This window comes from Porphyromonas uenonis DSM 23387 = JCM 13868 (assembly GCF_000482365.1).
GTDB lineage: Bacteria > Bacteroidota > Bacteroidia > Bacteroidales > Porphyromonadaceae > Porphyromonas > Porphyromonas uenonis.
In genome coordinates this window covers 115,343-173,013 of record NZ_KI535307.1, presented here as the reverse complement: position 1 = coordinate 173,013, position 57,671 = coordinate 115,343, and the positions used below count along the sequence as shown (strand labels likewise).

44 protein-coding genes and 1 tRNA gene (2 of these 45 running past the window's edge) are annotated in these 57,671 nt (G+C 53.7%); 25 read left to right on the top strand and 20 right to left on the bottom strand.

Annotated elements, in window-relative coordinates:
* Positions 1–402, top strand: partial view of an exodeoxyribonuclease VII large subunit gene (xseA, locus tag L215_RS0105960; RefSeq protein ID WP_027451500.1) — the end only. The gene continues 1,098 nt to the left of window position 1, outside the view; the window shows 402 of its 1,500 coding nt (coding positions 1,099–1,500); its start codon lies off the left edge, out of view; the stop codon is at positions 400–402.
* 17 nt (positions 403–419) lie between these two features.
* Positions 420–1,901: a bifunctional metallophosphatase/5'-nucleotidase gene (locus tag L215_RS0105955; protein WP_025882568.1), complete on the top strand. Its 1,482-nt coding sequence runs from the start codon at positions 420–422 to the stop codon at positions 1,899–1,901.
* Between the two features lie 119 nt (positions 1,902–2,020).
* Here the strand turns inward: L215_RS0105955 and L215_RS0105950 are convergent, their stop codons facing one another.
* Positions 2,021–2,278, bottom strand: a complete 258-nt coding sequence (locus tag L215_RS0105950; RefSeq protein ID WP_007365125.1) for a DUF1858 domain-containing protein — start codon at positions 2,276–2,278, stop codon at positions 2,021–2,023.
* Positions 2,271–3,509, bottom strand: coding sequence for a DUF438 domain-containing protein (locus tag L215_RS0105945; protein ID WP_025882569.1), 1,239 nt, complete (start codon positions 3,507–3,509; stop codon positions 2,271–2,273). The genes L215_RS0105950 and L215_RS0105945 overlap by 8 nt, the downstream gene beginning before the upstream one ends.
* A 492-nt stretch (positions 3,510–4,001) precedes the next feature.
* Between L215_RS0105945 and L215_RS0105935 the strand changes: the two genes are divergently transcribed.
* The 5 genes from L215_RS0105935 to porW all read left to right on the top strand — a co-directional run bounded on the left by L215_RS0105935 (position 4,002) and on the right by porW (position 9,630).
* A complete protein-coding gene (locus L215_RS0105935) occupies positions 4,002–4,370 on the top strand; it encodes a DUF488 domain-containing protein (RefSeq protein WP_025882570.1) in 369 nt (122 codons plus the stop codon).
* A 185-nt stretch (positions 4,371–4,555) separates the two neighbouring features.
* Positions 4,556–5,110: a pyruvoyl-dependent arginine decarboxylase gene (locus L215_RS0105930; protein ID WP_004331580.1), complete on the top strand. Its 555-nt coding sequence runs from the start codon at positions 4,556–4,558 to the stop codon at positions 5,108–5,110.
* A gap of 27 nt (positions 5,111–5,137) precedes the next feature.
* The gene (gene rpiB / locus L215_RS0105925) at positions 5,138–5,575 is read left to right on the top strand and encodes a ribose 5-phosphate isomerase B (protein ID WP_025882571.1); all 438 of its coding nucleotides are present in this window, start codon (positions 5,138–5,140) and stop codon (positions 5,573–5,575) included.
* Between the two features lie 19 nt (positions 5,576–5,594).
* Positions 5,595–6,083 (top strand): hypothetical protein, encoded by a 489-nt coding sequence (locus L215_RS0105920; protein WP_027451498.1) that lies wholly within the window; start codon positions 5,595–5,597, stop codon positions 6,081–6,083.
* Between the two features lie 97 nt (positions 6,084–6,180).
* The gene (gene porW / locus L215_RS0105915) at positions 6,181–9,630 is read left to right on the top strand and encodes a type IX secretion system periplasmic lipoprotein PorW/SprE (protein ID WP_027451497.1); all 3,450 of its coding nucleotides are present in this window, start codon (positions 6,181–6,183) and stop codon (positions 9,628–9,630) included.
* Here the strand turns inward: porW and L215_RS0105910 are convergent, their stop codons facing one another.
* The 8 genes from L215_RS0105910 to rpsU all read right to left on the bottom strand — a co-directional run bounded on the left by L215_RS0105910 (position 9,631) and on the right by rpsU (position 19,142).
* On the bottom strand, positions 9,631–10,359 hold the full coding sequence (locus tag L215_RS0105910) for a glycosyltransferase family 2 protein (protein WP_025882572.1): 729 nt from the start codon (positions 10,357–10,359) through the stop codon (positions 9,631–9,633).
* Complete coding sequence (locus tag L215_RS0105905; protein WP_025882573.1) at positions 10,356–11,609, bottom strand: glycosyltransferase; 1,254 nt, start codon at positions 11,607–11,609, stop codon at positions 10,356–10,358. The genes L215_RS0105910 and L215_RS0105905 overlap by 4 nt, the downstream gene beginning before the upstream one ends.
* 2 nt (positions 11,610–11,611) lie before the next feature.
* On the bottom strand, positions 11,612–12,577 hold the full coding sequence (gene msrB, locus L215_RS0105900; RefSeq protein ID WP_027451496.1) for a peptide-methionine (R)-S-oxide reductase MsrB: 966 nt from the start codon (positions 12,575–12,577) through the stop codon (positions 11,612–11,614).
* 4 nt (positions 12,578–12,581) lie between these two features.
* On the bottom strand, positions 12,582–12,902 hold the full coding sequence (locus tag L215_RS0105895; RefSeq protein WP_025882574.1) for a Dabb family protein: 321 nt from the start codon (positions 12,900–12,902) through the stop codon (positions 12,582–12,584).
* Positions 12,903–12,931: 29 nt separating this feature from the next.
* A complete protein-coding gene (serB, locus tag L215_RS0105890; RefSeq protein WP_025882575.1) occupies positions 12,932–14,221 on the bottom strand; it encodes a phosphoserine phosphatase SerB in 1,290 nt (429 codons plus the stop codon).
* Between the two features lie 320 nt (positions 14,222–14,541).
* Positions 14,542–15,855, bottom strand: coding sequence for a hypothetical protein (locus L215_RS0105885; protein WP_025882576.1), 1,314 nt, complete (start codon positions 15,853–15,855; stop codon positions 14,542–14,544).
* 20 nt (positions 15,856–15,875) lie between these two features.
* A complete protein-coding gene (locus tag L215_RS0105880; protein WP_044111823.1) occupies positions 15,876–18,488 on the bottom strand; it encodes a TonB-dependent receptor in 2,613 nt (870 codons plus the stop codon).
* Positions 18,489–18,944: 456 nt separating this feature from the next.
* Positions 18,945–19,142, bottom strand: coding sequence for a 30S ribosomal protein S21 (rpsU, locus tag L215_RS0105875; RefSeq protein ID WP_025882577.1), 198 nt, complete (start codon positions 19,140–19,142; stop codon positions 18,945–18,947).
* Positions 19,143–19,424: 282 nt separating this feature from the next.
* On the opposite strand from rpsU, the gene pyrB reads away from it, so the two are divergent.
* The 5 genes from pyrB (at position 19,425) to L215_RS0105850 (ending at position 23,923) form a co-directional block, all read left to right on the top strand.
* Positions 19,425–20,339: an aspartate carbamoyltransferase gene (gene pyrB, locus L215_RS0105870; protein WP_025882578.1), complete on the top strand. Its 915-nt coding sequence runs from the start codon at positions 19,425–19,427 to the stop codon at positions 20,337–20,339.
* Between the two features lie 13 nt (positions 20,340–20,352).
* Positions 20,353–20,838: an aspartate carbamoyltransferase regulatory subunit gene (gene pyrI / locus L215_RS0105865; RefSeq protein ID WP_025882579.1), complete on the top strand. Its 486-nt coding sequence runs from the start codon at positions 20,353–20,355 to the stop codon at positions 20,836–20,838.
* A 36-nt stretch (positions 20,839–20,874) separates the two neighbouring features.
* Positions 20,875–21,495 (top strand): LemA family protein, encoded by a 621-nt coding sequence (locus L215_RS0105860; RefSeq protein WP_025882580.1) that lies wholly within the window; start codon positions 20,875–20,877, stop codon positions 21,493–21,495.
* 119 nt (positions 21,496–21,614) lie between these two features.
* Positions 21,615–22,904 (top strand): TPM domain-containing protein, encoded by a 1,290-nt coding sequence (locus L215_RS0105855; protein WP_027451493.1) that lies wholly within the window; start codon positions 21,615–21,617, stop codon positions 22,902–22,904.
* Between the two features lie 29 nt (positions 22,905–22,933).
* Complete coding sequence (locus L215_RS0105850) at positions 22,934–23,923, top strand: calcium/sodium antiporter (RefSeq protein WP_025882581.1); 990 nt, start codon at positions 22,934–22,936, stop codon at positions 23,921–23,923.
* A gap of 161 nt (positions 23,924–24,084) precedes the next feature.
* Here the strand turns inward: L215_RS0105850 and L215_RS0105845 are convergent.
* Positions 24,085–24,172 (bottom strand) — tRNA-Ser (locus L215_RS0105845).
* 620 nt (positions 24,173–24,792) lie between these two features.
* On the opposite strand from L215_RS0105845, the gene L215_RS0105840 reads away from it, so the two are divergent.
* The 13 genes from L215_RS0105840 to L215_RS0105780 all read left to right on the top strand — a co-directional run bounded on the left by L215_RS0105840 (position 24,793) and on the right by L215_RS0105780 (position 42,937).
* Positions 24,793–25,398 carry a nucleotide exchange factor GrpE gene (locus L215_RS0105840; protein ID WP_025882582.1) on the top strand — a complete coding sequence of 202 codons (606 nt, stop codon included), beginning with the start codon at positions 24,793–24,795 and terminating at the stop codon, positions 25,396–25,398.
* A 35-nt stretch (positions 25,399–25,433) separates the two neighbouring features.
* Positions 25,434–26,594: a molecular chaperone DnaJ gene (gene dnaJ / locus L215_RS0105835; RefSeq protein WP_027451492.1), complete on the top strand. Its 1,161-nt coding sequence runs from the start codon at positions 25,434–25,436 to the stop codon at positions 26,592–26,594.
* A gap of 46 nt (positions 26,595–26,640) precedes the next feature.
* Positions 26,641–27,885, top strand: coding sequence for a lipoprotein N-acyltransferase Lnb domain-containing protein (locus L215_RS0105830; RefSeq protein WP_027451491.1), 1,245 nt, complete (start codon positions 26,641–26,643; stop codon positions 27,883–27,885).
* Positions 27,882–29,435 (top strand): alkaline phosphatase family protein, encoded by a 1,554-nt coding sequence (locus L215_RS0105825; protein ID WP_025882583.1) that lies wholly within the window; start codon positions 27,882–27,884, stop codon positions 29,433–29,435. Before L215_RS0105830 ends, L215_RS0105825 begins: the two co-directional genes overlap by 4 nt.
* An 11-nt stretch (positions 29,436–29,446) precedes the next feature.
* Entirely contained in the window at positions 29,447–32,779 is a 3,333-nt protein-coding gene (secA, locus tag L215_RS0105820) for a preprotein translocase subunit SecA (RefSeq protein ID WP_025882584.1), read from the top strand.
* A 131-nt stretch (positions 32,780–32,910) separates the two neighbouring features.
* Positions 32,911–33,804 carry a YicC/YloC family endoribonuclease gene (locus L215_RS0105815; protein ID WP_025882585.1) on the top strand — a complete coding sequence of 298 codons (894 nt, stop codon included), beginning with the start codon at positions 32,911–32,913 and terminating at the stop codon, positions 33,802–33,804.
* A gap of 19 nt (positions 33,805–33,823) precedes the next feature.
* Entirely contained in the window at positions 33,824–34,390 is a 567-nt protein-coding gene (gene gmk / locus L215_RS0105810; RefSeq protein ID WP_025882586.1) for a guanylate kinase, read from the top strand.
* Between the two features lie 576 nt (positions 34,391–34,966).
* Positions 34,967–36,256: a methionine adenosyltransferase gene (gene metK / locus L215_RS0105805; RefSeq protein ID WP_027451490.1), complete on the top strand. Its 1,290-nt coding sequence runs from the start codon at positions 34,967–34,969 to the stop codon at positions 36,254–36,256.
* 17 nt (positions 36,257–36,273) lie between these two features.
* Positions 36,274–36,732, top strand: a complete 459-nt coding sequence (locus L215_RS0105800; RefSeq protein ID WP_025882588.1) for a transcriptional repressor — start codon at positions 36,274–36,276, stop codon at positions 36,730–36,732.
* Positions 36,733–36,938: 206 nt separating this feature from the next.
* A complete protein-coding gene (locus L215_RS0105795; RefSeq protein ID WP_027451489.1) occupies positions 36,939–38,390 on the top strand; it encodes a TolC family protein in 1,452 nt (483 codons plus the stop codon).
* A gap of 35 nt (positions 38,391–38,425) precedes the next feature.
* Entirely contained in the window at positions 38,426–39,478 is a 1,053-nt protein-coding gene (locus L215_RS0105790; protein WP_027451488.1) for an efflux RND transporter periplasmic adaptor subunit, read from the top strand.
* Between the two features lie 33 nt (positions 39,479–39,511).
* Positions 39,512–42,631: an efflux RND transporter permease subunit gene (locus L215_RS0105785; protein WP_027451487.1), complete on the top strand. Its 3,120-nt coding sequence runs from the start codon at positions 39,512–39,514 to the stop codon at positions 42,629–42,631.
* Between the two features lie 3 nt (positions 42,632–42,634).
* Positions 42,635–42,937 carry a PG0541 family transporter-associated protein gene (locus L215_RS0105780; RefSeq protein WP_025882589.1) on the top strand — a complete coding sequence of 101 codons (303 nt, stop codon included), beginning with the start codon at positions 42,635–42,637 and terminating at the stop codon, positions 42,935–42,937.
* 293 nt (positions 42,938–43,230) lie between these two features.
* Here the strand turns inward: L215_RS0105780 and L215_RS0105775 are convergent, their stop codons facing one another.
* From L215_RS0105775 to L215_RS0105735, 9 genes are all read right to left on the bottom strand, one after another.
* Positions 43,231–44,742: a GH3 auxin-responsive promoter family protein gene (locus tag L215_RS0105775; protein ID WP_025882590.1), complete on the bottom strand. Its 1,512-nt coding sequence runs from the start codon at positions 44,740–44,742 to the stop codon at positions 43,231–43,233.
* Between the two features lie 17 nt (positions 44,743–44,759).
* Positions 44,760–46,031, bottom strand: coding sequence for a type IX secretion system plug protein (locus tag L215_RS0105770; RefSeq protein ID WP_025882591.1), 1,272 nt, complete (start codon positions 46,029–46,031; stop codon positions 44,760–44,762).
* Between the two features lie 339 nt (positions 46,032–46,370).
* Positions 46,371–47,573, bottom strand: coding sequence for a tetratricopeptide repeat protein (locus L215_RS0105765; RefSeq protein WP_027451486.1), 1,203 nt, complete (start codon positions 47,571–47,573; stop codon positions 46,371–46,373).
* A gap of 66 nt (positions 47,574–47,639) precedes the next feature.
* On the bottom strand, positions 47,640–50,222 hold the full coding sequence (gyrA, locus tag L215_RS0105760) for a DNA gyrase subunit A (protein WP_025882592.1): 2,583 nt from the start codon (positions 50,220–50,222) through the stop codon (positions 47,640–47,642).
* Positions 50,223–50,662: 440 nt separating this feature from the next.
* Positions 50,663–52,663, bottom strand: a complete 2,001-nt coding sequence (locus tag L215_RS0105755) for an LTA synthase family protein (protein ID WP_027451485.1) — start codon at positions 52,661–52,663, stop codon at positions 50,663–50,665.
* Positions 52,664–52,717: 54 nt separating this feature from the next.
* Positions 52,718–53,734: a glycosyltransferase family 2 protein gene (locus L215_RS0105750; RefSeq protein WP_025882593.1), complete on the bottom strand. Its 1,017-nt coding sequence runs from the start codon at positions 53,732–53,734 to the stop codon at positions 52,718–52,720.
* A 23-nt stretch (positions 53,735–53,757) separates the two neighbouring features.
* Positions 53,758–54,603 carry a glycosyltransferase family 2 protein gene (locus L215_RS0105745; RefSeq protein ID WP_027451484.1) on the bottom strand — a complete coding sequence of 282 codons (846 nt, stop codon included), beginning with the start codon at positions 54,601–54,603 and terminating at the stop codon, positions 53,758–53,760.
* Between the two features lie 9 nt (positions 54,604–54,612).
* Positions 54,613–56,586, bottom strand: coding sequence for a DNA topoisomerase (ATP-hydrolyzing) subunit B (gyrB, locus tag L215_RS0105740; protein ID WP_025882594.1), 1,974 nt, complete (start codon positions 56,584–56,586; stop codon positions 54,613–54,615).
* A 188-nt stretch (positions 56,587–56,774) separates the two neighbouring features.
* Positions 56,775–57,671, bottom strand: the 3' portion of a protein-coding gene (locus L215_RS0105735; protein WP_027451483.1) for a glycosyltransferase family 2 protein. The gene runs 96 nt beyond the window's last position; 897 of the gene's 993 nt are visible here — the last part of the coding sequence; its start codon lies off the right edge, out of view — the gene reads right to left on this strand; the stop codon is at positions 56,775–56,777.

Here is a 57,671-nt window from a genome sequence, read left to right as displayed (position 1 = left end):
CACAATCAGCACACGCTACTGGAGTCACAACGGGAGCGCTTGGCAGGTGCTGCGCGTTATCTGCCGATGCGCTATCAGCTCCAGTGGGATACGCTCTTGACGCAGTTCAAGCATCGCTATGCGAGTTATCTGACGGCTCAGCTCAACGAGTGGCAAGCTAGACAGCAGAGCCTGCAGGAGCAACGCAAGATTACGACCACACAGCGCACGCAGATAGAGCACCTGGCGCAGATCATCCGAGCAATGGACCCGCAGACGGTTCTGCAGCGAGGCTACGCTATCGTGCACCACAAGGGCGACCTGGTCAAAAGACCCTCGCAGCTTCGTGAGGGCGACGATATAGAGCTGCGCCTAGCTGAGGGTACGCTCTCGGCTACGCTAAGCCAATTGAAAGAACCATAACAAAGCATTTCTAGATCATGAGAAAGACCTTTAACTATACACTTTACGGTGCGCTACTTCTGCTCCTCGTGGGGAGCCTGTCAGCTTGCCGTGTCAAGCAGCAGGCACAGCCGAGTGGCGTGTCGACGCTTGCTGTCGTAGGACTCAATGATATCCATGCCAACATTGATCAGTTGCCTCGCATCGCCTTTATGGTCGACAGTATGCGGGCGATCTATCCCAACCTGCTCCTGCTAGCTGCGGGAGACCTACAGACGGGCAACCCGATCAATGACAACTTCCAGCCGAAGGGGCTACCGATCATTGAGCTGATGAATGAGATGCGCTTTGATGCCTCGGCTTTGGGAAATCATGAGTTTGACCTGGGGCAGCACGGGCTGGGAGACATTTCGCATCGTGCGAAGTTCCCCTTCCTCTCGGCCAACGTCTTTCCATCGCCCTCTTATGGCATTGCCCTGAAGCCCTACAAGATCTTCACGATGCCTGACGGTACGCGGGTCTCTGTCGTGGGGCTACTTCAGCTGAGCAAGTTAGGCATCCCCGAGTCGCACCCGAAGAATGTACGGGGTGTAGCTTTCACCCAGCCACTCGAGGAGATTAAGAACTACCGCTACTTGGCGGGTTGCTCGGATCTGCAGATAGCTGTGACGCATATTGGCGTGCAGGAGGATACAATACTGGCGCGGGTGGCTCCCTACCTAGATCTCATCGTGGGCGGACACTCGCACACGCTCATCGATCACCCGAACAATCTGCACTCGTCCGTTCCCATCGTGCAGTCTGGCTACAAGGCGCACTACATCTCCCTCGCACTGATACGACATAGAGGTGGGCAGGTGCTCTCGCACCAAGAGATGCTCCTCCCAGCCGATCCTCACGCTGGTGGGGTCAATGAGAAGATGCAACGCATGGTGGAGGGCTACAATGCTAATCCGCTCTTTGCCGAAGTGGTGACGACCAATCCGCACCCGATCCAAGACAAATACACGTTGGGGGCTATCTTTGCCGATGCGCAGCGCTGGTATAGCCATGCGGACTTTGCGATGCAAAACCCAGGCGGCGTACGCATCGGTGAATTGCCACAGGGCAATATTACGCTCAAAGACATCCTTCGTCTAGATCCCTTTGGCAATGAACTGACCGTGCTCACGATGACGGGACGACAGCTCAAGGAGTTCTTCCTCCGCGCTTGGACGACCGACAGCAATACGCCAGCTCACACGTCGGGGCTACGGGTGGACTACCAGCTTGACGACACGGGCGTACTGCTCGACTGTACCGTCTTTCCCGCTGGTAGCGACACACCGATCGATCCAGACAAGCTCTACACGCTAGCCACGAGCTCTTATGTGCAGGCGGCCTACACCTACCAAACTTCGGCTCCTGACAAGAACCAAGGCATCACGACTGCCGAGGTGATCGTCCAGTACCTTAAGTCACTTCCCGAGATGCCCCAGGTGGACTACAAGAGTCGCTACAACATCCGCGTGATCCGCTGAGGAAACACTCATCAGCCCCCATGCCTTTACTGGCAAAACATGAGGAGACTCAACCGCTTCGAGTTGCGATTGAGTCTCCTTTTTCTAGATTTCGTCCCAAGTAGACGAACGTATAAGCCCTACTTTGGCAAGTCAAGCGGTGGCTGTCCGACGGCTTGGCGTAGCGTGTTAACCAGTAGTGCTAAGTCCACACCTCCCATCTGAGCTGCGAGCTTGAGCGGAGTACGAGGTGCTACAGTCTTGCGCAGTATCGGATTAGTCAGATTTCTATATCGATCCGAGAGCGAGACAAGCGTATCAATGAGCTCTGGGTAGCGGTCCAGCATCGCCCCGACTTTGGTCTCAGGAGTGATGAGTAGAGGTGTCGTATCAGTCATAATTCAGAAGAGTCCTAGAGCCTTCCAGTTGCCGTAGCTCAGTAATATCCTGAGAACACTCGACGACCCCTAGATAGTTACCCTCGGGATCACGCACAGCCGTGTACTCTATATAGATAAATCGCCCACGGAAGTTGCCAATCCAAAACTTAGCACAGCTCTGGCGACCACTCTTGAAGTCCGCAAGGATAGTCTCTACGACATGGACACTTTCGGGCGGATGACACATACGCACATCTCTACCGATGATGGATCTATTGCGAGCGAAGACTCGCTTGGGGCTGTGAGAGTAGAAGCGCACCTTATCGTCTTTGTCCACAAAGGTGATGTCTATCGGGAGGTGGATGAGTAGAGCCTCTAGCTCCGCTACACTAAAGGCACCAGTAGACAGCCGTATAGCATCATGGCTCTCGTACTGAAAGTGCAGGTTGTCCGCCTCCACGTCTGGTTTCCATACAGTCTGTGGGTCATATAGACAGTATCCAAACTCAGGGGTCTCCTGATAAATGTGATACCACTCAGCCTCCGACAGTAGGTCCAGTGTCATGGGGAAGAGGATCATCTCCTCTTTGGTGATCATACTGTCCAGCATCTCCACTGCGGGATCAAAGGTCTCCACGATGTGAGCTCTCAGAGATGCCATATCTGAAGTCTCCCCAGAGAGTACTGCTATGGCACTCTTGAGTAGCTTCCTAATCTCATCGTGCTTGCCCCACATGACTACGGGAGGTCCAGTCACTCCATGCTGCTCTAAGTACGGGAAGAGGAGGTACTCCTTGCGCAGATAGTGCTTGTCTACATCCATCAGTCGGTTGAAGATAGATCTCAGACTTAGCAAGAGCTCTGAGAGCGGACGCTCGCAGTGCTGTTCTTTGATCTCCTTTGCCAAAGCATAGTACTCGGTGACTACTTCTCCTAGGGCTACATTCTCTGCTCTAAAGGTGTCCATGGGATGACCCGCAGGCACCTCTTTAGCCCCACTCACATCTATAGCTCCCTCTAGGATCTCTGAGTGGTGGTCGCAAAAGAGCTGTATCTCATCTGTCGATAGTAGTCCCTGAGCTATCAGCTCCTCCTCGACAGCGACGACCTCTTGGTAAGGAATAGCGTGAAGGAGTGTGGAGAGCTGTCGCTTGAGAGCTTCGGGCTGCTCTCCTTGATGTAAGCGCAGGAGTATCTCCTTGAGCATCTCCTTGCGCTCATCCGGTGTGTTATGTATGAATTCGCTCATATTTCACTGATTGTTTAAAGTGAATTTATATCAGTCTAATCAAGACTGGCTGGCCACCCCCTTAGGGTTAACCAGTCGTCAGCAAATGTACATATTTTGGTCAGATTATAAGACGTATATCCCCCGTAGATTCAATCATCAAATGCGGGGTGGTGCACGAGACAGAATGAGTTCGTCGATGCCTCTATCAAGGAAATCGGACAATTCCTCGGTGGAGATTGGAGATTATTCAGTGAGGAACGAACAAATTCTCCGGAACTTTGATTTGCTTCTTCCGAAGTTTCATTTCATTCTTCCGAACTTTTATATCGGCTCTCCGTGGGGGATTTTCATTTGCTCCATGGCGCTTCCCGATTTCCTCGGGAGGAATTGGAATCAGTGGAAATGTAAGAGTCGCTACGGGGTGCGGTTATAGCGCCGTATTATGATGACTTATTCGTACATTTGTCTCTAACCACGAGAGAATTCACCTTAAAAAGGAGACAAGACATGATGAATGAATTGAGATACAAGCGGATCTATGAGACTCCAGTTGAAGCAGATGGTTTTCGTGTTCTTGTGGACAAGCTATGGCCACGAGGAATGAAAAAGGAAAATGCTGAAATTGATTTATGGGCTAAGGAGATCGCACCATCAAATGAACTTCGAAGATGGTTTTCCCACACTCCTGAAAGATATGATGAGTTCAAACAGAGATACAGACAGGAATTGTCCGAGAACTCAGCGTCACAGGAGTTTAAAGATTTGTGTGCGCAGAAGTTGCACGATCATAACGTGACCTTGCTGTATGGCGCAAAAAACGAGAAATATAATCATGCTGTTGTTTTGAAAGAATGGTTGGCAGAACAGATGCATCAGTAAGAAACAGCTGTGTAATCTGTGATCATAATGACTGTGTGAGATATGCAGTCAAAATGTAGCTTCTCCCTCCGCACCTCAAAACAGGAATTAGCCGTTATAATGCGCCAGCTCGGCCTATGTCCCCTTACTTTCGTATATTTGCCCACGCAAATTAGATATTCCCTAACTCATAAATAACTATCACGATGAGCAACAAGTACTACGGGAACTTGATCCCCAATACATTCTTCACGACCAAAGGAAGCGGTGAGTCTGATCTTGAGAAGCATGCTGGATCCTACCACATGGCACTCTACGATGCGGGTATCGCCGACTATAATATAATGGTCTACTCCTCCGTCCTACCAGCGACGGCTCGGCTCGTTTCTCCTGATGAGGTGGATATGCCTCCCTTTGGCTCAGAGCTCAAGACGATCATGTCTGTCTCGCACGGTATCCAAGATGAGTTCGTCAGTGCTGGTGTCGTCTACGCCTGGATGTACAAGGATGAGAACTTCGACGAGAAGGCTGGAGGCCTCGTTTGCGAGGTGAGCGGTCGCTACCGTATTGAGGAGCTGGAGTCTCGTCTGATACGTGTCATCAATGACCTGCACCAGAACACTTACAGCCAGTACTACCTCGGTGAGCTCAACTTCATCACGGAGGGTATCACGGTGACCAAGCGCTACGGTACGGCACTGGCTGGCCTTTGCTTCGTAGACTTCGTGCTTCCTGAGTCTCCTATGAAGGATGAGGATTGATCAAAAACGATATAGAGAAATAGTCTTATGAAACTAGGTATTTGCTCAGATCACGCTGGCTATCAGCTCAAAGAACAGGTCAAGGAGTGGCTCGCAGCCATGCAGATCAAGTGTGTCGACTACGGTACTCATTCGGAGGAGCGCTGTGACTATCCAGACTATGCGCATCAGCTTGCTTTTGCCATACAGATGGGAACGGTAGATCGTGGTATCGCTATCTGCGGTACGGGCAATGGCATGGCTATGACGCTCAATAAGTACAACGTCATCCGTGCTGGTCTCGCTTGGAACGAGGATATTGCTAAGCTCATCCGGGCGCACAATGATGCTAATGTACTGGTCATGCCGGCACGCTTCATAGAGACGGCGGAGGCTGAGCGCTGTCTGCATGCGTTCCTTGATACCCCCTTTGAGGGTGGTCGTCACAAGGAGCGGATCGACAAGATGGTGCTACCTACCTGCTAGTGCCTTTTGAAGCTGAGCTATGGAGGCTCTAGAGATCTTTTTTCTATCCATAGCGATAGGACTGATCGTGCATCTGCTCGTTCGCTGGTCGGAGCGACAGAAGGTTCGTAAGAAGGACGGCGCTACAGAGCAAGGCTCGCAGACTACTGGGGAGACTGCTCTAGGCTCTGCCCTTGGCGAGGTGGAGCGCGAACTGAGAGAGTCTCTCTCTGGCGAGTCTGACACGAGTCGCTGTGCTGATGATGCGACCGCTTGTGCCAGCTGTACGGACTCTTGCTCCGAAGCGGAGAGAGTGATAAGACGCGCCCCCCGAATCGTCTACTACGATGACGAAGAGCTGGACGTACTGGCGCATCGTCCTATAGAGAGCTACACGGATGCGGAGCTGGCGATGCTCCGCGAGGTGGCTGAGACACTTCTGGAGACTGACCATGAGGGGTGGCTCAAGAGCCTCTCGATGCGTGGTATCCTGCTCCCGCCTGAGATCTTGCAGCTGGTCACGCCGTAGAGCGCTCAGTACAATATATATAAGGTCTGGTACGTTTGTGAGAGTAGGGGATAGGCGCATAGAGGCTCTCCCTGAGGATTAGAACTTAATAGTAAGCGTGGCAGACAGAGATACATCTTATCGTGATAAGCTACCACTGCGCACTAAGCATTGTCTAGGCGTAGTGGTAGCTTTGCTGTGCGTCTTGGGGAGCGCCGTGGGCTGTAGTACCAAGCGCAACGATAGTGCTTCGCGCTTTTACCACAATCTGACCACACGCTACAACGTCTATTACAACGGTCAGTTAGCTTTCAACGAGGGTTACAAAGCGCTCTACCACGACCTTTCGGAGAGCTACACCGAACTGCTAGTACCCGATCCTATCACACGTACAGCGGGACAGGAGTCGTCGGAAGAGACAGCTGTGGGCGGTTCGCTAGGCAAAGCGATCGAGAAGGGACAAAAGGCGATCCGTGAGCACTCAATTCGTACGAAGCCAAAGGTGTCGCGAGAGGATCTGCTGCGCAATCCGAAGAAGAAGGCTTTCTACAATAAGATGGAGTACAACCCCTTCCTGCACAATGCCTGGATGATGGTGGGGGAGTCGCAGTTTTACGGCGGGCACTTCATGGAGGCGCTGGCGACCTTCTCCTATATGACGCGGCTCTACAGCACGGAGGATAAGGTGCGGGACGAAGCGCGCATCTGGCAGGCTCGCTGCTACCTTGCTCTGGGCTGGGTAGACGAAGCGAACGAGATACTGAGCAACCTCCCCGAAGATGGCATCTACAAAAGTCGTAGCAAGACCTATCCGCTAGCGGAGACGGAGCTAGCTCTCAAGCAGGGCGACACGCTCTCAGCCATCTCTTACCTGCAGCAGACGATAGCGCGCAAGCCGATCAAGGCTCAGCGAGCTAGGCTGTACTATCTCCTAGGGCAGCTCTACAGCAAGGAAGGACGGTGGGGCGAAGCCTCTCGAGCTTTCGGACGTGTGATACGTCTGGCACCGCCTTATCCATTGGAGTTTGCCGCCACGATGCGCCGCCTAGAGATCGAGGCTCAGGGCAATCCACAGCGAGTCATCCAGCGTTTGGAGCGCTTGGCGCATAGAGATAAGAACAAAGAGCTCGTCGACCAGATATACCTCACGCAGGGACGTCTCTACTTAGCGATCCCCGACACGACACATGCCGTCACCGCCTTCACGCATGGCGTGGCGCAGAGCACGCAGCGCAGCTTCGACTATATGCTCTGTCAGCTTCACTTAGGCGACATTTACTTAGCGCAAAACAACTACCTCAAGGCTCAGGAGGCGTATGCTGGCGCAGCGGGTGTGATCGAGAAAAGCCACCCGCGCTACGAGGCGGTGACCAAGCTCTCGGCCGACCTAGACCAGCTGGTCTCCTTTGCGCAGCAAGTCTACGAGCAGGACAGCTTGCGACGTATCGCTGCGCTCCCAGAGGCGGAGCAATTGGCCTATGCGGACAGTCTCATCACCGCTTACAAGAAGGCTCAGGAGGAGACTCGCAAGCAGGAGCTACTCGCTCAGCAGCAAGGACAAAATGAAGCGCTCAACCAGCAAGCCGACATCAATATGCCTGGCGGAGGTCGCCCTGGCGGTGTCGGCACGCCTCCCCCAGTGGCTGGTGGTGGCAATGGCAAGAGCTACTTCTACAATCCTACGCTGGTGGCTCAGGGTAAGGACCTCTTCGAGCGCAAGTGGGGCAAGCGTCCACTGGCGGACGACTGGCGGAGACGTAATAAGCAGATCGCTATTGATGCGGGCGACCCCACGGCTCAGATGGGGGAGCGTGGCGAACAGCCCGCTGACTCGTTGTCTTCGGTGGCATCTCCTACGGACAGCCTCACCTCGTCTACCGATAGTTTGCCCGCAGATCAAGATCCGCTCCAGCGGGCGTATTATCTCTCCAAGCTCCCCACCACGCCCGAGCAGATCGCCGCTTCGGATGAGATTATCCAGACGGCACTGGTCGGTATGGGCAAAGCTTTCAACGAACAGATGGAGCGCTTTGAGGAGTCGGTCAAGAGCTACGAAGACCTCCTTAGACGCTATCCCAAGTACACCGACAGAGCCTCCATATACTACACCCTCTACATGCTCTATCAGCGACTAGAGCGGGCAGACCTCGCTGAGCCGTGGCGACGTAAGTTGCTGGCCGAGCTGCCCGAAGACCCGCTTGCCGTCACCCTACAAGATCCCAACTATATAGCCAAGCTACGGGCCAACATTGGGGCTGACGAGCGACTCTATGACCAAGCTTTCAACGCCTACTTAGCGGGTCGATCACGAGAGGTGCAGCGACTGTACCGTGAGACGGCTGAGTCCTATCCGCTCTCAGAGACCTTGCCGCAGTTTGCCTTCGTCAATGCGCTCAGCTATGTCTTGCAGGGTGACGAAGCGTCCTTCAGAAAGGGGCTTGAGTCGCTCACCGCTTCTTATCCTAAAGAGGAGGTCTCCGTGCTCGCTCAGGAGATGCTCCAGCGTCTGCTGCGTGGAGCGCGCATCGCTCAGGGCGGGTACCAAGGCATGGCTTGGGATCTGCGCATTGCTTCGCAGGATAGTGTCGCAGGAACATTGGCGGAGCAACCTTTTACCATCGGAAAGCGTAGTGATAAGTATCAGGCTCTGCTCATCTTACCTCGAAAAGGTGACGCTCTGGAGCGCTCTCTGCGCTTTGCCGTCGAGAGCTTCAACTACGCTCAGTTCACCGACTACATCCTCCCCGTAGCCTTTGCCCCATCGGAGCATGAGACCCTCATGACCATCAGCGACTTCCCCACGGCCACTGTCGCATGGCAGTACGTGACTCGGGCTTATAGTCCTGAGGGCTATCTCTCCGCTTTGGACAGTTCGGCGCTGCTCCTCGTCATGACGGAGGATAACTACCGCCAGGTCGCCACGGGCGTCAAGAGCATCGGCGACTATATGACCTTCGTGGCTGATAGCTTGGTCGAGCTTTACCCCGCAGCGCACTATCTCCTTGACCGCTGGCTCCTCCTCACAGGCTCGCAGGCTGAGAAGCCCGTGAAGACCGATACGGTTGCTTCGCCCGCACTGCCCGCCGTTGACAAGCCGATCACCTTTGAGATAGATCGTTCGCAGATTGCTCTGCCGGCTGTGGAGCTGCAGCTGGACAGCTTGTTGCAAAAGCCTGAGGAGACCAAGCCCGTAGAGAATCAACGCACCACGATTCAAAAGGCGCGACAAGTGACTCCCGAGGATCTGAAGCAGATGGAGCGGGAGCGCAAAGCGCAAGAGCGTCAGGCGAAGCGTGAGCGTGAGGAGCAACTCAAGGAGCGTCAGCGTCAGCGTGATGCGGAGCTCAAGGCTCGTCGCGAAGAGCGGCGCCGACAGGAGCAACTACGTCAGGAGCAGATCAAGCGTGTGGAGGCTGAGCGCCGTGCTCAGGAGAAAGCCCGCAAGGAGCAACTACGCCAGCAGGAGAAAGAGCGTCAGAAGCGACTCAAGGCACTCGAAGAGGAGCGCCGTCGCAAGCTCAAAGAGCGAGAGACACAGCAGAAAGAGCAACAGAAGCAGCGCCGCTAACTAGCGCTGACGGCAGAAGAGGAAGCTGACGTGTCGTGTCAGGGCGGTGAACCAACCGTACTTCCGAGCCATGATGCGGAGCCGCTCGAGGAGCGAGGCGCGATGATTGCGTGTGGTGACCCCTTCGTTAAGGTAGTTGACGAGATAGTCGTCGATGCGGTATTGGCTATGGATAGCGTTGATGATTTTGATGCACCAGTCGTAGTCTGCCGAGTAGCGGTAGCGCAGATCGTATAGCGGAGCGAGCGAGCGTCGTGGTATGAAGGCTTGGTGGCAGATGAGCATACCATTGGCAAAGGAGCGCTGCGTCAGCTGATGGGGCGGGCGCAACCGACGAGGATGGAGGTCTTGGTAGGCACTGTCTACAATCATCGTATCGCCATAGAGGAGGTCAGGCTGGTGCGTCTCAAGAGCAGCGCAGACGGTGCGGACCGTGTCAGGCGTGCGGAGCGTATCGCCCGCATTGAGATACCAGATGTAGGTGCCATGGGCTTGGCGCAACCCTTTATTCATCGCATCGTAGAGCCCATGGTCAGGCTCGGAGTGGACGGTAGCACGAGGGTAGAGCGTCTGGACGAGCGAGAGCGTTTTGTCTTGGGAAGCTCCGTCTATGACGAGGTACTCGAAGCTTTGGTCACTCTGCTCGGTAAGGCTGCGCAGCGTGGGCGCGATGGTTGCCTCCGCATTGTAGCAGATGGTGATGATGGTTAGTAGGGGCGTGGTAGTCATCGGTTTGCTCGCTGGGTGTCATCTATTAACTGTGCGTAAAGCTGGGCGTACTGCTGGGCAATGGCTTTCGGGGCAAAGCGCAGGGCGGAGGCTCGGCAAGCTTCAGGCTGATAAGCTGTGGCTTCGGTGAAGTGTTGCCAGAGAGCGGTCGCCATCTCTTGCGGTTTGTCGTGCGCCACGAGGGCGCCATTGACTCCTTCAATGACTATATCAGCAGGACCTCCCGAGTCTCTAGCGATGACGGGCGTACCGCAGGCAAGAGCCTCTAGGAGTGTCTGGCCAAAGCTCTCGCGCTCGCTAGTTGAGATGAGGACGGAGCTCTCAGTATAAAGAGAGCGCAGTCGCTCCGCATCGGAGATACTGCCCAGATGCTGTACGGGGATGGGAATCTGCTTGAGGAGTGTGCGGTCGGATAGGGCACCGACGAGTGTGAGCTGCATTTGCGCTGTCTGCTCGCCCGCTAGCTCGGCTAGTTGTCGCATGGCTTCGGTAAGGTAGCTCCATCCTTTGATCGGATCATCCACACGTGTCGCTACGAAGAGAATCTGATAAGGTGCTTGCTCGTTGGAGGCTTTTGTCTCCTGCATCTGTGCCTGCTGATAGTACTGAGCGGAGAGGACATTGCCGATGGTGCTGATGTCTAGGCGAGGCATGATGGGGGAGCGTGACACCTCATTGGCAAGGCTACTAGAGACGGTGACCCAGTGGATAGGGTAGCGAGCCATTAGCTCCGCTTTGCGCTGCCGAACTCGTCGGTCTAGTCGGCGCAGAGGGGCTGATAGTTCGCTAGGCTTGGTCGCCATCTGCTCGATGCCCTGAGCCCACCAGTAGTCATGAAGCGTGATGACGACGGGTAGCCCGAGCTTGCAGAGCTCCTCGAGGGTGCGGAGCGAGAGGAAGGCGTGTTGCGTCCAGTGCAGATGGAGGAGATCCACCTTTGCGAGGTAAGGGCGCAGGGCACGCATAGAGATGCCGAGTTGGCCTAGAGAGGTTTTGAAAGTTTGCTCACGGTTGAAGCCGTTGAGCAGAGCAACAAAGGCTCGCTCGCTCCAGAGCTTACATTGCCAAGTTCGGTAAAGCCTCCGATCATTGCCAAGGGCGTGTACACCAGTTAGAGGCTCCGAGCTAGGAGCCATCAGCAGTAGCTCCGCGTCTGAGCCGTAGCTCCGCTCAGCCTCTAGCAGTCGCAACGCAGCGACGCCAGCACCGCTATTAGCCCCATAAGTGCTGAGGTGTAGGACCCTTGTCACAGTTACTTCTTGAAGTAGCGCAGGTAGTCGCCATACCCCTCAGCCTCCAGACTGTCCAGGGGAATGAAGCGTAGCGCAGCACTATTGATACAGTAGCGCAGCCCGCCAAGCTCGACGGGTCCATCTTCAAAGAGATGCCCGAGGTGAGCGTCCGAATCTTTACTGCGCACCTCTGTACGCACCATCCCGTGTGAGCGGTCGGTCGACTCCTTGATCAGTTGGTCGTCAATAGGCTTCGCAAAGGCAGGCCACCCGCAACCCGAGTCAAACTTATCCAAGCTGAGGAAGAGCGGCTTGCCAGAGACAACGTCCACGTAGATACCCGCCTCGGTAAGATCGTAGTACTCATTGTCAAAGGGTGGCTCCGTGCCAGCCTCCTGCGTCACGTGATACTGCATCGGTGTGAGCCGCTTGCGGAGCGCCTCATGGTCTACGTAGCGGACGTAGCTCTCACGCGCTATCTGTGTACGGCCGATGTGACAGTAGCCCCCAGGGTTCTTGCGCAGATACTCTTGATGGTATTGCTCGGCGGGGTAGTAATTGTCCAAAGGCTTGCACTCGACCATGACGGGGTCGGCATAAGCCTGCTGTATCGAAGTGAGCGCCTTCTCAATGATCGGGCGCTGCTCCTCTTTCGTGTAGTAGATACCGGTGCGGTACTGCGTGCCTTGGTCGGCTCCTTGGCGGTTGAGCGTGGTGGGGTTGATGACGGTGAAGTAGCGCTCTAGGATAAAGCTTAGCGGTACACGCCCTGCATTGTAAACTACCTGCAGTGTCTCTGCAAAGCCCGTTTCGCCTGTGCAAACTTCCTCATAAGAGGGCTGCCGTCCGAGCGTGCCATTGGCATAGCCCACCTCGGTAGAGACGACTCCGTCGACCTCCTCAAAGAAGGCTTGCATACCCCAGAAGCACCCCCCAGCGAGGTAGACGGTGTCTAGCTCTTGAGGCTGAGAGTTCTCTCTACACATAGCGTTAGTGAGGATAATGGTCGTGCAACTTATAATCAATGCAAGTACGACCCACTTTGTACGGCTTGATAAGGTCATTTACTATCTGGACATGAGCGGGGTGTGTGGCGTAAGCCGAGAGAGCCTCTAGGTCCTCTACATCAGCTTGAAGCATGAAGGTAGACTCCTCGTTGGGGTTGCAGTTGAAGAAAACCTCCATCGACTCCAGCTCGAGGATCTGCTCGGGGAGGTCTTCGAGGAGTTGCTCGATCTTCTTCAGATGAGCCTGCTGCTCCTCAGCGGAGCCTGGTAGTTGTAGCGTGAAGATGACGCAATGACGTATCATGTATTATGAGGGAGTAAGTGGTTAGACGATTAGTGTTTTGGGAAGAGAGTCGAGCAGGTGCCATCCTTCATGCACTCTATCATCTGCTCATCAAAGAGCGAGTCCTTGTAGCCTAGGAAGTAAAGGATGCCATCGAGCCCGACAGACGAAATGCGCTGCTCGGCACTTGCCTTGACTTTGGGCTTAGCGTGAAAGGCGATACCTAGTCCTGCTAGCGAAAGCATCGGCAGGTCGTTGGCGCCATCGCCTACAGCTACCGTCTGCATGAGGTCCACACGCTCTACCTGAGCGATCAGACGAAGCAGGTCAGCCTTGCGACGCCCATCGACCACGTCACCGACGTAGCGGCCCGTGAGCTTGCCATCGGCCACCTCTAGCTCGTTGGCATAGACATAATCTATGTCAAACTTCTTCTGCAAATAATGGCCGAAGTAGGTGAATCCTCCCGAGAGAATAGCGGTCTTGTAGCCCATCACCTTGAGCGTGCGCATAAGTCGCTCACACCCCTCAGTGATGGGAAGGTTGTGCGCTATGTCCTCCATGACAGAGACGTCCAGCCCCTTGAGTAGAGCGACACGCTCCGTAAAGCTCTCGATGAAGTCTATCTCACCTCGCATAGCTCGCTCGGTGATTGCCTTGACCTGGTCGCCTACGCCAGCTCTCATAGCCAGCTCGTCGATCACCTCGGTCTGGATCAGCGTCGAGTCCATATCGAAGCAGATCAGGCGACGCATACGGCGAAACATACTCTCCCGTTGGAAGGAGATGTCCATGTCAAGCTCACCACTCATCTGTAGGAGATCTAGCTGGAAGGTGTGGACATCTTTGATATTGCCACGCATGGAGAACTCAATGCTCGCCATCGGAGCCTGCTGCGTTTGGTCTAGCGGGATACGACCCGTGAGGCGGCGGATGTTATCAATGTTAAGTCCCTGCTCGGCAGCCGCTCCAGCTACAGCCGAGAGCATGCCAGCGGTCATCTTGCGCGCTACGACAGTGATGATGTAGCGGTTCTTGCCCTGAGCATTAACCCATTCGCCATATTCGTTTGTAGAGATAGGGGTAAAGCGTATCTGCACATCAAGTTCATACCCCTTGAAGAGTAGATCTTTCAGTACAGATCCTGAGTCATTTTCATTCATCTGGAAGAGTATGCCCAGGTTTAGGTGACTATGTATGTCTGACTGACCAATGTCTAGGATATATGCGCCATGCTCTGCGAGGATGCTCATGAGCGAGGCGGTCACGCCAGGGCGGTCGTAGCCCTGTATGGTCGCTAGCATCAGCTTGCCCTGAGCATTTAGTAATGGTGTGTTCATATGATTAGGTTAAGATAAGTCGTTAGCATAATGGTTTTACGCTTCAAAGGTAATGAAAAATCCAAACTCTTGTAGCTCTACCTTGCTTTCCACCGTTGGAACCGAAAAGTTCCTCCCTTGGAACTGAAAAGTTCCTCCCTTGGAACTGAAAAGTTCCAGCCTTGGAACTAAAAAGTTCCAAGAGGGGAACCTTTTTTGGAACTCGTAAGTGATACCAGGACAGTGCGATACAAATGATGCGGAGTGCGGTGAGGCAAAGAAATAGGGGCAACCGACCGATAAGCCGACTGCCCCTAAGCTTCTTAAGTTAGTGCGCTACGTTAGATCGCGTCTGGACCGGAGACGTACTCGAAGTTGCCACCGCCGAGGCCCTTGTAGGTGAAGGTCACGGTGCTATTGGTGTAGTTTTGTCGCAGACCTGTAGTGATGACGTACATCTGGTCGATGCCGTTGGTCTGTGCGGGCTTGTCCGAATAGCGCGCCTTGAGGATGAGCTTGAGACCCTCCTTGATGCGCTCTAGGCGTAGCTTGAATAGCTCCTCGGTAGACTTGCCCTCCTCATCGGGACGAGGACCGACGCTCTTGTTAGCATCGATGTTGAAGTTCTTGTAGTAAGCACTACCGCAGAACCACCACTCCTCATTATCGGGATACTTCTCGCTGATGTAGTCGGGCTTATTGGCCTTGACCCACGCGTGCAGTGTCATAAAGTCGTCGGCCGTCAGCGTGAAGCGGATGGTCGGGTCGAAGATCCACTGCTTGCCGAGGTTGACAAACTGGCTTGCGGTCTGAGCCACACGCCACTGATTGCCCTCTAGCTTGAAGCTCTGGTACTCAGGCGTGGTAACCTTGTTGTCAAACCACTCGTAAACCACGATAAGCTGGTTACCTGGCTGAGCGTACGGCATGCTCTGCTGCAGTAGCTGTGGAATGTACCGCTCGGGTAGCATCGAGCTGCTGAAGTTGCCGTACTTACTGCCCATGGCTTGGTACTCTGCGGGTGAGATGACCTTGTAGGTGCGGCTATCGGCGAGACGCTCTCCGATGAAGAGCATGTTGCGCTGTCCCTCAGCGAGAGACACCTTTGCTAGATAGCTGGTACCCTTCTCAGCGTAGGTCGTTGCTAGGTACTTGCCCAGCTTAGCGATCTCATCTTTAGAGAACTTGTTAGGGTCTTTTGCCGTGAGCCCAGCTTTGGTAGCATCGTCGGCTGAAACCTTGACAGAGATGAGCTTGTCCAGAGCGGCATCCTCTGCGGGATGCTGCTGCATGGCATAAGAGACGGTCACGGCAGAGCCCTTGCCCCATTCGGGGTACATCTTAGCCATGAGGGCTGGGACATACTTCTCGGGAGAGACCCACGCGGTGAGCGTGCGGTTCGTCTTGACATAGTTCGCCTCGTGCTTGACCTGCTTCATAAACTCCTCCTTGCTGGAGCCGGTATAGCCTGCCTCCTCCTGCTTGGTAAAGGCTGCGGCGATCGTCTTGTAGTCGGCATCGGTGAGAGCGTAGGCGACGCTCTTCTGGATCGGATGATCGACCGAGTCAAGCTGCTTATATATTGGCTCCATGGGATTGCAGGCGGTGAGCAGTAGGAGCGCTGCGACTGCGAGGAGCTGTGTGATCTGTTTCATATTATTTGCGTGTCTGAGAGTTAGAAGTTAATGCGTAGACCAGTCGCCCAGTTCGTGCCAAAGCCGTAGTAAACGAGCGCTGACTTCATGTCGTGGTTCTTACCATCGCGAGCGTCGGAGATGTACTCGGTGTTGGTCACGTTGTTGACGTTGACGTAGACGGTAGCGTCGCAAGAGCCGATGTTAAAGCGGTAGTTAGCTCCGAGATCGAGCGTGACGTAGTCGGGTAGGCGCCAAGCGTCCACCTTGTCGGTCTCCTTGGTGCGGTTCGTCGGGTCAAAGTCTGCGTAGTTCTTGCCAGCGTAGTTGAGGTCAGCCTTGAGGCGGAAGTCCTTGAGTGCCTCCCACGAGATACCGAGGGCAGAGGTCATCTGAGCTGAGTTGCCCACGTGTACGCCCTTGACAAAAGCATTGATCGTGCCGACATACTGCTGCGCATCGTCGAAGACATCGGCCTTGACATCGTCAGCCCAGATCCAGTCGCCCCAAGAGAACATGAAGCGAATGTCAAGCGGCTTGATCGGCGTGTAGGTAGCCTCGAGCTCGACGCCTGCGTGGCGAGCATCTAGACCAGAGATATTGGCCGTTGTGTTGTTGCCCATGCTACGTGTGAGGCTCTTGTCCAGCCACTTGGTATAGTAGCCGTTGAGGTCGATGCGGAGGTTGCGCATCTTGAATCCGTAGCCGACCTCGCCGGTGAAGACGCGCTCATACTTAGCTCCCGTATTGATGGTCGTGTTGTAGCGGAAGAAGACATTGCGGAAGTATGGCGCAATGGTGAAGTAACCCGCATTGACGAAGACGTTGCTGTGCTCGAGGAACTTGTAGCTGGCACCAGCCTTGACGCTCCAAGGCAGGTAAGTAGCCCACGGAGAGACGATCTTGTCGGGAGGGGTCAGTGCGTCGTACTTCTCGCCCGTACCACCAAGGTTGACGTAGCGATAGCCCTTGTGCGACACAGCACCAGAGATGAAGGCGTTGAAGTTCTCGCCCGTGAACTCACCCTGTGCGAAGAGTCCGTTCCAGAGTACCTCGCCGATGTTGTCGTACTGGATATAGTCGCCCACCTGAAGTGGCTGGTAGGGCTTGTGGTACATGAGCTTGGTTGATGAGTTCTGTGGCTCTATGTAGTAGTCACCACCGAGTAGATCCTCGATCACCTCACGGTGGATGCCCTGATAGAAGCGTCCATCAAAGCCAGCGGTTAGCTTGAAGAGGTCGCTAAACTTATTGGTGTAGTAGGAGAGTAGGCCGTACCAGTTGTGCGAGTTCATCGCATTACTGAAGATGAGCTGAGAGCCATTGTTGGAAGCTCTGTTAGCCTCCATAACTCGAGCGTAGTCTAGCAGGCCATCTGGAGTGCCCATAAAGGCTGCGGGGTCTTTCGGACGACCTGTGTTGTAGTCGAGTGTGAGCCAGTCCGTCTTAGCACCACGGATGCGACGGCCACCACCATTGGAGATAGAGGCATAGATAGAGGTGTAGATGCTGCTCTCCTTATTGATATCCCAGTAGTGGTTCAGCGAGATCTGAGGCTTGTGGTAGAAGTTGCGTGCGTAAGCGCCGCCCTCTACACGTCCATTGATATATCCGTAACCACGGTTGAGGCGACGGCCCTCAGCCGCGTTGTGATAGTCCTCGATGAGGTACATCTGTCCGCGCTGATTGTGCCACTGAGGCGCTCCAAAGGCGGTGAAGGATAGACGGTGGTGGTCGTTGATACGCTTGGAAACGTTGACGAAGTAGCTCCAGCCGACGAAGTTAGTCCCATCTACGTATCCATCGCCTTGGCTACGAGAGCCTGCGAGAGAGATCGCCCAGCCGTTGTCCATGAGGCCCGTAGAGACATTGAAGGAGGTCTTGAGGAAGCCATCATTACCTACACCCGTGTAGATGCTACCGCCCTTCTTGGCATCGGTGCTCTTGGTCACCATATTGATGGTACCACCGACGGAGGAGAGTCCTAGCTTAGAGGCACCTAGACCACGCTGCACCTGGATGAAGCTGCTGACGTCGTTGAGACCAGCCCAGTTGGACCAGTAGACCTTGCCCGACTCCATATCATTGATAGGTACACCGTTGATCAGGACACCTATATTATTAGAGTCAAAGCCTCGCAGGTTGATGCGGGAGTCGCCAAAGCCACCGCCACCCTTGGTCACATAGACTGAAGGAGTCGCTTTGAGTAGCTCGGGGAACTCAATGTTTGGCGCTTGCGTCTGGATAGCTTTCATCGTAACGTTGGAGACTGGCACTGGCGTTAGTCGATCCTTTGGCACGACCGAAGCGATGACTCGCACCTCGTCTAGTCCGATAGCATTGGTCTCCATATAGACCTTTCCAAAGTCGTAGTGCCCCCGTGCAGAGGCTGGTACACGTAGCTGCATCGTCTCATAGCCGACGAAGCTTAGTGTGAGCTGACTGCCAGCTGAGACACTGAGCTTGAAGGAGCCATCGTTTCCAGTGTAGGTACCAGAGGCACCACCATCGGTGTAGACGGTCACGCTAGGCATAGGCTCGTCCGTGCCTTTCTCAAGGACTTTGCCCGTCACCTGCACCTGAGCAAGCGACGAGAAGCTACTCGCTAGTAAGAGTGCGAGCGCTGTGGTGATAAGTAATAAGCGGTTCACAATAAATTAACTGTTAGTGATTAGTATCTTCTAGTGTAGCGACAGCTTAGAGCTGGTCAGCAGTATCGTCCTAAGCTCTATCTATCGGCAAAAGTAACTAAAAGTCTTAACAAAACCAGCTCTTGAATGTTTCGATTTTGTTAAACTCAGCTGAATGAGTCAAGAGCGATTGTAGCATCAGACAGTGCGAGAGTGGGTCTGATGGATAAAGAGTGCCCTCGCTGGACAGTCTCAATAGCCCAGCCGAGATGATACAATAAAGCCCAGCACCTCTCAACATGTACGAATGAGCAGTACTGGGTACAGAAGACGTAGGAAGTACCCCAATTGGGGACTCCCTACGTAAATATTCTATTCATCATCGTAGAGGTGCTACCTATATCACGAGCCTATATTATATAGAAACGTCTCTCTCATAGAGAAGGCTCGTAGTATTAGTGGGATAGACCTCGATGGGTCTTAAGCGTCTAGCTCTTCCTGGCGGAGTGACTGCACGTAGCGAGCCTTCTCCATCATACGGCGATTGACGTCTGAGGGCTTCTGAAAAGCTTGGCGCTTGCGTAGTGTGCGGACGATACCAGTGTCGTTGTACTTACGCTTATAACGCTTGAGCGCACGCTCGATGTTCTCGCCCTCTTTGATTGGTACAATTATCATACTTGTCTAACTGTTCTTTGTGTGTTATGTTTGTTTGATGAGAATATTTTCTGGACAATCTGCTTGTCCTTTACTTCGGAGGGCAAAGGTACGAACTTTATTTGAACTAGTCAACACCTCCGTTGATTAGAGTATTCCGTACATTTCACCCGCTAATGCAATTTCTCGAGAATGATGTTTCTGATTTCCTCAATATATACTGAGGAGGTGCGATAGGCGTGTATCGTAGTCTAACCTTTTTTGTACCTTTACGGATGAAATGAAAATAGACTGTGCCGTATGATGAAGCATATCGTATCTATCGAGCAGTGCGCTGAGCAAGATATACTGCGTATCTTGGACCGGGCTGCACTCTTTGAGGCTAATCCTAATCGCCATCTCATGGATGGGATGGTGGGTGCCACGCTGTTTTTCGAACCTTCGACGCGTACCCGACTGAGCTTTGAGACGGCGGTCAATAGGTTGGGTGGACGAGTCATCGGCTTCTCCGATCCTAAGTCTAGCAGCTCGACGAAAGGCGAGTCGCTGAAAGACACCCTCCTGATCGTCTCTAACTATGCCGACGTGATCATCATGCGGCACTACCTAGAGGGTGCCGCTCTCTATGCTACGGAGGTCTCGCCCGTGCCGATCGTCAACGCTGGCGATGGAGCCAATCAGCACCCTTCGCAGACGCTCCTCGACCTTTACACGATCCGCTCTACACAGGGTTCGCTCAAGGATCTGCACATCGTGATGGTGGGCGACCTGCGCTTCGGACGTACGATCCACTCGCTCATAGAGGGGATGCGCTTCTTCTCGCCTCGCTTTACCTTCGTCGCACCGCCCGAGCTGAGGCTTCCCGAGGAGTACAGACAGTATTGCGATGAGCATCATCTGCGCTATGAGGAGACTTCGCTCTTTACCCCCGAGGTGATTGCCGATGCCGACATACTCTATATGACTAGGGTGCAGCGGGAGCGCTTTACCGATATGGAGGAGTATGAGCGTGTCAAGGATGTCTACATACTTAATAAGGAGATGCTACAAGGGACTAAGGACAACCTCCGCATCCTCCACCCGCTACCTCGTGTCAATGAGATAGCTATCGATGTGGATAGCAGTCCCAAGGCGGAGTACTTTCGCCAAGCTCAAAACGGGCTCTACATACGCCAGTCGATACTCTGCGAGGTCCTCGGTATAGAAGTTGATAAGTAACACACTACACACTATGAATGCTAAGTCTCAGAAAGCTCTAATCAAGCAGCAGGAGGGGATGATGGTCACAGCCATCTGCAATGGCACCGTGATAGATCACATTCCTCCCAGAAAGCTCTTTAAGATAGCCCATCTCCTACAGCTCGAAGATATGGAGGAGCCTATCACGATAGGCAATAACTTAGATAGTCGCTACCTAGGCAAGAAGGGTATCATCAAGATCTCCGGACGGATGCTCTCCGATGAGGAGGTAAGCCGTATAGCGCTCCTTGCCCCTGATGTGCATGTCAACATAATTAAGGACTATGAGGTGGTGGAGAAGCGGACGCTACACCTCCCCGAGGAGATCATTGGCTTCGTCAAGTGTCCCAATGCTAAGTGCATTACGAACAATGAGCCAGTGTGTACTCACTTTCACCTAATTGATGCCGAGCACGAGGTACTATGCTGTCACTACTGTGGACGCAAGGTCTCGGAGGAGCGCATCGAGCTACTCTAAAACAACGAACTAACAAACTAAAAAACTCTCAATACTATGACAAATCAAACTACAGCTCCTAAGTCACGTCGTGGTCTCATCATAACGATCATCGTCGTGGCTGCCGTACTGCTCCTCGTCTTCTGGGGCGTGGGTCAGTACAACTCTATGGTGGTGCTAGACGAGCAGGTCAATACCTCGTGGAGCCAAGTGGAAAACCAATACCAGCGCCGTGCCGACCTCATCCCCAATCTGGTGGAGACGGTCAAGGGTTACGCCTCTCACGAGCGTGAGACCCTCGAGGGGGTGATCAATGCCCGTGCTAAGGCTTCTCAGCCGATCGTACAGGCTGGTGATGGAATGACTCAAGAGCAACTCAATCAGTTCCAGCAAGCTCAGGGAGACCTAACCAGTGCACTTAATAGACTGATGGTTGTGGTGGAGCGTTATCCTGAACTCAAGGCAGACGAAAACTTCCGTCAGCTACAAGCTCAGCTAGAGGGTACGGAAAACCGTATCACGACGGCTCGCATGGACTTCAACAATGAGGCGCAGCAGTACAATACGAAGGTACGTCGCTTCCCGACGAACATCTTCGCTGGTCTCTTTGGCTTTCATCAGCGTCCTTACTTCCAGGCAGAGGCTGGTGCTGAGCAAGCTCCTCAAGTTAAGTTTTAGTTGTTAGAGCTTTAGAGATTAGAAGTTAGAGATTAGAGATGAGACCTCCCTAGCCCCTAGCCCTTCTAATCTCTAATTTCTAACCTCTAACCTCTAACCTCTAACCTCTAAGTCCCCTCATGAAGCGCACTTTACTCTTTCTCGGGCTATTGATATCTTTCTGGGCACTACCTGCTCAGAAGGCCTTGTCGTGGGAGGATATCCCCAACGTACAGCTACAGGACAGCACGCAGTTTGTCTCGGACGTAGCGCACATCATCGAGCCCGAAGCTCTACAGCGTATCAACGAGACGCTCCAAAGTCTGCGCCAAACGCATGGTGTGGAGGGTGTCGTCATCACCCTCCCGACTATAGGCAACGGTGGCTCTATCGAGGAGCTCGCCCTAAAGATACTGCGTGGCTGGGGCGTCGGTTCTAAGGTTGACAATAGTGGCTTCGTCATGCTCATCTCGCTGGATAGTCGTCAGATACGCATAGAGACGGGCTACGGACTAGAGGGCGTGCTGCCGGATGCCTTGTGCAGTCAGATCATCGCTCATCGTATGGTGCCACACTTCAAGCGTGGTGACTATAGTACAGGTATCCTCTCGGGCGTGCAGGCGATACAAGAGACCATCTTGGCAAACTACGAGGGGGCTACTCGCACCGATGGAGCCGAGGAAGATCAAGTGGCGGATGGCGTGTTCAATGGATTGGTGGTCCTCTTGGTGCTGATCCTCTGTGTCGTCATGCTGGCCTCATACCGAGACAAGCAGACGGCTCCTGAGCAAAGGGTCAAGCGACTCAATAGGCAGATCGTTAGCTTCGTATTCATAGCTTTGATCGCTATGATCGGCGGAAGCTTCCTCTTTATAGCGAGCGCCATCGTCGTACTCCTCGCTCTCTACGCTATCCTGCGCTATCGCCTCTCTCAGGAGGCGCTCCGCTGTGCCACATGCCATCAAAACAAGTTGCAGCGACTCTCAGACACTGCTAAGCTATCGCTCCTCACACCCTCACAGCAACTGGAAGAGAGACTCGGTAGTGTGCACTATCTGGTCAAGCAATGCGACAACTGCGGTGCTGTAGAACGCTATGGCGAAGTGGTCGGAAGCTCACCCTACAAGCGTTGCCCGCACTGCGGAACCTACGCTATGCAGCGAGTCGGTACGCAGCGTTTGCGCTCTGCTGATCGGCGCATCGCCTACATCAACCGTGAGGAGTATCACTGCCTCTACTGCGATCAAGATCACCACAAGGATGACGCAGTCTACCGTGATGATGGCTCGGGCTTTGTCACGGGCGCTATCATAGGCTCTATCCTCGGAGGATCATTCGGACGAGGAGGCGGTAGCTTTGGAGGCGGTTTCGGAGGCGGAGGCTTCGGCGGTGGTTCAGGCGGTGGCGGTGGAGCCACTGGTGGCTGGTAACGTATGCTATACCTTATATCTTAAGCGTCATGTCAATATTACTCTACTTCCTACTGCTCATTCTGGGCTTGGTCATGATTACAGTTGGGGCAAACTTCCTCACCAATGGCTCTGTGACGATCGCTGAGCGTCTTGGTGTGTCGCAACTGGTGATCGGCCTCACGATCGTAGGCTTTGGTACCTCAGCCCCTGAGCTAGTCGTAAGCCTCACCTCCGCTCTGGCCAATAAGCCTGACATCGCTATCGCTAATGTGGTGGGGAGTAACATCTCCAATATTCTCCTCATCCTAGGTGTCAGCGCTGTGATCTACCCGATCCGTGTGACACACGATGCTATGAAGCGAGACATACCGATAGCGATGCTGGTCACGGCTATCTGTCTCGTCATGGCGAGTGATCATCTCCTCACGGGCGGCTTCTCGGGCAATATCATCGATCGTGGCGACGGCATCGTGCTCCTCTGCTTCCTCATCTTCTATCTTTATCTAGCCTTCATGTCTGCGGCTAAGGAAAAGGCGCCCGAGCCTGACCAATCACTCCCAGAGACCAAAAGCGCCAAGCCCTCAATGCTTCTGTCGATCGTTAAGGTTATCGGGGGACTCGCTCTGCTAATCTTCGGCGGGCGTCTATTCGTCGACAATGCCTCCAGTATAGCACGTTCGTGGGGTGTGAGCGAAGCAATCATCGGACTCACCATCGTAGCTATCGGCACCTCGCTACCAGAGCTGGCGACATCGGTCGTGGCCGCTGTCAAGCGTCAGCCCGACTTAGCCATCGGCAATGTCGTGGGGAGTAGCATTTTCAACATTCTCTTCATCCTCGGCGCCTCAGCTACGATCACGCCCCTAGTTCCCGCAGGCATACAGCTGATGGACTATATGATGATGCTGGTGGCTGTCTTCCTCCTCTTCATCTTCAGCAATGTCATGGGACGAGCCATGATCAGTCGCAAGGAGGGCGTGGCACTACTCGTTGTCTACGGCGCCTATATGACTTACCTCATAGTACAGGCTCTCTAGGGAGCTCCACTGCTCGAGCGCAGTCTAACAACGACACAATGAGGGGACTCAATCAGATGCGGTTGAGCCCCCTCACTCATATCTGAAGGGGTATATAAAGAAAGTATCGCAACTCGTTAGAATTGCGATACTCAGTCCGGTTGCTACTGACGTAGCTTTAGCGGAGAGAGAGGGATTCAAACCCCCGAAGCGGACAAGCCGCTTTCCGGATTTCGAGTCCGGCCCATTCGGTCACTCTGGCATCTCTCCTAAAGGGGCGAGCCCTCTATTAGGCTCCCGCTTACGAGGTGCAAAGTTAGCAACTATAATCGGAATGAGCAATAGATGACCTGATAAACTCAGGCCGTACATTCCACCCGCTAATGCAATTTCTCCCGAAGAATTGAATTCCTACCTAGGAATTTGCCCAATAGCTACCTAGAAATTGGCCCAATTCCTACCTAGGAAATAAAAAATACTTCGGAGGAATCAAATGAAACTTCGGAGGAATCAAAAAATAAGTCCGAAGAATTTGCCCATTTCCAGGTAGCAAATCAGAAATATCTACGGGGGAATTTGGGCAATTCCTAGGTAGGAAATGAAACGAGCTCGTTTTTATCATGCGTCAGCCCTGCCGATAAACTCTCCCTGTATAGCTGGCGAAGATCGCTAGGGAAGTCCGTCTTTCTTCTTGAGAAACTTTTGTCATCCGTAGGAGCGTTGTCAGGATAGGGGAGACGGCAAGGAATTTAGTTGTACATTTGTCCTGCATTACGAGATATGTCGATGTGACTTGGTGACAGAATGGCTGAGTTCGGTCGGACGGTGTCGCTGTTGCGCCTCTTTGGCAGGGTTATTGTATGGTCTCGTGATAGAAATATAGAGCTACTATGAAAAAGGACAATAAGAAAGGTGGCAAGCCTACAGAGCCACAACATATAGATGCCTCTCAGGAGACTGATAACAAGCAGGATGAACCACAGCAGAGCTGTGAGACGACTGATGAGTCTGAGACGGATACGGCAGCGTCTCAGTGTGAGGAGCAGCGACTGGCTGAGCTACAGGAGTCTCTGAACAAGCTCAATGATCAGCACCTACGCATACTGGCTGAGTACGATAACTATCGTAAGCGTACGCTACAGGAGAAGAGCGATCTAATCAAGAACGGGGGCGAGCGTGTCCTCAAGGAGCTGCTCCCGATCGTGGACGACTTTGAGCTCGCGGTCAAGCATGCTCGTGAGAGCAAGAGCGAGGAGGATCCTATTGTAGAGGGTCTACTCCTTATATATAATAAGCTAATCGGCTATCTAGAGAAGCAGGGGGTCGTGAGGATTGAGGCGACTGGTACACCCTTTGACGATAATCTACATGAGGCTGTGGCGATGATTCCAGCACCTACTCCAGAGCAGAAGGGGCAGGTGATCGACTGTGTTCGTACGGGCTATATGCTTCACGACAAGGTGCTACGCCATGCGCATGTGGTCGTCGGCAACTAAGAGGCATGGAGCTTTGATCTGCACAAGATAGATATATGGCAACGAAGAAAGACTACTATGAGCTGCTGGGCGTCTCACGAGACGCTTCGGCAGATGAGATAAAGAAGGCTTACCGCAAGCAAGCCTTAAAGTATCACCCGGACCGCAACCCTGGCGACAAGGAGGCGGAGGAGCACTTTAAGGAGGTTGCGGAGGCTTACGATGTGCTGAGCGATCCTGACAAGCGGAGTCGCTATGACCAGTTTGGGCATAGTGGCGTAGACGGAGCTAGTGGCTTCGGAGGCTTTGGCGGTGGTGGCGGCTTTACGGTGGATGATATCTTCTCCCGTTTTGGCGATATCTTCGGTGGAGGCTTTGGCGATTACTTCGGCGGCGGTAGAGACGCTAGCTCAGGTAGAGTGCATCGTCCTATGGGTAGTGACCTGCGCGTTACGGTGCGTCTCACGCTAGAGGATATCAATAGTGGAGTAGACAAGAAGCTACGTGTCAAGAAGTTGATCCAGTGTGATAGCTGTCATGGTCAGGGTACCACAGAGAGCGATGGCAAGCGAAGCTGCTCGACCTGTGGAGGCGCTGGTGTCGTTTATGACGTGCGCAACTCAATCTTCGGTCAGATGCGTACGCAGTCAGTCTGTCCTACCTGTGGAGGCTCTGGTGAGGTGGTCACGAAGCCTTGCGCTAAGTGCCACGGCAAGGGTGTGACACAAGGTGAGGAGGTTATCTCCTTCCACATCCCTGCAGGAGTTGTGGGTGGTATGCAGCTGACGCTACAGGGCAAGGGTAATGCAGCCCCCCAGGATGGCATCCCTGGAGACCTGCTTGTTGTGATCCAGGAGGAGCAGCACAAGGATTTCATACGCAACGGCAATGACCTGATTTACAATCTGCTTATCCCCATTCATACGGCGATACGTGGTGGACAGGTGACGGTACCGACGATCGATGGTAGCGCACGACTCAAGATAGAGCCTGGTACGCAGCCTGGCAAGGTGCTCCGTATGCGTGGCAAGGGACTTCCCTCAGTACAGGGCTACGGACGTGGCGACCTGATGGTCAATGTGAATGTCTTCATCCCGCAGAAGACCTCGGTAGAGGATGAGAAGTTGATCGATCAATTGGCAAGTTCTGAGCACTTTAATCCGACGGAAGCCGATCGTAAGGCTATAGACAAGAAGTATAGGGAGATGCTTGAGTAAGCATCTCCTGTACCTTAATATATGGGAGACAAAGACCGCTAATCGTATGGTACGAATGAACGCTGTGTGGGCTAGACTCACACTACTTATAGCATCGCTCTGTATAGCTCTGAGCAGCACAGCCTCAGCGCAGGAGCCTCTCAGTACTGACTCGCTGATTGCTGCGACTGCCGAGGGGCATCATCGTATCATCAGTATACTACTCTGTACGCCCTCGCAGGCAGATGCCTACACGATCTATGGACACGCAGCAATGCGGGTGCGTAGCTTAGAGGACCTAGAGGACGACTATGTGTACAACTACGGGGTCTTTGACTTTGACCAGCCAGGCTTCTACACTAAGTTTATCAAAGGTGAGACGGACGGTTACTTCGTTCAGCAGGAGCCGTGGAACTACTTCATCTACCGCTACCATACTTATGGGCAGAATGTCTATGAGCTGGAGCTGGCGCTCTCTCCCGAGCAGGAAGAGGCGATATGCTCTTACCTAGCGTGGAACATTAAGGAGGAGAATAAGTACTACCTCTACAACTTCGCCTTTGACAACTGTGCTACACGACCATACTCCATTGTCAAGCAAACGCTCCCTAAGGGGTGGCGCATAGAGTTGCCTCAAGTGGCAAAAGAGGAGTCGCTACGCAGTCTCATCGATGCCTATGCAGACTACCACCCGTGGTATCGTCTCGGTACGCAGCTAGCCTTGGGAGCGCCTGCAGACACGACTATGACGGTCGAGGATCGACTCTTCCTACCGATGGAGATGGATCGTCTCTTGCAGCAAGCGACACTGGTCACTCCGACGGGTGCGAAGCCTCTCGTGAGCAATCGGATCGTCTATGAGACTCCGACGCCAGCTCCACAGCCAGTGGCTCATTGGTGGCAGGAACCTGTCCTATGGATGTCGCTTCTATTAGTCGTCTCGGGCGTGCTGTGCTACTTACGTCGTAGTCGCTACTGGACACTGCTCTGGATGACGGCCTACGCTTGTGCAGGCTTCATCTTAAGCTTCCTAACCTTCGTCTCAATACATCCCTGCACCGATCCTAACTACAACTTGCTGGTCTTTCATCCGCTCCTGCTCTTGGCTTGGTTTGCCTTGGGTAGGGGAGGCAAAGCTCATCGCATCGCACGCTACTTTCACTCAGTAAATGCGTTGGCAGTAGCGCTCTTCCTCATCTTGGTCGCTTGTGCTGTGCAGACTAGTTCGCTGCCCATCATCTTGCTCGCCATCAACTCGGCACTCCTTTCGGTAGCCTACCTGACCTATTCTAAACGACAAACACGCAGATGAGATCTATTCGCTATCTACTCCTTGCATTGACCTTGCCACTGGCACTCTCCGCACAGCGTGCAAGACCTGACATACTGGTGCAGATCTATGTCAAGGGACTGCGCACCGACCTGCTGGATAGTTATCGAGCAGGGTGGGGAAGCAGTGGGTTGAACTGGGTGATGAAGCAGGGGACTGTGGCGCCTGACATTCGCTATCCATATCCCTTGCTAGACGAGGTGGCAAGACTGGCTTCGCTCTCTGCTGGTGCTATGCCGGAGATACATGGCGTGTACCAAGCTGAGCGGTATGATGCGGTGACACAGCGCTCGGAGTCTACCTTTGCCAATAGAGACTATCGGGGCATCAACAGCGCAGAGCAACTTGCTCCCGCAGGTGCCTTGCGTAGCGAACTTCTCACAGACGTACTCAGGGGCTCTTCTCAAGGCGATGCGATTGTCTATGCGATAGCGAGCCGTGCCAACGACGCCATTGCTGTGGCGGGGCACGATGCTGAAGGCGCTATATGGATCGATAAACATAGCGGTTGGTGGGCTACGACTAACTTCTATGGCGGTCTGCCTGCTCTGGCTCTTAGGGCAAACAATGAGCAGCGCATGCTGGGCGGACGCACGACACCAATCATTTGGAAGCCTCTTGCGAAAGGCGCGAAGGAGGGTAGCTTTGCGCATACCTTCGAGGGCGCTTGGCGTATGAGCGACCTCTTGACCTCTCCTTTTGCCAACGATGCGATCACCGACTTGTCTAAGGAGTTCATACGCTACGCTCACAAGGCGCATCGCACGTCGCCTACGCTCATCGTTATGGTCTTAGACCTGGAGGTGGGCGCTCGTGGAGTAGCCTATGCGGACTATTCGCCAGAGCAGCAGGATGCTTACGCTCGGCTTAATGAGCAGGTGCAGCAGACCACGGCTCTGCTACAAGAGTTGTACGGCACAGAGCATTACGCGCTTAACATCATCGGAGTTCCTGTTGCGAACTTAGCTCAGCCGAAGACTCCTTCTCGTCGTTCGGTTGTCACCTTTGACCCTGCGAAGTGTATTGCACTGGCCAATCTTTACCTCTCGGCCATCTATGGGCGCAACGACTGGGTCATCGCCTACAGCCATCAGACGCTCCATCTAAATAAGAAGGCGATAGCAGATAAGAAGGTGGATATGCAGGATATGAGCAATAATCTTGCTACTTTTGTATCCGAGATGGAAGGTGTCATCGGGGCAATCCCCGCATATCAACTACAGAGGGGGCTGTCACAGCCTGCCTGGGCTAAGCCTCTGTACTCGCACAGCTATCGTAGCTATGCGGGCGATGTGCTACTCGCTCTATCACCCTTTGCGGCAGTGGCTGGAGAGAAGCAAGGCACGGAGCAGCAGAGGCAGCGACGTGTTTCAGCGCCCTTTATCCTGATGGCTCCTGGAGTAGCTTCGCAAAGGCTTACGGAGCCTATATCTTATGACGCGATCACACCTTCGCTCGCATACCTACTCTGTGTCCCTCAGCCGATGAGCGCTGACGGCACGCCACTCTTTACCCTATTCAATCAGAAATAATAAACCACTTTATGGCTCTCAGTAATATCATCACAAAGCTCTTTGGTAGTAAGTCTCAGCGAGACCTCAAGGAGATAACACCTTACATTAATAAGATCGAGGAGGTCGAACCCTCCATACAAGCTCTCAGCGATGATGCTCTGAGAGATCGGACACAACAGCTGCGCAACGAGATCAACGAGTACGTTGCCTCGGAGCGTGCAGAGATTGCTAAGCTCAAAGAGGGCATCGAGGATCTCGACATAGACGCTCGTGAGGAGGCTTGGTCTAAGATTGATAAGATAGAGAAGGAAGTCCTGGAGAAGATCGAGGTCAAGCTCGACGAAATCCTTCCCACAGCCTTTGCTATTGTCAGGGAGACTGCACGACGCTTTGCCAATAATGAGCGGATTGTCGTCACCGCCACGCAGATGGATAGAGATCTATCGATAGACCACGACTTCGTGGAGATCGATGGCGACAAGGCGATCTACCACAACCACTGGGTAGCAGGAGGTAACGAGATCACCTGGGATATGGTACACTACAAAGTACAGCTCATCGGTGGTGTCGTACTGCATAAAGGTAAGATAGCCGAGATGGCGACAGGTGAAGGTAAGACGCTCGTCGCTACCTTGCCAGTATTCCTCAATGCGCTACCAGGGAATGGTGTCCATGTGGTCACGGTCAATGACTATCTGGCTAAGCGTGACTCCGAGTGGATGGGACCGATCTATATGTTCCACGGGCTGAGCGTCGATTGTATCGACAAGCACAAGCCTAATAGCGAGGGTCGCCGCAAGGCTTACAATGCGGACATCACCTTCGGTACGAACAACGAGTTCGGCTTCGACTACCTGAGAGACAACATGGCGACAGCGCCCTCAGACCTCGTCCAGCGTCCGCACAACTACGCCATTGTGGATGAGGTGGACTCGGTCCTTATCGATGATGCCCGTACGCCTCTGATCATTTCTGGTCCTACGCCTCAGGGAGAGGATCAGCTCTTTGAGGAGTACCTGCCCAATGTCGAGAAGGTGGTCAACGTTCAGAAAGACTTAGTCTCTAAGTTGCTCGTAGAGGCAAAGAAGAAGATCGCGAGCGAGGACAAGAAAGAGGTAGACGAAGGCTTCCTCCTCCTCTTCCGTGTCTTCAAGGGACTACCTAAGTACAAGCCTCTCATCAAGTTCCTCAGCGAGCCAGGCATCAAAGCTTCAATGCTCAAGACTGAGGAGATCTATATGGCGGAGAATATGCGCCAGATGCACATTGTCACCGATCCGCTTTACTTCGTCATTGATGAGAAGATGAATAGCATCACCCTCACCGATAAGGGTATCGAGATGCTTTCGAAGGGCGCAGAGGATGCCTCATTCTTCGTCCTCCCAGACATTGCCTCTCAGTTGGCAGAGCTAGAGGGCGAGGGTCTCACTCCCTCTGAGTATGCTGCTAAGAAGGACGAGCTAATCACCAACTATGCGATCAAGAGCGAGCGTGTCCACACGGTCAATCAGCTCTTTAAGGCTTACGCCCTCTTCGAGCGTGATGATCAGTATGTGGTGATAGACAATAAGGTGATGATCGTCGATGAGCAGACGGGTCGTCTCATGGATGGCCGTCGCTACTCGGACGGTCTACACCAAGCTATCGAGGCTAAGGAGCGGGTCAAGGTCGAGGCGGCTACGCAGACCTTTGCAACCATTACCCTGCAGAACTACTTCCGTATGTACCACAAGCTGGCTGGTATGACCGGTACGGCTGAGACCGAGGCGGGAGAGTTTTGGGACATCTACAAGCTCGACGTGGTGGTCATCCCGACCAATCGCCCCGTCATCCGTGATGATCAGAACGACCGTATCTATAAGACGGCTCGCGAGAAGTACAATGCGGTCATCGAGGAGATCGAGCGTCTCATAGCTGCTGGTCGACCAGTCCTAGTGGGTACGACTTCTGTCGACATCAGTGAGTTGCTCAGTCGTATGCTCTCGCTACGCAAGATTCCCCACCAGGTGCTCAATGCTAAGCTACACCAGAAGGAGGCCGAAATCGTCGCTCAGGCTGGTCAAGCTGGCACTGTAACCATCGCAACCAACATGGCTGGTCGTGGTACCGATATCAAGCTTTCGCCGGAGGTGCGAGAGGCTGGTGGACTCGCCATCATCGGTACGGAGCGACATGAGTCTCGCCGTGTGGATAGACAGTTGCGTGGTCGTGCTGGTCGTCAGGGAGACCCCGGTAGCTCTGTCTTCTTCATCTCGCTAGAGGATCACTTGATGCGACTCTTTGCGAGCGATCGTATTGCTTCGCTGATGGATCGTATGGGCTTTGGCGAAGGTGAAGCTCTTGAAAATAAGATGCTCAGCAACTCTGTGGAGCGTGCGCAGAAGAAGGTCGAGGAGAACAACTTCGGTATCCGTAAGCGCCTCCTAGAGTACGATGATGTGATGAACTCACAGCGTAAGGGTATCTACGAGAAGCGTCGCCACGCCTTGATGGGCGAGCGCATCGGTATGGACGTGCTCAACATGCTCTACGACGTGACCGAGGCGATTGTCAATAAGAATAAGGAGGCAGACGACTACGAGGGCTTCCGCAATGAACTCCTCTCGATACTAGCCGTAGAGACTGAGTTCACACCAGAGTCCTTTAAGTCGGCTCATACGAATGAGGTGGTTGATAAGACCTTTGAGACAGTCTATCAGGCACTCAATCACAAGGGTGAGAAGATCGCCACGGTCGCTTACCCGATCCTGCACAACCTCTACGAGACGCAGGGCGACAAGTTCAAGCGCATCATCATCCCGATCACGGATGGTAATAAGGTGTACAACATCCCTTGCGACCTCGCCGAGGCAGACCGCACTGAGGGCAAGAGCATCGTCAAGGAGTTTCACAAGACGATCATGCTCTACACCCTGGATGACGCCTGGAAGGAGCACCTCCGTGAGATGGACGAACTGCGCAACTCCGTGCAAAACGCTAGCTACGAGAACAAGGATCCACTCCTCATCTACAAGCTAGAGTCTTACGACCTCTTTAGCGACATGCTTGACGGGCTCAATCGCAAGACCGCTACGATCCTCACGCGTGGTCGTATCCCAGTCCCCGAAAACGATGAGAATGGCTCTAGTCTCTCCGTCCGTGAGGCTCAGACCGAGCGACGCACAGACCGTAGCCAGTATCGTGAGACCAAGGACGAGATCGCCAGCCAGCAGGAGGCGCAGCGTCAAGCTGGACAAGCCGCCACACAGGCTTCACAGCCTAAGGCTCAGCCTATCGTCAAGGAGCAAAAGATAGGTCGCAACGACCCATGCCCTTGCGGTAGCGGTAAGAAGTATAAGAATTGTCACGGGCGCAACGCCTAGGCATCATCGTATAGGGGCAGGCTTTGGCAAAAAGCGTTGCCCCTTTTTGCTATTTCCCAAAAGTCAATAGGGACGCAGTAGGGTAGTGTACGACGCTACCTTTCCTTTGCTCCCCCACACAGCGTAAGACTATGATTTACTCCATGACAGGATATGGTAGCAGTCAGCTACTCCTAGAGGGTGTCACCTACGAGGTCTCGATCCGCTCCGTCAATAGCAAGCAGCTCGACCTCTCGCTCCGACTCCCCTCCATCCTACGAGACCGAGAGATAGAGCTTCGTGGCATCTTGATCCCCACACTCTTCAGAGGTAAGGTCGATGTGACCATTCGCACGGCCGACAATTCGCTAGGCACCTCTCCTCAGGTGCAGATCAATGCACCCCTCCTCCGTGCTTACTACGATCAGATTCATAGCGCTATAGAGGCCGAAGGCATGCCACAACCGGAAGATCTGACACGTCTCTTGCTTAGCTACCCAGGCGTCATCGTAGAGCAGGGAGAGACTCCTCTCACGGACGAAGATATGCAGCTCCTGAGCCAAGCCATCGGGGAGGCGATTGACCAGTTCAACGCTTTTAGAGAGCAAGAGGGCGCATCGCTCGAGCGCATCTTTGTGGAGAAGCTTGATCGCATCGCCGCTTTGCTCGCAGAGGTTGACCCTTACGAGCAGAGCCGCATCACAGACCTTCGGAGCAAGCTCGAGGAGCGACTAGCCCAGCTCACCTCCATACAGTACGACGAGGCTAGGCTAGAGCAGGAGCTCATCTACTACATCGAGAAGCTAGACATCAGCGAGGAGAAGAACCGACTCGCCAACCATATCCACTACTTCCGTGAGGTGCTGGCCCAGACTGGCGATCCTGATCCCTCTAGAGGCAAGAAGCTTGGCTTCATCGCTCAGGAGATGGGGCGGGAGATCAATACGCTCGGGTCTAAGAGCAACAACGCCGCCATGCAGCAGCTTGTCGTCCAGATGAAAGACGAGCTAGAGCAGATCAAGGAGCAAGTCCTCAACGTACTATAAAACCTAAGCGCCAAAAGCTATGTCACATCTCATCCTTATCTCTGCCCCCTCAGGCTCTGGCAAGAGCACTGTCATCCAGCAGCTCATGCAAGACGAGAGCCTGCGACTCTCCTTCAGCATATCCGCTACGAGCCGTCCGCCACGTGGCAATGAACAGCATGGTGTGGAGTACTACTTCTACACGCCCGAGCAGTTCAAGAAGTTGATCGCCGAGGATCGTCTCGTCGAGTATGTGGAGGTCTATCCCGGAAAATACTACGGCACGCTCCGCAGCGAGGTTGATCGGCTAGCTAGTATGGGACGCAACATCCTCTTTGACGTCGATGCTGTCGGTGCGATGCGCATACAAGAGGCTTACAGAGACAAGGTGGTCAGCATCTTCCTCATGCCTCCGACCTTTGCGGAGCTGCGTCACCGGCTAGAGTCACGAGGCACCGAGAGCCCCGAGATGGTCGAGGAGCGTATGCGTCGTGCTTCGTATGAGATCAACTTTGCCGAGCAGTTTGACCATACCGTCGTCAACGACGACCTCAAGCTCTGCGTCTCGCAGGTCGCACAGATCATCCGCGACACCATCAGCAAGTAGCGCGCACAGCGTAGGTCCGCTTCATCAAGAAATAGAAGGCTCAGTCGTCCTCCCTGGATGGCTGAGCCTTCTTCCGTTTGTATCGTACTGGCTTATTAATAGATACGAGTTCCAAAAACAGTTCCCCGTTTGGAACTTTTTAGTTCCAGCGTAGGAACTTTTCAGTTCCAAGGGAGGAACTTTTCGTTTTCAGCGGGGCTTTTCGCTTATATGTCCCATTAGCCAAGACAGACACTTCGGAAAATCAAAATAAAGCATCAGCTCTGATTTGCGAGATTAAAAAGTTTGTCTTACCTTTGCCCCCACGTGATGACAAGAGGCTCCGAAGAGGTCTTGGATCGTAGTGGATGGATTTGATAAGCTTGCAACCACTTAGAAAAATGCTAAAAACTTACCTCCCCACCTCTCTAGAAGAGACCGCCGGAGGATCTTTCTAAGCAAGCATAGAGACATCGAAAGCACCCCACGAGCTGATCCGTCAGACTGGTGGGGTGCTCTCTTGTTGTGGCGAGAGGCTCTTGCTTAGTCAAGAAGTCTCAACTCAACACTTATTTATCTCAATAGTATATCAGCAGTATGAACTACTTCTTTACATCAGAATCGGTGTCTGAAGGACATCCAGATAAGGTGGCAGACCAAGTGTCAGATGCCATCGTGGATCAGCTCCTAGCGGGTGATCCTAACTCGCGTGTCGCCTGTGAGACGCTTGTCACTACGGGACAGGTGATCGTGTCGGGCGAGGTGCGTAGCAATGCTTATGTAGATCTAGATGCGACGGTGAGACGGGTCGTCGATCGTATCGGGTACAATAAGCCTGAGTATGGCTTTGACGCTCGTAGCTGTGGCATACTGAGCGCCATCCATGATCAGAGCAACGACATCAACCGTGGCGTGGATCGTGGTAATCCTGAGGAGCAGGGCGCTGGCGACCAGGGTATGATGTTTGGCTATGCAACGACCGAGACGGCCAACTATATGCCTCTATCTCTGGACCTCTCTAATGCGCTCCTCTTCGAGCTTGCAGAGATACGCAAGAAGGAGCCTGAGTTGATGCCTTACCTAAGACCTGATGCCAAGAGTCAGGTGACGGTAGAGTATGATGAGAATAACCACCCCGTGCGCATTGACACGATCGTCTTGAGCACGCAGCACGATGAGTTTATCAAGCCTACCGACGACTCTTACGAGGCGCAGCATGCGGCCGACCTGAAGATGCAGGAGCAAATAACGGAGGATATACGCCGCTATCTGCTCCCTCGTGTGGAGAAGTACTATCCGCAGTACGCTGATCTCTTTGCAGTGCAGGAGTATCGTCTACTGGTCAACCCGACGGGCAAGTTTGTCATCGGTGGTCCTCACGGAGACACAGGACTCACAGGGCGTAAGATCATCGTGGACACTTACGGTGGGCGCGCTTCCCATGGTGGTGGCGCTTTCTCGGGAAAGGATAGCTCTAAGGTAGACCGCTCTGGAGCCTATGCAGCTCGTCACATTGCCAAAAACATGGTGGCTGCGGGCATTTGCTCAGAGATGCTGGTACAGATCTCCTACGCTATCGGTGTCGCAGAGCCTGTGAGCATCTACGTCCACACCTCGGGTAAGAAGATCAATATGAGCGATGGCGAGATAGCGCAGCGAGTTTTGCGCATCTTTGACCTGAGACCGTACGCTATCGAGCGACGCTTTGACCTACGCAAGCCGATCTATGAGGAGACTGCTGCTTATGGTCACTTCGGACGTGATGTGCGTCGGGTCAAGAAGAGCTTTGAGACATTCCACAGAGGCACTATCGAGATAGAGGTCGAGCTCTTCCCCTGGGAGAAGCTAGACTATGTGGAGCGGATACAGCAGGAGTTTGGACTCTAATAATATCTGCTAGGTCTATGCCTCGTCTCTCGGATAGCCTCAAGGCTAAGGAGCAGCTCTTGCTGCAAACCTATCTCAAGGTGCAGGGGATGAACCGTAGCCGTGTGCGTGAAGCTATCTTAGATCTGATAGGAGAGCAGATGGGCATCTTCTCGTCCGAAGATTTGATAGCACTCGCCAAGGAGCGACAGATGGCTATCGGAGAGTCTTCAATCTATAGCTGCATAGACCTCTTTGTCAAGATTGGTATCCTGCTACCTCTACCGATGGGGCTAGCAGGGTCATTGGTGCGGAAGTCACTGTGTCACGGCAAGGCTTTACTGCTGTGCCGGCACTGTGGCTCCGCATTGCTACATCGTAGCGCAGCGGCACTGACGGAGCTACAGACAGTTACGCCGCCTCGCTTCAGCGACGTCACGCCACTACTGCTTTACTGGGGGGTCTGCCCTCAGTGCTATCGCCTCGGACGACGATAGAACCACACGGCAGTACAATCTAGTACTGCCCTCTGAAAGCGCTGGGTGAGGGTTCATAATCGCTTAAGGGAACGTCACGGGAGCATCAAAAGGTCGTTGCCGTATTAAACGACAAAGTCCTATTTGCCTCTAAATGGGTATTCCTGCAAGAACCGACTCGGGCGTTAGCGCTGTGGAGAGGGGGTTCGCTATACACTTATTATTATATGAGGCAACAGAAACATCTCATCTCTGGGTGGCGCTATGTGATGCTACCATGCTTATTCCTGCTTACGCTGACGCTCTCGGCGCAGCAACCAGATACGCTCGTGCTGACGCTAGACCAGAGCATCTCTCTCGGGCTGGAGCAGAGCCCGATGGTGCTGGGCAAGGATGTGGCGCTGGTCAACCAAATGTATGCTGAGCGTGAGGCGCAGAGCGCTCTCTACCCGCAACTATCGCTCTCGGGCAACTACGGCTACACGCTCAAGAAGCAGCGCATCTACTTCGACGGGATGCCCGGTATGGGCGCTATGCCAGGCATGGAAGACGGTATCGAGGTGGGACGTACGCACAATATACAGCTGGGACTACAAGCCGGTATGCCACTCGTCAATGCGACGCTCTGGAAGGCGCTGCAGATCAATCGCACGCAGGTTGACCTAGCACTACAGCAAGCCTCGCAGTCTCGTCAGGAGTTGGTCGGGCAGATCAAGAAAGCGTTCTACACGGTGCTTCTCGCACAGGAGTCTTGCGAGACGTTGCAACGCAGTCTACGCAATGCGGAGCTGAACCTCGAGCGAGTCACTCAGCGGTACGAAGCGGGGCTCGTGGCTGAGTACGACAAGATGCGTGCTGAGGTACAGTATGCTAATATCAAGCCCTCGGTACTGCAGGCGGAGCAGGGTGTTGACCTAGCCTATATGCAGTTGGCGGTGCTACTAGGACTAGACCCACACACAGGTCTGCGACTGGTAGGACATCTTCAGGATTACCAAGCCGAGAGCCAGCAACTCATAGCGCAGGTGCCGACGACTGACTCGCTTTGGCTCACAACCAATCCCACCTTGCGGGCGCTAGAGCTACAGCAACAGATAGCGGACGAGAGTATCAAGCTCTCCAAGCTGAGCTGGGTGCCTTCGATATCACTGGGTGCGAACTACAATTACAACTTCTCGTCAAACGACTTTGACCTCTCTAAGAGTCGTCTCTGGGTTCCCTTTTCTGTTGTGAGCCTACAGTTTCAATTTCCACTCTTCACAGGGCTTAAGAATTACTACACGACGCGACAAGCCAAGGGGCGTGCTTTGCTCCTGAAGCTCCAGCGACAAGATGCTGAGCGGTCACTCACGCTCGGCATGCAGCATCAGCGAGACCAGGCGCGCAAGGCTCAGGAGCAGTACAACACGGCGACGCAGATACAGGCGACAGCCGAGCGGGGCTACACCATCGCACAGCGTATGTACGATAAGGGGATGGGTACGCTCCTAGAGGTCAACGATGCTGAGCTGGCGCTCCTACAGGCTCGTCTTAATCAGACACAGGCGCTCTACGACTACCTCATAGCGGGCGTAGAGATAGAGCAACTCATAGCCCCCGAGACACCGCTCTCCGCTGATCCACGCAGTGATTACGAGGAGCGTCTCAACTCGATCAAACGAATGACACGATACTTCTAGCGATACAAACCATTTTAAGACAAACAGACTATCCTATGTTTCTCTCTATACGTACAGTTGCTCCCATAGCACTGAGCTTAGTTCTTCTATCTCTTACCAGTTGTAGCTCTGCGAGCAAGGATGGCAAGACGACCTTTTCGCACACGATCGACTCGACAGACATCAAGCATGTAGAGGTGGCGACAGTCTCGGTGCAGACGCTCCCAGACCTGCAAGAGTACACCAGCACGGTCGAGGCTAAGGTGACTAATCAGATAGCACCGCAGATGGCCTCCCGCATCAAGCGCATCTATGTAGAGGTGGGGCAGCAGGTCTCTCGTGGGCAGCTCCTCGCTGAGATGGATCACAGCCAGCTGGAGCAGGCGCGTCTACAGCTCGAGGAGCGCAAGAGCGCACTGGCTCGTATAGATGAGCTCTACAAGATAGGCGGTATATCGCAGTCGGAGTGGGAGGCGACACGGCGAGCCCTCACACTGGCTCAGACGAGCTACAATAATATAAAGGAGAACACACAGCTCCGTAGCCCTATCTCGGGTGTGGTCACAGCGCGCAACTACGATGCGGGCGATATGATGTCTCCCCAGATGCCTCTACTCGTCGTGGAGCAGGTCAACCCAGTGGTCCTACGGGTCAATCCCTCGGAGCGCTACTACGGGCAGATGACCAAAGGGATGCCTGTGACGATTACTTCGGAGTCCCTGCCTGACGAGACTTTTGCCGGTAAGATTTCTCTGAAGTATCCGACGATCAATCCACAGACTCACACCTTTACGATGGAAGTTGAGGCGACCAATCCTGAGCGCAAGCTGGTGCCTGGACAGTATGCTCGCGTCTCGATCAATCTAGGCGACAAGGAGTACACGGTGGTCCCCACAGAGAGCATCGTCAAGCAGATCGGCAGTGCTGAGCAGTGCGTTTACATCGTACGGGACGGCATCGCCCATCGGCAGGTGGTCCTCGTAGAGCGTACCGTCGGTAAGTATACAGCGATCAGCGAGGGCGTCTCCTCAGGCGATGTCGTAGTTACGACTGGTGCCAGCATCCTGTCCGATCAGATGCCTGTACAGATTTCGCAGGCTCAGCAGTAGTTCCCCCAACACACAGATCCTCGCCTTTAGCTTATGAGTCTTTATCAATCAGCCGTTCGCCGTCCTGTCACCACGATCATGATCTTCGTCGGGGTGGTTGTCTTGGGTCTCTTTGCCCTGACACGCCTGCCGATAGACCTCCTGCCCGATATGCAGATCAATCGGGTCATGGTCGTCACTTCTTACTCGGGAGCCGCTCCTGAAGAGGTGGAGAACAACGTTACCAAGCCCATCCAAAACGTCCTCAACGGTATCAACGGAGTCAAGCACATTACCTCGCAAAGCAAGGAAAATGTCTCTGTCGTCACGCTGGAGCTCCGAGAGGGACTGGACATAGAGAATGCGATCAACGATACCCGCGACAAGATCAGTGCTATCGCGGAGGCGCTCCCCGACGGGGCTGGCACGCCAAACATTATCAAGTTTGGCATGGATGACCTGCCTATTCTCATGCTCTCAATCAAGTCGGACGCTAGCTCGAAGTCGCTCTACAAGATCCTGAATGATCAGTTGATAACCCCTCTAGGACGCATTGACGGAGTGGGGGGCGTCAACCTACTGGGTGCTAGACAACGACAGATCAACGTCTACTGTGACCCGCACAAGCTCGAGAGCTACGGCATCACGGTCGGTGATGTGAGCAACCTCATAGCAGTGGCAAACCGAAACGTATCGGCTGGGTCGATGAACCTAGAGACAAGCAAAATCTCCCTCCGAGCTATTGGTGAGATCGTTGATCCGAAGCAACTGGAGGAGCTCCCCATAACGAGCTTCGCTGGCCGGACCATCTATCTGCGAGACGTGGCGAGCATCGTAGATGGCGATCCTGAGCAGCAAACGCTCGCTTACGTGGACAACCAGCGGGGTGCTATGCTCATGCTAATGAAGCAGTCGGGAGCCAACACGGTTCAGGTGAATAAGCGTGTCCTCAAGGCGCTCCCGCAGATTGTTAAGAACCTCCCCACGGACATCAAGATAGAGGTGATTATGGATCAGAGCGACTTCATCGTGCGCTCGATCAATAGTTTGAGCTCGACGATCGGCATCACATTCTGCGTCGTGATGCTCATCGTGCTACTCTTCCTGGGCCGATGGCGCGCCACCTTTATCATCGTACTGACGATTCCGATCTCGCTACTCTCGGCCTTTATATACCTACTGCTGACGGGCAATTCGCTCAACATTATCTCGCTCAGCTCGCTCTCCATAGCCATCGGTATGGTGGTGGACGATGCGATCGTGGTGCTGGAAAACATTACCAACCACATCGAGCGGGGAAGCTATCCCAAGCAAGCTGCCGTCCATGCGACCAATGAGGTGGCGCTCTCAGTCATCGCCTCTACGCTGACGATGCTCGCAGTCTTCCTCCCGATGGTGATGATGCAGGGCATGGCTGGACTACTCTTCCGTCAGCTCGGCTGGATCGTCAGTATCGTGATGATCGTCTCGACCATCTGTGCGCTCGCCCTGACACCTACGCTCTGTGCTCACATGCTCCGAGCCAATCGCCAACGCAAGGAGGGGAGGGTATCCCAGAAGATTCTACGCCCCTTCAACGACTTCATCCAGCGACTCACGGTCCTTTATCAAAGGACGCTCGCCTGGGTGCTACGACACAAGTGGCTCACGGTAGGCTTGTCCCTAGGCATCTTCGTGCTATCGCTTACGCTGGGCTCGCTGGTTAAGACGGAGTTCATGCCGCAGGGCGATGGTGGCTATATATTTGTCAAAGCGTACTACCCTGTAGGCACTACCATAGACCGCCCGCTCGCTGAGGGCCATCGCCTCACCGAGGAGTGGCACAAGAAGTACCCCGAGATAGAGATGCTCCAGTTCTCCACGGGTCAGGCGGACGCTTTCCAGTCTGGCGCCTCGACGCTAGCGCAGGACAATGCGGATAATCTCCTTTCCTTCAATATCAAGCTGGTCGATGCCTCCGAGCGAAAGCGTTCCTCTAAGGAGGTTGCTGCCGAGATGCGTCGTGATCTGAGCGCTACTCCTGGGATCAAGCAGTACAACGTCTCCATTCAGACAGGTGGCGGGGGACAGCAGAGTACTGTCAATGTTGATATCTACGGACACGACTTTGCCGTCACCGATCAGATCTCAAAAGCGTTTATGGCGGAGATTAGTAAGTCGTCAGCTTGCGCTCAGGCTCTGAGCAATCGGGATGAGTTTATGCCTGAGTACCAAGTCATCTTCGATCAGCAGCGACTCGCTGAGCATGGCTTGACGAATAGTATGGTAGCGAGCTACCTGCGCAACAGTATCTATGGAGCCACCGCCTCTTTCTATCGAGAGGATGGGCAGGAGTATGAGATCCGTGTGCGACTAGCTCCTGAGTTCAGACGTAGCCTAGACGATGTCGCGCAGACACTCGTACGCACCCCTCAGGGAACGAGCGTACGACTAGGCGACCTGGGCAAGGTCGTGGAGCACTTTGCGCCCCCCGCCATTTACCAGAAAGACCGCTCTCGAGTCGTTACCATTGCCCTCACGCCAGCACCTAAGGCAGCCCTCTCAGACCTCGTCCGCACCGCTCAGAAGATCCTTGACGGGATGGATATGCCCGAGGGCGTGAGCTACGAGATCACGGGAGCTTTCGAGCAGCAGCAAGAGGCTTTTGCAGACTTAGGGACGCTCCTGCTCCTCATTGTCTTCCTAGTCTTCATCGTTATGGCTGCGGAGTTTGAGAGCTTGGCCTCCCCGTTTGTCATTATGTTTTCCGTACCCTTTGCCTTTACGGGAGTTATCCTCGGTTTGCTCGTGACTGGAGTCCCCCTGAGCATCATTGCCTTCATCGGAGCGATCATGCTCGTCGGTATCGTGGTGAAGAATGGTATCGTCCTGATCGACTACACCATACTCAATCGTGAGCGCGGCATGTCCGTACGCACAGCGCTACTCCATGCGGGAGCATCGCGTCTGCGTCCCGTGCTGATGACGACCCTCACGACCGTCTTCGGTATGGTCCCGATGGCTATCGGCATCGGACAGGGTAGCGAGATGTGGCAGCCGATGGGTGTCACGGTAGCCTTCGGTCTGACCATCTCAACGCTGGTCACACTCCTCCTGATACCTTGTATCTATGCGCTGGTCTCTCGCCGTCAGATACGGCGTCGGCGCAAGAAAAGTCTCAAAAACAACCACTAAGCTATGAATAGACAAACGGCACTCTTCATCGTCTACAACATCGCCCTGCATGGGTTCGTCCTGCGTACCCTCGAGCAGCACAATGCCAAGGGCTATACCGAGTGGAGCGAAGTCTACGGACGTGGCTCCGCAACGGGCGAACCGCATCTCGGGAGCCACGCTTGGCCGACGACCAATGGCGCTATGATGGTTATCACGGACGCTGAGCGAGCCGAGCGAATCCTCTCGGCACTTCATCAGATCGATCTAGACAATCCTAAGCAAGGTCTGCGAGCCTTCGCCTGGGAGGTCATCAACAAGATCTAACGAATACGCCACTAGCACAGTAAGAAGCGTCAGTCTCGCACGAGCGGGGCTGACGCTTTCTACGTATTTGTGGAGGAGCGGGGTGGTAGCTCCCATACGAAACGTCAACTTTCCAAAACAGTTCCAGCTTTGGAAAATAAAATTTCCAAGCTTGGAAAGTTAGTTTTCCTCTCTTGGAAACTTTCTTTTCCACCGTTGGAAAGTTCCCTTTCCTCTAGGGGAAGGGGCACTGCCCCATAGAAAAAAAGGAGCTCCCCGCAGGGGAAACTCCTTCTATCTGACTGATGTTATGGCTATTTGTTGAGCTCGATGAGACGGTCGTTGAGCTCGGCGTTGCTCCGTAGGCGGGGTATCTTGTGCTGCCCGCCGAGCTTGCCCTGCTCCTCGAGCCAGTCGTTGAAGAGCCCTCGCCGAGCAACCACCAGACGGGGCATTAGGAGTGCCATATTGGCATAGCGCTTTGCCTCATAGTCGCTATTGAGCGTGCGGAGCTCTTGGTCGATGCGCTCGATGAAGTGCTCCGGATCGGCTGGCGGTGTCTCAAACTCTACGATCCACTCGTGATAGCCATTCGCCGTGTCTAGGCAGAAGCGCGGTGCCACCGTGTAGTCTAGCACCGTGACGCCCATCTCTTGGGAGACGCGCGAGACGGCTGTGGTCGTGTTGTGGACCATCAGCTCCTCGCCGAAGGCATTGATAAAGCTCTGCGTACGTCCCGTGATGATGAACTTGTAGGGGTGCAATTCGGTGAACATGACCGTGTCGCCGATGATGTAGCGGTAAAGCCCTCCGAGGGTGGAGATGACGAGCGCATAGTTGACCCCTTTCTGTACGTCGGCTAGCGGTATAGCCTGACGGTCGGGTGCGTCAAACTGAGACATCGGGATGAACTCGTAGAGAATTCCGTAGTCCTGCATCAGGAGCATAGAGCTAGAGGTGGGGTCGTCCTGAACGCCAAAGAAGCCCTCGCTCGCATTGTAGGTCTCACGGTACTGCATCCGCTCGGACGGGATGATCTGACGGTAGCGCTCACGGTACGGATCGAAGCTGATGCCTCCGTGAAAGAAGACTTCGAGGTGAGGCCACACCTCTGAGAGGTTCTTCCGTCCCGTATACGCTAGGATCGCCATGATGGTCTCGAGCATCCAGCTCGGCACGCCCGAGAGACTGCCCACATCTGCTGTCGCTACCTCTCGGACGATCTGTTGCATCTTGGCGGTCCATTCGCTCATGAGGAGGGTCTGCTTCGAGGGGACGCGGTACATCTGTCCTAGGGTGGGCATGTTTTCCACCAATATGGCGGAGAGGTCGCCCGTGTGGGTGCCTGCGGCAAAAGCGGTCGGCTTGTGGCTCCCCCCGATGACTAAGCTCTTGTGTGCAAAGAATTCACTGTCGGGTCGTGTATCTAGATAAAGCCAGAGCGCATCTTTGGCACCCTGATAGTGGCAACTCTGCAGATGCAACCCTGGCACGGGAAGGTACTTGCTGCGTCCTCCTGAGGTGCCACTGGATGTGGCGAACCAGCGACAGCTACCCTTGATGAGCTGATTGCGCTCTCCCTGCAGCATACGCTCTACCCAGGGGCGCAGCTCCTCGTACTCGACGATCGGGACGATGCGTTGGTAGTCGCTGTAGGAGCGTATAGGCTCGCTCGTGAGGGACTGCTCGTAGGCGGTGCCACGTAGTACACGCATGATGCGCTTGAACTGACGCGTTTGGATAGCTTCGCTCTGCTTGGCGTACCGCTCGATGCTTTTGAGCCGGAGGTACATGAGGCGATAGATGGTTGCGGTCTTTCTGTCCATAGTATTACATCTGGAAGTTACTTTACGGCTACCAGTCTCTGATAGCGTAGCATGGGAGAGGAGAGGTAGACGAGTGTGGTGTATTGATTCTCTGTCTGATAGTAGTCGCCCTCGATAGCGTTGCTGGCTAGGGGAGTGGGCGATGGTGAGGTGCTATATCGGTAGCTGACGTAGCCTCCCTTGACGAGGAGCGACAGCTCAAAGTGCCCTGTCTCACGGTTGTAGCGCAGCGTGCGCTGCTCCTTAGGCAGTGCATCGAAGGCTGCTCCCTCGATGAACGGGGTACCGTACCTGAGCGGGTCCTCCAGAGCTAGTCGCCAGGTGACGAGGTAGTAGTCTGTCATAGTCTCGTCGTAGTACGAGTCGTAGTCTGTCTGGCGCACTTTGCGATACCCATTGGCATCGGATACTGTGATGTAGCTACCATTCGTTGGGCGGTCTAGATAAAGGTAAGCCTCGGGGGGTGTCTCCTGACTATTCAGGTGCTCTACGCCCATATTCGCCTGATAGGGAGACAAGATCTCGTAAGCGCGCCACTCATTGCCCGCTGCAAAGGTGGCTCCGTCATGACCCCTGAAGGTGAGACGTCCAGGAGCGAGGGAAGTGGGGCTAGTGAGTTGCTGGTAGCGGGTGGAGGAGCCGTTTTGGCCGACAGTCACGAGTAGCTCCGTGAGCGGGTCGCTGGCCAGTGTGGGGGAAAAGGTTAGCTCTAGCTCCACCTGCTGAAAGCGGGAGTAGTTGCCCTGAGGGGTCGTCGGCACCACCTGCTGAGCGACCTCGGCGAGAGGCTCATAAAGCGCAAAGCTGGTGACGAAGATAGGCTCCTCTTGCAACTCTTCGCACCAAGCGGTGAGGCGGTAATTGCCCGAGAGGAGCGGCTGTAGTACGGAGGCTCCTCCGAGGCGTAGCTCGTAGTGACGGTAAGCGATGCTCGTGGCTTCGGAGGGGGTGCTTTCGTCCGTCTGCCAGCGCGCTCCGATCCAGCCGTCGAGGTATTCGCTAAGCGCCATACGGTCATTGACCTGCCAGTCAGCATCGCACAGCTCCAGCTGGTAGTGGATGCGATGCGGGACAGGGTCTGTGAGGTCAAAGCTCACCACGATCTCCTCATCGCTACTAGCCAAGCGAGCGATCGGGTAAGGTATAGCGATCGGCTCCCCGTCACGCCACACCTGACACTGTAGAGTCTGTACCTCTGTCGTGTAGATGTGATGCGGGAATATCTCTCCTCCTGAGAGTGAGCCGGCAAGGGCTAGGAGGAGCCAGCAAAGCGTCCATAGCTTATTCATCGTCCCAAAGTTACTGCTCTTTGATGGAATGACCAAGAGTCCACCACCGTACAGTAACTACTTATCTATTGTTTCAACAAACGGTTCCTCCGTTGGAACCGAAAAGTTCCTCCGCTGGAACTAAAAAGTTCCTGAATTGGAACTAAAAAGTTCCAAGAGGGGAATCATTTTTGGAACTCGTATGTGCAACTAATACAGTATGATATGAGCAAGCCCCGAGAGCATCTGTCGTTGTCTTTACCTTTACAGAGAGCAAACAAAAAGGAGACAGACCCCGCAGTGTGGATCTGTCTCCTATATTGTTGTCAGACTAGCTAGAGCGCTAGCGCATACTAGCGATTAGTTGCCGTGAGCAGCTTGGATCTTCTCGTACTTAGCGTTGTCGCCCAGTGCGTAGTAGATATTACCGAGTAGGTAGTAAGACGCATCAGGATTGATGCTGTAAGCCTTCTCGAGGTAAGGAAGCGCCTTCTTGAGTAGTGCGATGCGCTTCTGCTGAGCAGCTGTTGCACCGCCCTCCTCCTTGTCAGAGAGCTCTACAGCCTCGTTGTAGTAGATACGACCGATGTTGCAGAGAGACTCGACGTAGTTGGGGTCTATCTCGATAGCTTTGTTAAACCACTTGAGCGCCTCTTGCTCATCGCTCTCCTCGTAGAGCTTGCCCATCACGTCATAGAGCTGGGGGTTCTCAGGATTGAGCTCGATAGCTTGCTTGAGGAAGGTGCGCGCCTCGTCATACTTGTTCTGTACGATGTAGGTGTTGATCAGGTTGACGGAGTAGTACGCCTCCTTGGGGAAGAGCTTGAGACCCTCGCGCATCGTCGTGATGTAGTTGGTTGTGTCGCCCTCCTCGATGTAGGTCTGGGCGAGGATCTGGTAGACCTCGTTCTGACGGTAGCCCGTGTTCTTGAGCTCCTCACCGTACTGGATAGCTAGCTTCTTGTCGCCAGCCTGGTAAGCGGTGATGATGGCAAAGAAGTCAACCATTAGCGAGTTAGAGTCTGTCTGAGCGAACTTATCACCCTCGAATAGGGGAGAGCGCTTGATCTCTCTGAATGACTGGAATGCCTGGAGTGCGCTCTTGAAGTCCTTCTGCTCCATGTAGTATCCTCCCGCATTGATGTAGTAGAGGATGTTGTCCTTGTATGCGTTAGCAATCTTCTTCTCAAACTTAGGACGTACCTTGCCCTTATCGTTGGGCTGGTGATCGACCTCGTAGGTCTTCTTGTAGTACTCGTGCATAGCCAGGAGAGCTTTGTACATACTAGGCAGGTCTTGTTGCTCGTTTTTGAGGCTCTTCTGGTTTTCGCCTGTGAAGGCACGCTCCTCGATGAGTCCAGCTGTGTACCAGGTCTTGGCGTCGTCCTTGGTCTCAGGATTCTCAAGAGCTTGCTGGATTAGAGCGCGAGCGCCAGGATAGTCTGGCTTGCTAGCATCGGATAGACGGTCAGCCCCTCTAACGTTTGAGGTCTGTGCGAATCCGAGTGTCAGTGCACTCATTAGCACGAGTAGCACTAGGGTTACTTTGCGTGTTGTCTTCATATTCTAAATCGGTGTTACTAGTTATTTGTCTTACTCTCTCTAATATAGATGGCTTACGGCTTGAGACTAATCCTCTCTGTCCTCCTCATCTTGTGCAGAGGAGTTGTCAAGGTCATTGAGATCCTCCTCTTGTGGAACAAACTCTGAGGGGTCGTCTAGGTCAGCCTCGTCTACGAGCTCTGGCTCTTCTTCCTCGGCCACTACATTACATATAGATGCGATTTCGTCCGAACGTTTATTGAGGTCAATCATCTTGACCCCCTGAGTAGCACGTCCCATGACACGTACTTGATCCATAGAAAGACGGATAGCGACGCCACTCTTGTTGATGATCATGATGTTGTCATCGTTCTCTACGGCACGTATGTCGATGAGCTGACCCGTCTTATCGGTCACGTTGATCGTCTTGACACCCTTGGCGCCACGCTTGGTTATGCGGTAGTCGTCGATGAGCGAACGCTTGCCATAGCCTTTCTCGCTGATGACGAGGATGGTCTCGTCGCTGTTCTTCAGGCGGTGCACTACCATACCGACGACCTTGTCGTTGGGGTCGTCATCGAGACGGATGCCACGGACACCTGTCGCTGTGCGCCCCATAGGACGTACCTCCTGCTCGTTGAAGCGAACACAGCGCCCATTGCGATTGGCAAGGAATATCTCGCAGTTACCATTCGATAGAGCCACCGAAACGACCTGATCATCGTCACGTAGGTTGATCGCACGGACACCTGTCTTGCGAGGATTAGCGTAGTGAGCTAGGAGTGTCTTCTTGATCAAGCCTTGCTCTGTAGCGAAGACGAGGTAGTGCGTATTGACAAAATCCACATCGGTCGTTAAGTTCTTAATACGTAGGAAGGCTGTGATGCGGTTCTCCTCGTCAAGGTCTAGAAGGTTCTGGATATGTCTGCCCTTAGAGCTCTTGGAGCCCTCAGGTATCTCAAAGACTCTGAGCCAGTAGACACGTCCCGTAGCGGTAAAGAGCATCATCGTAGCGTGCATCGTCGCTGAGTAGATGTACTCGACAAAGTCTTCGTCACGACTGTCGGCTCCCTTGACGCCGACACCGCCACGTGTCTGCGTGCGGAACTCCGAGAGTGGCGTACGCTTGATATATCCTAGGTGAGAGATGGTGATGACCATATCCTCATCGGCGTAGAAGTCCTCAGGATTCAGATCTTCCGAAGCGTATACAATCTCCGAGCGACGCTCGTCGCCATACTTGTCAATGATCTCACGGCACTCCTCCTGTATCAGCTCCATACGCATATTGATGTCGCTGAGGAAGAGGTTCAAGTAGTCAATGCGCTCTTTGAGCTCATTGTACTCGTGCTGCAACTTGTCAATATCAAGCTTCGTGAGCTGTCGTAGACGCATATCGACGATGGCTCGAGCCTGTAGCTCCGAGAGGTTGAAAGCCTCCATCAGTCGATTCATCGCCTCGCGAGTCTCCTCACTAGAGCGGATAATGCGTATGACCTCGTCAATGTGGTCTACCGCAATGATCAAGCCCTCCAATATATGGATACGCTCCTGTGCCTTGCGAAGCTCATACTGCGCGCGACGTGTTACCACATCGTGACGGTGATCGACGAAGTGACCGATGAGGTCCTTAAGGTTGAGCTGACGAGGACGACCATTGACTAGCGCAATGTTATTGATACTGAAGTAGCTCTCCAGGTCGGAGTACTTATATAGGTAGTTGAGGACGACACCCGCGTTGGCGTCCTTCTTTATATCTATGACAATGCGGATACCCTTATTGCTCGACTCATCAGAGATGTCACTGATGCCGTCGATCTTCTTCTCGTTGACCAGCTGAGCAATCTTAGCGACCATATCGCTCTTGCGCACTTGGTAGGGTATCTCTCGTATGACAATGCGCTCATGGTTGTGGTACTCCTCTATGTCTGCCTTGCCACGTATGACGATACGTCCACGTCCCGTGCGGAAAGCTTCTTTGACCCCCTCGTAGCCGTAGATGACACCACCCGTGGGGAAGTCTGGAGCCTTGACATACTGCATCAATTCATCGACCGTAATCTCACCACGAGCCTCGATGTAAGCGATACAGGCGTTGAGTGTCTCCGTTAGATTGTGCGGAGCCATATTGGTCGCCATACCGACAGCGATACCGGCAGCACCATTGATCAGGAGGTTAGGGATACGACAGGGGAGCACGGTAGGCTCCTTGAAGTCCCCGTCGAAGTTGTCCTGAAAGTCGACCGTCTCCATGTCAATGTCACGGAGCATCTCCTGGGCAAACTGATTCAGCCTTGACTCGGTGTAACGCATCGCAGCGGGTGAGTCCCCATCGATAGAACCAAAGTTACCCTGCCCCTGTACGAGCGGGTAGCGCATGTTCCATCCCTGCGCGAGACGTACCAATGTATTGTATACGGAGCTGTCGCCGTGGGGGTGGTACTTACCCATGATATCACCGACGGCACGTGCACACTTGCGGGTAGGATTATTGTAGGTGTTGCCACTCTCATTCATCGAGTAGAGTACACGACGATGCACCGGCTTGAGACCGTCGCGTACATCGGGTAGTGCTCGAGACACGATGACAGACATTGAGTAGTCAATGTAAGAGGTCTTCATTTCGTCCTCAATGTCCACCGGGATAATCCTATCTATACTATCTTCCATAGAGTCTAATGTGTTTTATTCGCTTGGTCGTAGAGGCTAGCAGACGCACTCAGATACAAATTCCTCTTCGTCATCCACGCTCACTCAGCTGGTGCCACTAGTTGGGTTGACAGCTTTAGAGAGACCTCTACTTTCAGAAGGCTAAGTTACGAAAAATATCTCTATCCGATGAAGATCCGCTCTGGCCCCAACTCCGTAAATCTCACGTGTAGCCCTTAGTAGGGACGTACAGCTCGGATGCAGAAGTCGGTGCGTCCGGTTTCGTCAAAGCGAGACGTTGCTTTGTAGGGACCACGGCTCGGCCTCCCTTCATAGTGCTATTCAATCCTCACGTGATTATCGTGCAGAAGCCGTTTGATTGTCGTGCGTTGCTCCTACGAGGCTGTGCAAGCTACTCTACAAATTACGTCTTGTAATGCAGCAAGCGGGATGTCGCTGGGCTAGTCTGACGACTTTGGGGTCACATCTCTGATGGAGAAGGAGCTCTTGAGGACACGATTGTTGTAGTCCTGCACGATCGCCTTAAAGAGTGCTGTGTAGTGCTTTACCGCTGACGAGGTGGGGGCGGTGGCACGACTGGGCTCTGTCTGCAGGTAGGCTGCGGGCTCCTTGACAGTGACCTGACCATCGGAGGTCATCGTGAGCGTGAGTGCCTTCGTGAAGAAGAGGTACTGGTTGTGATAGAAGTTGAGCGCATAGTGCTCCGCATGCTGGTCGAAGATGTTGCTCCCGTAGCTCAGGACAGGCTCTGTGATACCGAGTAGGTAGAGGAGGGTGGGGAGGATATCTATGTGCTGCACGACATAGTCGCTGATCTCTCCATGTAGCTTGCCCTGCGGGTCGAAAAATAAGATAGGTGCTGCAGCATGTCCCGCTAGGTTGGCATATAGAGGTTGGTCGCTGAGGCTGGTATGGTCTGCCGTGATGACGAAGAGCGTGTTACGATACCACGGCTCATCTTTGACCCGCTCGAAAAACTCTCGGAGAGCCTCATCGGCATATTGAGCCGTCTGATGGATGGGGAGGGTGCCCTGCTTCAAGCGTCCCTTATAACCCTTGGGCATACTAAACGGACTATGATTAGAGAGCGAAAAGAAGAAGGCTCCAAAGGGCTCTTTCAGCGATTTCATATCGTCAGCCATGGCCTGCTCGAAGGGCAGGTCGTGGATACCCCATGTACCGACCTTAGCACTAGACTCATTAGGGTGCGTGGCTAGGTAGTCCTGAGCGGTGTATTGATCTTGTACATCTAGGCGATTGAGAAAGGAATAGAAGCCCATAGCTCCCGGCTCATCACCGTGGTAAAACTTGAGGTGGTAGCCGTAATCGCCTAGTGATAGGGGCAAGCCCGTGTCGTAGGAGTCGAAGTGCTGGTAGTTGTCCATAGTCCACGCCTCATCGTCGAAGGTGCCACCAAACGAGGGTAGTGAGACAAAGATGGAGGGAAAGGACTCGACCGATCGCTTGCCCGATGCAAAGCCGTACTGCGCATAGAGCGTGTGTGGCATCAAGCTATCGAGGTAAGGGGTGTAGCTCGGATACCCGTCGATATATCTATTAAGGTAGCCTGTATACTCTCGCGCCATACTCTCTAAGATGATGACGACAACGTTGCGCCCCTGCATGGAGCCAAAGAGCGTGTCGCCCTCAGAGAGCGGTGCCGCCTGATAGTAGGGTGTGAAGATGGTAGGGAGCTCTTCGTCTGTGTAGAAGGTGAAGAGTTGCCGTGAGGCAGCGTCTTTTGTCAGGGCGACGGGGGTGTTTTGTAGCAAGGGAAATTGCTCTGGGTCTGTGGCATAAGAGAAGAAGTGCGTCGTTGGTACGGGTTTGCTCGAAAGGTCCCAAGTACCACGCATACTGAAGAAGAGGAAGATGACCATCCCTAGAGTACAAGAGGCGTCTACCCAATAAGAGCGACGAGAGGAGCGCTCCTTGCGCTGATACTGCACCAGCCAGTAGCCAGCTATGGTGAGAGCTAGTAAGACTAAAAAGGCTATCGTCAGAGGCCAAAACTCTACGACGAAGTCTTTGTAGAAGCTAAACATGCTCTTCCCCTGGAACTCTCGGAAGATGTCACTATTGGCTCGCCTCAGGACGAACGGATAGTAGCCCGTGTCTGACACGTTGAGGAAGATGAAGACCCCTAGTGGCAAGACGTATGCTACATGGCGTACCCAGCGATACCAGCGACTCATCTCAACCCGTCTAGGTAGGTAAGCACCTACGATCATCATAAGGTAGTAGAGTAGCAGTCCATATGCGATGGCGACCATGTCTAGTCTGTAGCCTCCCTGCATGAGGCGGAGCAACTGCCAGCCGTCTACCGAGGGGAAGAAGGACTGATTGTAGAAGAAGTAAAGCAATCGGCATAGCTGCATTACCACGATAGCCAAGAGCGTATGACAGGCTATCGCGATCCAGCGATTCTTTGTCTTAAACATATATAGTGCGATATGGTCGTTTGATCCTGAGGTGAGGTGTGTGAGTTCCTTCTCTTACTGGTATTTACTGATAAAGCGAAGGATTCGCTGGCGAGCTTTGACCCCCTTGATTGTAAAAGGATTGTCAAATGTCCCCAGCTCGTTCAGACGATTCAGATCCTGAGCGAGCTCTCGCCGATCTTCTGGGTCTGTGACACGCTGCTCTAGCTTGTAGGCAATACGATTAGTGATCATAGCCCACATGCACTCACGCTGCCAGTACTTCTTTTGGCGGGGTGTGGCTCGCTCTTCATAGATCTGATAGATGTGCTCTAAGCCTTGGATCCAGTTTTTGATCTTCTTGGCCCGACTGGAGGATCGGTCTATGGATCCTATATTGGGGAAGTAGTAGTAAAAGGGTAGATCCGTGATTACCGTCCGAGGATTTTTTAGAATCACCTCGCTCCACCAGGGGAAGTCTTCGAAGATGACTCCTTTGAGAAAGAGCACATCCTGCACTAGACTCCTCCGCAGCAAGTGACGCCATACGTAGAAGTGCTTGATCGGGTACTCAATCGCCGTATGGCTATACTCCGTAACATGAGCGAAGATATCGTCGGTTGTCTGGTACAGAACTTTATCTAGCGAAAATCGTCGCTTGATTCCGCGAGGCATCGTCTTATCAATGTTAAAGCCTAGCGCATGACGTACGAGTAGGCGAGGACGAAAGAGCGGATCTTTGTACCAGGAGACAATGTCAGCCTCCTCTTGCTCAACGAGGGCATAGGCTATCTCAAACGTCTGTGGATGAATCAGATCGTCTGAGTCTAAGAAGTTGATAAAAGTACCCTTAGCAACGGCCATACCTGCGTTGCGAGCATCGGATAGTCCTCCATTCTCCTTCGTGACGATCTTAAAGCGTGGGTCTCTCTCGGCATACTCCGCTAGGATCTGCGCACTATTGTCAGGACTCCCATCATTGACACAGATAGCCTCCCAGTCTGTGAAGGTCTGCGCTAGGACGCTATCTAGACAGCGTCGCAGGTACTTCTCTACATTGTATACGGGGATGATGACGGAGATCTTAGGCATAAGAGATGGACTATGTATATGGTTCAGACTATGTCGTGAAAGCGCTCGGGTATCTCAACGATGAGACAGAGTCCCAGCATAGCGGGCTTATTCCACGCATAGGGGGGACGTATATAGGTCTGGAGCTTGCGGGCTAGTCTCGTCGTGCAGTCCCACGTCCGAGCTTTATGGTTGGTCACCTGCTGGATGGTTTTCGACCGCTTAGCGATATGTTTGGTCCAGCCCGCCTCTCGTCGGTCGGGATCGGCAAAGCGTGCCTCGATACGCTTCATGTCAAAGTAGCCGAAGTGAAAGAGGTAGAGCTGCGGATCAATGGTGAAGTTGTGCCCCTTGATACGATGGAAGCCCGATCCCCAGACGACTGGCTGGGCGATGACGCAAGGCTTGGTATAGCGTGTTGATAGCCGTGCGTAGTGGCGCTGCTGGAGGAAGGGCTGATCCTCGCGTATGTCGCCCTCCTTCTGAAGGTACTGTCCTACATCGACGCCTAATCCTGAGACGCTGATACCTACTTTGATCTGGCTCAGGTACTCTTTGAGTCCCATGCCAACGAGCGGGTCGACGACAAGTATTTCGTCTGCATCGACTCCGATGACGAGGTCGTAGCCTCCCGTGGTGAGTAGCTCCTGTGCGCGCTCAGAGAGGAAGGCTAGTCGCTCCTTCTCGGCAGAGACTACCTGTCCTTGGATCTTATCCACCGCCACGACCGTAGCTTGAGGGCACCAGTCGGGTAGGGGCTGATCCTTGCCATCTAGATAGATGTAGAGATGCTCCTCGCCTAGCTCTCGCCCGTAGTAGGCTGTCCACTTGCGCAGGTAGAAGTCATCGTTGCGCACCATCGTCAGGGCGGCAACACGCTTGGTCGTCATAGTTAGGCGCTAGGCGTCAATGTTGGCGTAGGTAGCGTTCTCCTCGATGAACTCGCGTCGTGGCTCGACATCTTCGCTCATGAGCATGGAGAAGACGGAGTCGGCGCTGGCGATGTTGTCTATGGTCACCTTGCGGAGGGTACGCGTCTGCGGATTCATCGTCGTGTCCCAGAGCTGTATATCGTTCATCTCACCGAGACCTTTGTAGCGCTGTATCTTGATACGGTTCTCCTGACCGTTGCCATATTTGGTGACGAAGTCAGCCTTCTGCTCATCCGTCCAGCAGTACTCCTCGATGCGGTCTTTCTTGCAGAGGTAGAGGGGCGGATTGGCAATGTAAACGTAACCGTTCTCAATGAGCGGACGCATATTGCGGAAGAAGAAGGTGAGGATCAGCGTCGCAATGTGCGCACCATCCACATCGGCATCGGTCATGATGATGATCTTGTGGTAGCGAAGCTTGGAGAGATTGAGCTCCTTGGAGTCTTCCTCTGTGCCGACGGTCACGCCGAGCGCTGTGTAGATATTCTTGATCTCAGCATTGTCTAGGATGCGGTGCTGCATAGCCTTCTCCACGTTGAGGATCTTACCACGCAAGGGGAGGATCGCCTGATACTTGCTATCTCGTCCCTGCTTGGCAGTACCACCTGCGGAGTCTCCCTCCACGATGAATAGCTCGCACTCGCTTGGGTCTTTGCTCGAGCAGTCTGCTAGCTTGCCTGGTAGTCCACCACCCGTGAGGGGCGACTTACGCTGTACCAGCTCACGAGCTCGGCGTGCTGCGTGACGTGCCTGAGCTGCTAGGATGACCTTGTCTACAATGAGCTTAGCCTCTAGAGGGTGCTCCTCGAGGTAGATCTCTAGCGCCTCACTGACGGCTGCATCGACGACACCGACTATCTCGCTGTTACCTAGCTTTGTCTTCGTCTGTCCCTCAAACTGTGGCTCAGCGACCTTGACACTGACGATAGCGGTCAAGCCCTCACGGAAGTCATCGCCCGAGATCTCCTCCTTGATCTTGTCTAGGAGGTGGGAGTCGGTCGCATACTTCTTGAGCGTGCGGGTCAATCCACGGCGGAAGCCGGTCAAGTGCGTACCGCCCTCGATGGTGTGAATATCGTTGACGTAGGTGTAGACGTTTTCCTGATAAGAGGTGTTGTAGGTCAGCGCCACCTCTACGGGTACGCCCTGCTTTTCCGTAATATGGTGGATGACATCATGAATGAGCGACTCTTTAGCGCCATCTACGTAGCGGACGAACTCGCTCAGGCCATCCTCTGAGTAGAAGGTCCACGCCTTAGGCTGTCCCTCCTCATCGTGTACTCTGTGGTCAATGAGCTTGAGATGTAGGCCAGCATTCAGATAGGAGAGCTCACGCAAACGGTGCGAGAGCGTGTCGCTACTATATACTGTCTCACGAAAGATCGTGTCGTCAGGCTTGAAAGTGATGCGCGTCCCCGTGTCCGAAGCCTCACCGACTACCTCTACGCCCGTCAGAGGTTTCCCTCGGCTATACTCTTGGCGGTAGATCTTGCCGTCACGATGCACCTCGGCAATGAGCGACTCGGAGAGCGCATTGACACAAGATACACCCACACCGTGGAGACCTCCTGACACCTTGTAGGAACCCTTGTCAAACTTACCGCCAGCGTGTAGCACCGTCATGACCACCTCTAGGGCGCTCTTGCCCTCCTTGGCGTGCATGTCGACAGGGATACCACGCCCGTTGTCGGTTACTTGGATAGAGTTGTCTGGTAGGATCTCAACTAGTACCTCGGTACAGTAGCCTGCTAGAGCCTCATCGATGGAGTTGTCGACCACCTCGTAGACAAGGTGGTGGAGTCCCTTCTCGCTGATGTCTCCGATATACATGGCGGGGCGCTTGCGCACTGCCTCTAGTCCCTCGAGGACCTGTATGCTACTGGCTGAGTAAGCACCTTTATCCTGTGGTGCAGTCTTTATGTCTTTCTCTTGTTCGCTCATTGTAATAGGCTTATCGTCACGAGAGGGGGCTCTGCTTTAGGAAGACAGAGAGACTCCTCCCGCTAAGTGTCTTGAACAGTACAAAGATACAGAAAATGCGGGTATAATCCTCCTCCGAGCTTCTTTCCTTTGCAACAAAAGTGTCAATGCCCCGCAGTATACCTAAGAAAGGAGGCTCGGAGGACCGGCTAATAGGGCTTGACGCTCCTGAGCCACCACTCGGTATAGCGCTTGCGCAAGGAAAGAAGGAACATATACGACGAGTAGCGTATGCCACGGAGAGGCTTTAGCCCTAGGTCTTGCAACTCCTCCTCCATCTTGGTGAGGTAGGCGTGACGCTCAGGGTGATCCATATGCGCTAGCCGATGGTACGCACGGTAGATCATCTTGAGCGGATAGATCTCCAGTCGGTGCGCCACTTCTGGTGAGAGGTGTGACGGGTTGTTGCGCAGGAAGAGGATACGGTCACGACAGGCTAGGAGCAGATCGTAGACATTCTGCGGCTTAGCCACATGCACGATGCTCGCGGCGTGCAGTCGATAGTGATAGAGTGTGCGGTCCGTGCAGATCAAGCAGGTAGCACGGGCCACTAGCCTAGGTAGCAGGTAATAGTCCTCAAAGACCCGCCCCTCGGGCATCCGCTCATTATCAAACAGCTCACGGGGGAAGAGCTTATTCCAAAAGTGCCCAGACACCTTGTCACCAGTCATCATCAGAATCAATGCCTCTTGCGAAGTGAGCGTCGTCAGGTAAGGCACCCGCAGACCACGCTGATCCTTTATTGAGCCATCGGCATGGTGCCTTTGCGTAGGACAGAGCACGATGGCAGGCTGCGTGGGCGCTTGTCTTAGAGCGTCGTAGAGCATCGAGATATGGTGAGGATCTATCCAGTCATCCCCGTCTATCCAAGCAATGTAGTCGCCTTGCGCTAGGTCTAGGGCACGATTGCGCAGACGAGCTATTCCACCATTATGCTCCATACGGTGTAGCTGCATCCGTGCGTCCTCGGCTGCATACCTGCGGGCTATCTCTTGCGAAGCATCTGTTGAGGCATCGTCCATCAGCAAGATCTCTAGATTGGGGTA

Bases quoted from the DNA above. Each gene is read 5' to 3' on its own strand.
- L215_RS0105930 (WP_004331580.1), top strand. From the start codon at position 4,556: ATGAGCAACAAGTACTACGGGAACTTGATCCCCAATACATTCTTCACG.
- L215_RS0105790 (WP_027451488.1), top strand. From the start codon at position 38,426: ATGTTTCTCTCTATACGTACAGTTGCTCCCATAGCACTGAGCTTAGTT.
- L215_RS0105750 (WP_025882593.1), bottom strand. From the start codon at position 53,734: ATGCCTAAGATCTCCGTCATCATCCCCGTATACAATGTAGAGAAGTAC.
- L215_RS0105950 (WP_007365125.1), bottom strand. From the start codon at position 2,278: ATGACTGATACGACACCTCTACTCATCACTCCTGAGACCAAAGTCGGG.
- L215_RS0105785 (WP_027451487.1), top strand. From the start codon at position 39,512: ATGAGTCTTTATCAATCAGCCGTTCGCCGTCCTGTCACCACGATCATG.
- metK (WP_027451490.1), top strand. From the start codon at position 34,967: ATGAACTACTTCTTTACATCAGAATCGGTGTCTGAAGGACATCCAGAT.
- L215_RS0105775 (WP_025882590.1), bottom strand. From the start codon at position 44,742: ATGGACAGAAAGACCGCAACCATCTATCGCCTCATGTACCTCCGGCTC.
- rpiB (WP_025882571.1), top strand. From the start codon at position 5,138: ATGAAACTAGGTATTTGCTCAGATCACGCTGGCTATCAGCTCAAAGAA.
- rpsU (WP_025882577.1), bottom strand. From the start codon at position 19,142: ATGATAATTGTACCAATCAAAGAGGGCGAGAACATCGAGCGTGCGCTC.
- L215_RS0105860 (WP_025882580.1), top strand. From the start codon at position 20,875: ATGACAAATCAAACTACAGCTCCTAAGTCACGTCGTGGTCTCATCATA.
- L215_RS0105840 (WP_025882582.1), top strand. From the start codon at position 24,793: ATGAAAAAGGACAATAAGAAAGGTGGCAAGCCTACAGAGCCACAACAT.
- L215_RS0105935 (WP_025882570.1), top strand. From the start codon at position 4,002: ATGAATGAATTGAGATACAAGCGGATCTATGAGACTCCAGTTGAAGCA.
- gyrA (WP_025882592.1), bottom strand. From the start codon at position 50,222: ATGGAAGATAGTATAGATAGGATTATCCCGGTGGACATTGAGGACGAA.
- L215_RS0105955 (WP_025882568.1), top strand. From the start codon at position 420: ATGAGAAAGACCTTTAACTATACACTTTACGGTGCGCTACTTCTGCTC.
- L215_RS0105850 (WP_025882581.1), top strand. From the start codon at position 22,934: ATGTCAATATTACTCTACTTCCTACTGCTCATTCTGGGCTTGGTCATG.
- secA (WP_025882584.1), top strand. From the start codon at position 29,447: ATGGCTCTCAGTAATATCATCACAAAGCTCTTTGGTAGTAAGTCTCAG.
- L215_RS0105765 (WP_027451486.1), bottom strand. From the start codon at position 47,573: ATGAAGACAACACGCAAAGTAACCCTAGTGCTACTCGTGCTAATGAGT.
- dnaJ (WP_027451492.1), top strand. From the start codon at position 25,434: ATGGCAACGAAGAAAGACTACTATGAGCTGCTGGGCGTCTCACGAGAC.
- L215_RS0105885 (WP_025882576.1), bottom strand. From the start codon at position 15,855: ATGAAACAGATCACACAGCTCCTCGCAGTCGCAGCGCTCCTACTGCTC.
- L215_RS0105855 (WP_027451493.1), top strand. From the start codon at position 21,615: ATGAAGCGCACTTTACTCTTTCTCGGGCTATTGATATCTTTCTGGGCA.
- L215_RS0105745 (WP_027451484.1), bottom strand. From the start codon at position 54,603: ATGACGACCAAGCGTGTTGCCGCCCTGACGATGGTGCGCAACGATGAC.
- pyrI (WP_025882579.1), top strand. From the start codon at position 20,353: ATGAATGCTAAGTCTCAGAAAGCTCTAATCAAGCAGCAGGAGGGGATG.
- L215_RS0105770 (WP_025882591.1), bottom strand. From the start codon at position 46,031: ATGAATAAGCTATGGACGCTTTGCTGGCTCCTCCTAGCCCTTGCCGGC.
- L215_RS0105920 (WP_027451498.1), top strand. From the start codon at position 5,595: ATGGAGGCTCTAGAGATCTTTTTTCTATCCATAGCGATAGGACTGATC.
- L215_RS0105795 (WP_027451489.1), top strand. From the start codon at position 36,939: ATGAGGCAACAGAAACATCTCATCTCTGGGTGGCGCTATGTGATGCTA.
- serB (WP_025882575.1), bottom strand. From the start codon at position 14,221: ATGAACACACCATTACTAAATGCTCAGGGCAAGCTGATGCTAGCGACC.
- L215_RS0105780 (WP_025882589.1), top strand. From the start codon at position 42,635: ATGAATAGACAAACGGCACTCTTCATCGTCTACAACATCGCCCTGCAT.
- L215_RS0105825 (WP_025882583.1), top strand. From the start codon at position 27,882: ATGAGATCTATTCGCTATCTACTCCTTGCATTGACCTTGCCACTGGCA.
- L215_RS0105945 (WP_025882569.1), bottom strand. From the start codon at position 3,509: ATGAGCGAATTCATACATAACACACCGGATGAGCGCAAGGAGATGCTC.
- L215_RS0105910 (WP_025882572.1), bottom strand. From the start codon at position 10,359: ATGACTACCACGCCCCTACTAACCATCATCACCATCTGCTACAATGCG.
- L215_RS0105755 (WP_027451485.1), bottom strand. From the start codon at position 52,663: ATGTTTAAGACAAAGAATCGCTGGATCGCGATAGCCTGTCATACGCTC.
- msrB (WP_027451496.1), bottom strand. From the start codon at position 12,577: ATGTGTAGAGAGAACTCTCAGCCTCAAGAGCTAGACACCGTCTACCTC.
- L215_RS0105830 (WP_027451491.1), top strand. From the start codon at position 26,641: ATGGTACGAATGAACGCTGTGTGGGCTAGACTCACACTACTTATAGCA.
- pyrB (WP_025882578.1), top strand. From the start codon at position 19,425: ATGAAGCATATCGTATCTATCGAGCAGTGCGCTGAGCAAGATATACTG.
- L215_RS0105895 (WP_025882574.1), bottom strand. From the start codon at position 12,902: ATGATACGTCATTGCGTCATCTTCACGCTACAACTACCAGGCTCCGCT.
- L215_RS0105815 (WP_025882585.1), top strand. From the start codon at position 32,911: ATGATTTACTCCATGACAGGATATGGTAGCAGTCAGCTACTCCTAGAG.
- L215_RS0105800 (WP_025882588.1), top strand. From the start codon at position 36,274: ATGCCTCGTCTCTCGGATAGCCTCAAGGCTAAGGAGCAGCTCTTGCTG.
- gyrB (WP_025882594.1), bottom strand. From the start codon at position 56,586: ATGAGCGAACAAGAGAAAGACATAAAGACTGCACCACAGGATAAAGGT.
- gmk (WP_025882586.1), top strand. From the start codon at position 33,824: ATGTCACATCTCATCCTTATCTCTGCCCCCTCAGGCTCTGGCAAGAGC.